Annotated in this window: 53 protein-coding genes (1 of these 53 running past the window's edge); 43 read left to right on the top strand and 10 right to left on the bottom strand. The window is 67.4% G+C overall.

Translation table 11 applies throughout. The features are described 5' to 3' along the window. From F8D48_RS03880 to F8D48_RS03905, 7 genes are all read right to left on the bottom strand, one after another. A partial coding sequence (locus tag F8D48_RS03880; RefSeq protein WP_151430035.1) for a hypothetical protein occupies positions 1 to 2,517 on the bottom strand: 2,517 nt, incomplete at its 3' end. A 334-nt stretch (positions 2,518 to 2,851) separates the two neighbouring features. Continuing rightward, positions 2,852 to 2,986 carry a hypothetical protein gene (locus F8D48_RS12105; RefSeq protein WP_257475555.1) on the bottom strand — a complete coding sequence of 45 codons (135 nt, stop codon included), beginning with the start codon at positions 2,984 to 2,986 and terminating at the stop codon, positions 2,852 to 2,854. Between the two features lie 235 nt (positions 2,987 to 3,221). Next, on the bottom strand, positions 3,222 to 4,829 hold the full coding sequence (gene panF / locus F8D48_RS03885) for a sodium/pantothenate symporter (protein WP_240806211.1): 1,608 nt from the start codon (positions 4,827 to 4,829) through the stop codon (positions 3,222 to 3,224). Further along, a complete protein-coding gene (locus tag F8D48_RS03890; protein WP_151430036.1) occupies positions 4,822 to 5,199 on the bottom strand; it encodes a YhdT family protein in 378 nt (125 codons plus the stop codon). The genes panF and F8D48_RS03890 overlap by 8 nt, the downstream gene beginning before the upstream one ends. A gap of 91 nt (positions 5,200 to 5,290) precedes the next feature. Then, positions 5,291 to 7,210, bottom strand: coding sequence for a threonine--tRNA ligase (gene thrS, locus F8D48_RS03895; protein ID WP_151430037.1), 1,920 nt, complete (start codon positions 7,208 to 7,210; stop codon positions 5,291 to 5,293). A 212-nt stretch (positions 7,211 to 7,422) separates the two neighbouring features. Further along, positions 7,423 to 7,935, bottom strand: coding sequence for a zinc ribbon domain-containing protein (locus F8D48_RS03900; RefSeq protein WP_135971561.1), 513 nt, complete (start codon positions 7,933 to 7,935; stop codon positions 7,423 to 7,425). Positions 7,936 to 8,186: 251 nt separating this feature from the next. Then, positions 8,187 to 9,575: a cation:proton antiporter gene (locus F8D48_RS03905; RefSeq protein WP_151430038.1), complete on the bottom strand. Its 1,389-nt coding sequence runs from the start codon at positions 9,573 to 9,575 to the stop codon at positions 8,187 to 8,189. A 225-nt stretch (positions 9,576 to 9,800) separates the two neighbouring features. Between F8D48_RS03905 and trxA the strand changes: the two genes are divergently transcribed. The 5 genes from trxA to F8D48_RS03930 all read left to right on the top strand — a co-directional run bounded on the left by trxA (position 9,801) and on the right by F8D48_RS03930 (position 14,660). Next, the gene (trxA, locus tag F8D48_RS03910; protein WP_135971559.1) at positions 9,801 to 10,109 is read left to right on the top strand and encodes a thioredoxin; all 309 of its coding nucleotides are present in this window, start codon (positions 9,801 to 9,803) and stop codon (positions 10,107 to 10,109) included. Between the two features lie 288 nt (positions 10,110 to 10,397). Continuing rightward, the gene (gene trxB / locus F8D48_RS03915) at positions 10,398 to 11,351 is read left to right on the top strand and encodes a thioredoxin-disulfide reductase (protein WP_151430039.1); all 954 of its coding nucleotides are present in this window, start codon (positions 10,398 to 10,400) and stop codon (positions 11,349 to 11,351) included. Positions 11,352 to 11,507: 156 nt separating this feature from the next. Next, positions 11,508 to 12,566 carry a peptide chain release factor 1 gene (prfA, locus tag F8D48_RS03920; RefSeq protein WP_151430040.1) on the top strand — a complete coding sequence of 353 codons (1,059 nt, stop codon included), beginning with the start codon at positions 11,508 to 11,510 and terminating at the stop codon, positions 12,564 to 12,566. Positions 12,567 to 12,752: 186 nt separating this feature from the next. Then, a complete protein-coding gene (locus tag F8D48_RS03925; RefSeq protein WP_151430041.1) occupies positions 12,753 to 13,805 on the top strand; it encodes a N5-glutamine methyltransferase family protein in 1,053 nt (350 codons plus the stop codon). An 18-nt stretch (positions 13,806 to 13,823) separates the two neighbouring features. After that, positions 13,824 to 14,660: a purine-nucleoside phosphorylase gene (locus F8D48_RS03930; protein WP_151430042.1), complete on the top strand. Its 837-nt coding sequence runs from the start codon at positions 13,824 to 13,826 to the stop codon at positions 14,658 to 14,660. Positions 14,661 to 14,680: 20 nt separating this feature from the next. Here F8D48_RS03930 and F8D48_RS03935 read toward each other — a convergent pair whose 3' ends face one another. Both F8D48_RS03935 and F8D48_RS03940 read right to left on the bottom strand, forming a co-directional pair. Continuing rightward, positions 14,681 to 15,235: a gamma carbonic anhydrase family protein gene (locus tag F8D48_RS03935; protein ID WP_151430043.1), complete on the bottom strand. Its 555-nt coding sequence runs from the start codon at positions 15,233 to 15,235 to the stop codon at positions 14,681 to 14,683. A gap of 212 nt (positions 15,236 to 15,447) precedes the next feature. Beyond that, positions 15,448 to 16,644, bottom strand: coding sequence for a papain-like cysteine protease family protein (locus F8D48_RS03940; RefSeq protein ID WP_170272716.1), 1,197 nt, complete (start codon positions 16,642 to 16,644; stop codon positions 15,448 to 15,450). Between the two features lie 543 nt (positions 16,645 to 17,187). Here F8D48_RS03940 and ilvD point away from each other — a divergent pair. From ilvD to rnhA, 7 genes are all read left to right on the top strand, one after another. Further along, positions 17,188 to 18,864, top strand: coding sequence for a dihydroxy-acid dehydratase (gene ilvD / locus F8D48_RS03945; protein WP_151430045.1), 1,677 nt, complete (start codon positions 17,188 to 17,190; stop codon positions 18,862 to 18,864). Further along, positions 18,861 to 20,918: a biosynthetic-type acetolactate synthase large subunit gene (gene ilvB, locus F8D48_RS03950; protein WP_151430046.1), complete on the top strand. Its 2,058-nt coding sequence runs from the start codon at positions 18,861 to 18,863 to the stop codon at positions 20,916 to 20,918. Before ilvD ends, ilvB begins: the two co-directional genes overlap by 4 nt. Continuing rightward, the gene (gene ilvN, locus F8D48_RS03955; protein ID WP_151430047.1) at positions 20,915 to 21,397 is read left to right on the top strand and encodes an acetolactate synthase small subunit; all 483 of its coding nucleotides are present in this window, start codon (positions 20,915 to 20,917) and stop codon (positions 21,395 to 21,397) included. Before ilvB ends, ilvN begins: the two co-directional genes overlap by 4 nt. Before the next feature lie 43 nt (positions 21,398 to 21,440). Then, positions 21,441 to 22,454 carry a ketol-acid reductoisomerase gene (ilvC, locus tag F8D48_RS03960; RefSeq protein ID WP_151430048.1) on the top strand — a complete coding sequence of 338 codons (1,014 nt, stop codon included), beginning with the start codon at positions 21,441 to 21,443 and terminating at the stop codon, positions 22,452 to 22,454. 186 nt (positions 22,455 to 22,640) lie between these two features. Further along, positions 22,641 to 22,901, top strand: coding sequence for a twin-arginine translocase TatA/TatE family subunit (tatA, locus tag F8D48_RS03965; RefSeq protein ID WP_151430049.1), 261 nt, complete (start codon positions 22,641 to 22,643; stop codon positions 22,899 to 22,901). Positions 22,902 to 23,056: 155 nt separating this feature from the next. After that, positions 23,057 to 24,565, top strand: a complete 1,509-nt coding sequence (locus tag F8D48_RS03970; protein WP_240806212.1) for a helix-turn-helix transcriptional regulator — start codon at positions 23,057 to 23,059, stop codon at positions 24,563 to 24,565. 95 nt (positions 24,566 to 24,660) lie between these two features. Continuing rightward, positions 24,661 to 25,140: a ribonuclease HI gene (gene rnhA, locus F8D48_RS03975; RefSeq protein WP_151430084.1), complete on the top strand. Its 480-nt coding sequence runs from the start codon at positions 24,661 to 24,663 to the stop codon at positions 25,138 to 25,140. A 9-nt stretch (positions 25,141 to 25,149) separates the two neighbouring features. On the opposite strand, the gene F8D48_RS03980 is transcribed toward rnhA, so the two are convergent. Further along, a complete protein-coding gene (locus F8D48_RS03980; RefSeq protein ID WP_151430051.1) occupies positions 25,150 to 26,379 on the bottom strand; it encodes a deoxyguanosinetriphosphate triphosphohydrolase family protein in 1,230 nt (409 codons plus the stop codon). A gap of 164 nt (positions 26,380 to 26,543) precedes the next feature. Between F8D48_RS03980 and dnaG the strand changes: the two genes are divergently transcribed. The 31 genes from dnaG to F8D48_RS04135 all read left to right on the top strand — a co-directional run. After that, a complete protein-coding gene (dnaG, locus tag F8D48_RS03985) occupies positions 26,544 to 28,418 on the top strand; it encodes a DNA primase (RefSeq protein WP_151430052.1) in 1,875 nt (624 codons plus the stop codon). 149 nt (positions 28,419 to 28,567) lie between these two features. Continuing rightward, positions 28,568 to 29,110, top strand: coding sequence for a peptide deformylase (gene def, locus F8D48_RS03990; RefSeq protein WP_240806213.1), 543 nt, complete (start codon positions 28,568 to 28,570; stop codon positions 29,108 to 29,110). 1 nt (position 29,111) lies between these two features. After that, entirely contained in the window at positions 29,112 to 30,047 is a 936-nt protein-coding gene (gene fmt / locus F8D48_RS03995; protein ID WP_151430053.1) for a methionyl-tRNA formyltransferase, read from the top strand. Next, the gene (locus F8D48_RS04000) at positions 30,040 to 32,139 is read left to right on the top strand and encodes a transcription antitermination factor NusB (RefSeq protein WP_151430054.1); all 2,100 of its coding nucleotides are present in this window, start codon (positions 30,040 to 30,042) and stop codon (positions 32,137 to 32,139) included. Before fmt ends, F8D48_RS04000 begins: the two co-directional genes overlap by 8 nt. A gap of 700 nt (positions 32,140 to 32,839) precedes the next feature. Continuing rightward, positions 32,840 to 33,424: a helix-turn-helix domain-containing protein gene (locus F8D48_RS04005; RefSeq protein ID WP_151430055.1), complete on the top strand. Its 585-nt coding sequence runs from the start codon at positions 32,840 to 32,842 to the stop codon at positions 33,422 to 33,424. Positions 33,425 to 33,581: 157 nt separating this feature from the next. Further along, the gene (locus F8D48_RS04010; protein ID WP_151430056.1) at positions 33,582 to 35,372 is read left to right on the top strand and encodes an AMP-binding protein; all 1,791 of its coding nucleotides are present in this window, start codon (positions 33,582 to 33,584) and stop codon (positions 35,370 to 35,372) included. Next, entirely contained in the window at positions 35,372 to 36,154 is a 783-nt protein-coding gene (locus tag F8D48_RS04015) for a ParA family protein (RefSeq protein ID WP_240806214.1), read from the top strand. The genes F8D48_RS04010 and F8D48_RS04015 overlap by 1 nt, the downstream gene beginning before the upstream one ends. Before the next feature lie 81 nt (positions 36,155 to 36,235). Next, positions 36,236 to 36,442: a 4Fe-4S binding protein gene (locus F8D48_RS04020; RefSeq protein ID WP_135970422.1), complete on the top strand. Its 207-nt coding sequence runs from the start codon at positions 36,236 to 36,238 to the stop codon at positions 36,440 to 36,442. A gap of 4 nt (positions 36,443 to 36,446) precedes the next feature. Then, a complete protein-coding gene (locus F8D48_RS04025; RefSeq protein WP_151430057.1) occupies positions 36,447 to 37,517 on the top strand; it encodes a 3-methyl-2-oxobutanoate dehydrogenase subunit VorB in 1,071 nt (356 codons plus the stop codon). Position 37,518: 1 nt separating this feature from the next. Continuing rightward, a complete protein-coding gene (locus tag F8D48_RS04030) occupies positions 37,519 to 38,364 on the top strand; it encodes a thiamine pyrophosphate-dependent enzyme (RefSeq protein WP_135970440.1) in 846 nt (281 codons plus the stop codon). Next, entirely contained in the window at positions 38,364 to 38,897 is a 534-nt protein-coding gene (locus tag F8D48_RS04035) for a 2-oxoacid:acceptor oxidoreductase family protein (RefSeq protein ID WP_135970420.1), read from the top strand. The genes F8D48_RS04030 and F8D48_RS04035 overlap by 1 nt, the downstream gene beginning before the upstream one ends. A gap of 9 nt (positions 38,898 to 38,906) precedes the next feature. Next, positions 38,907 to 39,458, top strand: a complete 552-nt coding sequence (locus F8D48_RS04040; RefSeq protein ID WP_016308904.1) for a helix-turn-helix domain-containing protein — start codon at positions 38,907 to 38,909, stop codon at positions 39,456 to 39,458. 58 nt (positions 39,459 to 39,516) lie between these two features. Continuing rightward, positions 39,517 to 41,190 (top strand): AMP-binding protein, encoded by a 1,674-nt coding sequence (locus F8D48_RS04045; protein WP_135970418.1) that lies wholly within the window; start codon positions 39,517 to 39,519, stop codon positions 41,188 to 41,190. Positions 41,191 to 41,492: 302 nt separating this feature from the next. Next, complete coding sequence (gene cgr1 / locus F8D48_RS04050; RefSeq protein ID WP_151430058.1) at positions 41,493 to 42,224, top strand: cytochrome c-type protein Cgr1; 732 nt, start codon at positions 41,493 to 41,495, stop codon at positions 42,222 to 42,224. Between the two features lie 194 nt (positions 42,225 to 42,418). Continuing rightward, positions 42,419 to 42,955, top strand: a complete 537-nt coding sequence (locus tag F8D48_RS04055) for a rubrerythrin family protein (RefSeq protein ID WP_016308901.1) — start codon at positions 42,419 to 42,421, stop codon at positions 42,953 to 42,955. A 516-nt stretch (positions 42,956 to 43,471) separates the two neighbouring features. Continuing rightward, positions 43,472 to 44,068, top strand: coding sequence for a bifunctional pyr operon transcriptional regulator/uracil phosphoribosyltransferase PyrR (pyrR, locus tag F8D48_RS04060; protein ID WP_135970416.1), 597 nt, complete (start codon positions 43,472 to 43,474; stop codon positions 44,066 to 44,068). Between the two features lie 4 nt (positions 44,069 to 44,072). Next, positions 44,073 to 45,017, top strand: coding sequence for an aspartate carbamoyltransferase catalytic subunit (locus F8D48_RS04065; RefSeq protein ID WP_151430086.1), 945 nt, complete (start codon positions 44,073 to 44,075; stop codon positions 45,015 to 45,017). Continuing rightward, a complete protein-coding gene (locus F8D48_RS04070) occupies positions 45,001 to 46,293 on the top strand; it encodes a dihydroorotase (RefSeq protein WP_151430059.1) in 1,293 nt (430 codons plus the stop codon). The genes F8D48_RS04065 and F8D48_RS04070 overlap by 17 nt, the downstream gene beginning before the upstream one ends. Positions 46,294 to 46,595: 302 nt before the next feature. Continuing rightward, positions 46,596 to 47,591, top strand: coding sequence for an ABC transporter substrate-binding protein (locus F8D48_RS04075; protein WP_151430060.1), 996 nt, complete (start codon positions 46,596 to 46,598; stop codon positions 47,589 to 47,591). Positions 47,592 to 47,603: 12 nt separating this feature from the next. After that, positions 47,604 to 48,602: a FecCD family ABC transporter permease gene (locus F8D48_RS04080; RefSeq protein WP_151430061.1), complete on the top strand. Its 999-nt coding sequence runs from the start codon at positions 47,604 to 47,606 to the stop codon at positions 48,600 to 48,602. Beyond that, positions 48,595 to 49,599, top strand: coding sequence for a FecCD family ABC transporter permease (locus F8D48_RS04085; protein WP_201757756.1), 1,005 nt, complete (start codon positions 48,595 to 48,597; stop codon positions 49,597 to 49,599). The genes F8D48_RS04080 and F8D48_RS04085 overlap by 8 nt, the downstream gene beginning before the upstream one ends. Before the next feature lie 13 nt (positions 49,600 to 49,612). Continuing rightward, positions 49,613 to 50,494, top strand: coding sequence for an ABC transporter ATP-binding protein (locus F8D48_RS04090; protein ID WP_240806216.1), 882 nt, complete (start codon positions 49,613 to 49,615; stop codon positions 50,492 to 50,494). Positions 50,495 to 50,959: 465 nt separating this feature from the next. Further along, complete coding sequence (locus F8D48_RS04095) at positions 50,960 to 51,754, top strand: dihydroorotate dehydrogenase electron transfer subunit (RefSeq protein ID WP_151430062.1); 795 nt, start codon at positions 50,960 to 50,962, stop codon at positions 51,752 to 51,754. Continuing rightward, a complete protein-coding gene (locus F8D48_RS04100; protein WP_151430063.1) occupies positions 51,754 to 52,686 on the top strand; it encodes a dihydroorotate dehydrogenase in 933 nt (310 codons plus the stop codon). Before F8D48_RS04095 ends, F8D48_RS04100 begins: the two co-directional genes overlap by 1 nt. Then, the gene (gene pyrF, locus F8D48_RS04105; RefSeq protein ID WP_151430064.1) at positions 52,680 to 53,408 is read left to right on the top strand and encodes an orotidine-5'-phosphate decarboxylase; all 729 of its coding nucleotides are present in this window, start codon (positions 52,680 to 52,682) and stop codon (positions 53,406 to 53,408) included. The genes F8D48_RS04100 and pyrF overlap by 7 nt, the downstream gene beginning before the upstream one ends. A gap of 207 nt (positions 53,409 to 53,615) precedes the next feature. Then, complete coding sequence (gene mihF, locus F8D48_RS04110; RefSeq protein ID WP_151430065.1) at positions 53,616 to 53,927, top strand: integration host factor, actinobacterial type; 312 nt, start codon at positions 53,616 to 53,618, stop codon at positions 53,925 to 53,927. Positions 53,928 to 53,953: 26 nt separating this feature from the next. Beyond that, positions 53,954 to 54,520 carry a guanylate kinase gene (gmk, locus tag F8D48_RS04115; RefSeq protein WP_151430066.1) on the top strand — a complete coding sequence of 189 codons (567 nt, stop codon included), beginning with the start codon at positions 53,954 to 53,956 and terminating at the stop codon, positions 54,518 to 54,520. Between the two features lie 15 nt (positions 54,521 to 54,535). Further along, complete coding sequence (locus F8D48_RS04120) at positions 54,536 to 54,796, top strand: DNA-directed RNA polymerase subunit omega (RefSeq protein WP_135970557.1); 261 nt, start codon at positions 54,536 to 54,538, stop codon at positions 54,794 to 54,796. 186 nt (positions 54,797 to 54,982) lie between these two features. Next, positions 54,983 to 56,203, top strand: a complete 1,221-nt coding sequence (thiI, locus tag F8D48_RS04125) for a tRNA uracil 4-sulfurtransferase ThiI (protein WP_135970558.1) — start codon at positions 54,983 to 54,985, stop codon at positions 56,201 to 56,203. A 377-nt stretch (positions 56,204 to 56,580) separates the two neighbouring features. Further along, the gene (locus tag F8D48_RS04130; protein WP_151430067.1) at positions 56,581 to 57,336 is read left to right on the top strand and encodes a ComEA family DNA-binding protein; all 756 of its coding nucleotides are present in this window, start codon (positions 56,581 to 56,583) and stop codon (positions 57,334 to 57,336) included. Next, a protein-coding gene (locus tag F8D48_RS04135; RefSeq protein WP_151430068.1) for a DNA internalization-related competence protein ComEC/Rec2 crosses the window boundary here: on the top strand, positions 57,333 to 57,671 show its 5' portion. It continues 2,022 nt past the right edge of the window; 339 of the gene's 2,361 nt are visible here — the first part of the coding sequence; the start codon lies at positions 57,333 to 57,335; the stop codon falls past the right edge of the window. The genes F8D48_RS04130 and F8D48_RS04135 overlap by 4 nt, the downstream gene beginning before the upstream one ends.

The following is a 57,671-nucleotide window of genomic DNA, read 5'->3' on the forward strand; positions in this document are numbered from 1 at the left end:
GATGGAGGGAGGGGGCAGGGCGGGGTCGAACCCGTCGGGCGTCTCGAGCTTCGTGGTCGGGTTCGGGTCGATGGGATCGATGGCCACCTCGACCTTGGGCGCCGCATCGGGGTCCTCGGCGGGGTCGATGCTCTCGAGGAAGTTCGCGGGGGCGCCGCTTGCCTGCTGCCCCTCGTCGGGCGGCAGGAACTTGAGCGACACCTCGTGGCGGCCCTCGGCGCCCACGCTGGGCACCAGGTGGTCGGTCTCCGAGGGCTTGAAGGTGTAGAAGAACTGGGTATAATGGCCCGCCCCGTCGTCGCCGGCGCGCACGGCGTTCTGCGGGAAGGCGGGCTTGCCGTCCTCGCCGAGGATGACGTTGCCCTTCTCGTCCTTCTTGTCCTCGAACCTCAGTTCGATGGGGCCTCCCACCGGCTCGCCGTCCACGTAGAGTTGCACGCGGCCCTCGGGGGCGGCGCAGGTGGGCTTGGTGGGCTCGCTGCCGTCCTGCCCGTCGACGGTCTTGGCGCGCTCGATGACCGCGCTCACCTTGAGCGACTGGTCGGAGGGATGGGGGTTCCCGCCCGGCTTCTGGCCGGCGTCCGTCTCGTCGACCCACTCAGCCGCCAGGTCGCGTACCTGCGAGGCGATGGGCATGACCCTGCCCCACATGACGGCACGGTGCCCCCAGTAGCTCTTGGCGAACTCGGCGATCTCCGCGTCCGAGCTGCTCTCGTCGGCGTACTGCTTCGATACGAGCGTGATTTTCAGGGCGCCGACGTTGACGGGCATGGTCGTACTGCTCGTTTCGGGGCCCGTGGGCGCGGCGGTCTCGCCGTTATCGCCCGGAATGCGATCATGGGGCTGGTAGCGGTACTCGATGAGCTGCTTGCCGCTGCTGTCGGTCACCTTGTCGAGCACCTTGTTGTCGGGCGCCGGCGTCGTGATGGGCTTTGAGGCCAGATCGTAGGCGGGCAGCGGCGTGCCGTCGTAGTACTTGGTCAGCGAGGAGAGGTAGTCCTTGTCGTCTATCTCGAAGTCGAGGTAGCGCTTGAGCAGATCGCCCGCTTGCCCCGGCTCGCGGAAGAGGGGCAGCACCTGGCGGACGTTGCCGTCGTCGTCCGCGTAGGTCAGTTTGACGGAAATCTGCTTTTCCATGGCCTCCTCGGGCAGCCACAGGTACAACTTGCCGTTAGTGAAGGTGGCAGGAGAGCCGTAGGGCCAATCCATGCCGCCGACCTGCAGATTCCAATCGATAATGGGATTGTTTCCCGAGCTGTTGGTTTTCTCAAGTTCGGCCATAAGATCGATGGCGACCATCTTCACGATGGGGTTGCTCGTCGAAGCGGGATCGTAGGGGTAGGTTCCGTAAGCGGAATCATTGCTCATGGCGCCGTTGATAAGGGCCTGGTACTGCTCGTTGGCGACAACGCCGTTTTCATGGGTGACCGTTCCGATGCGAACAGAGCCGCCGATAACGACGACATTTCCCTGATTGGCGCCGATGGCTTTAGGGTCGCCGCCTTCGGAATGCGGAGCCGAGGTGTCGGGAAGTACCGTTCCGCCCGCGATGACAATCTCATGTCCCTTGTTGTTCGACACGCACCCCTGCCCAAGCGCGTTGCCGTGAGCAGCTGCCTTGGGAATGACGACGCCTCCATTTACGTAGATGTCGCCCGCCTGGGTACGTGCGGGGTCGTTGGCGCCGCTTCCGTCGGGTGTCGAGGGGATGCCGCAGTCGAGGGCGTCGGCGAACAGATAGCTATCTGTGTCGGGGTAGTGGGATGAGTACGCCCATGCGCCGCCGCCGATGCCGGCTCCGTGGAATGACGCCTTAGCCTCCACACGTCCGCCATTGAATTCCATATAGGTTCCGCAGCTTCCGTGCCCGCCGCCGATGCCGGCGCCCATTCCGTTTGCGAGGCTGCCGTCTATTGCCGTGACGTTCAGGTTGCCGCCGTTGAACACCATGCGGCCGGCGTTCTCATATGCGCCACCGCCGATGCCCGCAGCGAGAATGCCGCCTGTGGCGGTTAGCGATCCGGGGTCGTCGCTCTCAAGAAGGTTGAGCCGACTGCCCCCTTGAGTGGTGCCCGCGGTGTAAGTTTTGCCGTCAGCTGCCTTGAAGGTGACGCCATCGGGAATGCGGCCCGGGTATTTTGCCGGGTTCATGGCAATGGCGTTGCCTGACACATCGATATTCGGAATGTCGTCGTCGATGGTGAGGGAGGTGCCCTCGCCGCAGCGAATGGCGGGCGCGCGGCGGTTGGCTGTTGCCATCAGGGTATTGCTCGACCCCTTCGCGAGCGTGAGCCAGAGCGAGGTCTGCGGCGAGACCGTGTTGCCGTCGGCATCGCGATTGCGTTCGATGGTCACGGGAATGGGGGAGTTAATGTTAACGTTGTCGAAGGAGATGCGGGCCTGGGTGCCCGCAGCAATCCATACCGTTGCATTGGCTGCAACGGCAGGGTCGTCATTGCTGATGGTTAGGGCAGCATCACCGCAGATGACAAGCTCATTGAGCGTGTCGGTAAGCACTGCCGCGCCTGAGCGGGCAGGTCGGTCGTAGGCAGTAGAAATAAAATAGAAGTCCTTGCCGGGAGTGCCGCCTGTAACCGTCAGGCCGTATTGGCTTCGGTCGCTGCTACGTGCCGCATTAGATGGTTCCGCGACTTCATCTGCGGCAGCTTTCGTCGGATCGGCCGCGTTGGCAGATGCGGTAACGAGCGGCAAGAGGGCTTGCGAGAGAAGCGTGGTGAGCGTGATACCGTCTGCTGGTGGCTCAGCTTCGCCAGAAGAGGGATCTTCCGACGCGGATGGATTGTCCTCAGCCGGGGTGGTCTCGCCGGTTGCGGCAGCGTCAGCTACCGGCTCAGAAAACTCGATGGGGGGGGGTCTCCGTGCCCTGGCCCTCGGGCTCGGCGAGGGCCGCCGCGGGAGCCATCCCGCAGGCGAGCGCGGCCGCCAGGCCGAGGCGCAGAAGCGACCCCCGTCGCTTCTCTCTCATAGTGGTTCTCCTTCTCTTGCAGGCAGGGCGTCCTCTTCGGGTGCGCAAAACCATTGCCAACCTGTCAGCATACTGTGGCTGAATATACCCCTTCGCTCTGCTTTTCGCAACCCTAAGCGTCGCGGTCGGACTTGTTCCGTCTGCCGGAGAGGAGGAGGGCGGCAAGTAACAGAGGGCCGCTCGCAACCTTTGCGCGAGCGGCCCCTCTGGCGGTTTCCGACTAAACGACGCTTTCCTATGCGGCGGGGGGTTCGTCTTGCGGGAAGAACACATCCAGGCGGGCGCTGGGCCTCTGCTTGCCGATAAGGCTGCCGAGCAGCATGAGCGCGCCCGCCACGGCAATGCCGATGACGATTTGGTGCAGGTCGGCCACCTTGAAGCCCAGGGTCATGGTGGCGCAGTAGGCCGCCGTGCCGCCCGCGAGCGAAAGCAGGGCGCCCAGCGCATTGGCCCGTTTCCAGAACAGGCCGCAGACCAGCACGAAGAAGAACGCCGTTTCCAACCCGCCGAAGGCGAACATGTTGATCTTCCAGATCACATCGGGCGGCACGATGGCCAGGGCGAGCACGAGGACCCCGAGACCGAGGGTGATGAGCTGGCTCCAGAAGGCCACCTTCCCGTCCTTGGGGGCGATACCGCGCCGCTCGCAAGCGGACAGGCACACGTCCTTGACGATGGCCGAGGCCGAGGAGATGAGCAGCGACGATACCGTGGAGATGGAGGCGGCCACGGGCCCCACGATGGCGATGCCGGCCACCACGGGCGGCAGGGTGCCCACGATGGCCGCGGGAATGATGTCGTCCACGGTGCCCCCGTAGACGGCGATGTCCTCGGTGAGCACGCCGGCCGTGAGCACGCCCAGGGCCGTCACGCCGATCATCATGGCGCCGATGATGACGGTGCCCCAGATCATGGCAGAGTGCAGGGCCCGGGTGTCGCGGTAGCCCATGGTGCGCACCACCGATTGGGGCAGCACGAAGGTGAAGACGCCCACGAGGAGCCACTGGGTCAGGTAGAGGGACGGCGGCATGGCGCCCCCCGCGAAGGGCTCGAGCATCTGAGGCTCATGGGCGGCGATGGACTGCATGATGGCCTCGTAGCCGCCGCCGGTCTCCAGAATGCCCCCCGCTAGGACGGCGATGCCGACGAGCATCATGATGCCGCAGAGCGCATCGGTCACGGCCACGCCGCGGAAGCCCCCGATGACGGTGAACAGAACTGCCGCCGCGCCGAACAGGAGCAGGCCGGTGGTGTAGGAGTAGCCGGTCACGGCCTCGAAGAGCTTGGCTCCTCCCACGAACTGGGCCACCATGGTGGCCACGAAGAACAGTACGATGACCAGCGCCGACAGGTTCGCCAGGGCGCTGGAGCCGTAGCGGGCCCGGATGACGTCCACCACGGTCACGGCGTTCAACTTGCGGGAGATAAGCCCCATCTTCTTGCCGAAGATGCCGTAGAGCAGCACGAGGGCCGTCACCTGGACCACGGCCATGTACACCCAGCCGAAGCCGATGCTCCAGGCCTGGCCGGGTCCTCCCACGAAGGAGCTCACCGAGCCGTAGGTGGCGATGGTGGTCATGGCCAGCACGAAGCCGCCCAGGGCGCGGCTGCCGATGAAATAGCGGTTCGCGAAGTCGCCCGCGCCCCGGCGGCTGCGCACCCGTGCCACGATGGCGGCGATGAGGGTCACGAAGAGGAAGAGGGCCAACGGCGCCAGGGGCGCTGCGGCGGCCAGGGTGCCGTCGGCGAGATAGGGTTCGGCGAGGGCCGCGAGCCCGTCGGCCGCCTCGTGCATCGCGCTGCCAAGGGAAAGGAGCAGACCGTCCCAATCGAAGCTATCCACGGCGCACCTCCTCGCCGTCCTCGATACGCGCGGATTCGGTGACGGCGCTCGCAGCCACGCCGGCGGCCGCCCGCTCGCTCGCAGGAGCCGCGGCGGTGCCGTCCCCGGGGGCATCGTCATCGAGGCTGAAGTTCGCGAAGACGCCGCAGCCGAGCACGAGGGCGGCGAGCACGGCCATGAGCCAGGTGCCCACGCAGCCACCGATGATCCAGATCGGAGTGGAGAAGAGCTCGATGTCGCTGTCGGCGAGGCCGATGCCCCAGGACAGCCAGGTAACCGCGATGATGGCCAGGGCGGCCACAGTGGCCAGGGCCTCCCGGTTGGCCTGCCGCATCTTCGCGGCGTAAGTCGTGAACTTCCTCTTGCCCATAGGGCTCCTCTCCTTGAAAAAAGGCACCGAGGCCAGTGTAGCCCCGGTGCCTTGGCTGCGGCCGCTCAAAGGGCGGGAATCTGGTGAGCGATTACAGGGCGGCGTCCCGGATGACGTCCAGGAACTTGGCGCGGTCCCACTGGCCCAGGTCGCCCTCGGCCCGATCGCGCACCGAAACGACGCGCTCCTCCACTTCCTTGTCGCCCAAGACCACCATGTAGGGGATCTTCTGGCTCTGGGCCTTGGCGATCTTCACCTTCATGGGCTCGTTGGCGTCCATGAACTCCACGCGGCCGCCGACAGCCTTCAGCTCCCCGACGAACTCGGCCGCCGCCTCCTTGTGGCGGTCGGCGATGGGGATGACGGCCACCTGCACCGGCGCGAGCCACAGGGGCAGGGCCCCGGCGTAGTGCTCGATGAGGATGCCGAGGAAGCGCTCGATGGATCCGAAGATGGCGCGGTGCAGCATCCAGGGGGTCTCCTCGGTGTTGTCCTCGGTGCGGTAGGTCAGTCCGAAGCGCATGGGCATGTTGAAGTCGATCTGCACCGTGGAGCACTGCCAGGTGCGGCCGATGGCGTCCTTCACCTTGATGTCGATCTTCGGGCCGTAGAAGGCGCCGTCGCCCTCGTTGATCTCGTAGGCGAGCCCCCGCTGCTTGCAGGCCTCCATGAGCGAGTTGGTGGCGTGCTCCCACATATCGTCGGTGCCGATGGACTTGTCGGGGCGCGTGGAGATCTCGGCCTCGTAGGTGAAGCCGAAGGTGTCCATAATGTAGTCCACCAGCTCCAGGATGGCCACCACCTCGCTGACCACCTGGTCCTTGGTGCAGAACACGTGGGCGTCGTCCTGAGTGAAGCCGCGGGCGCGCAGAAGCCCGTGCACCACGCCGCTCATCTCGTGGCGGTATACCGTGCCGAACTCGAAGTAGCGCAGGGGCAGGTCGCGGTAGGAGTGCAGCTCGTTCTTGTACAGCAGCACGTGGCCCGGGCAGTTCATGGGCTTCACGCCGTACTCGGAGTAGCGCGGCTCCTCCTCGGTGCCCTCGTTGATCTGGAAGAAGTACATGTTCTCGTGGTAGAAGCCGTAGTGGCCGCTCGTCTTCCACACGTCGGCGTTGTAGATGTGCGGAGTGATGACCTCCTCGTAGCCGCGCTCGTACAAGTCGCGGCGCAGCCACTCCTGCAGGGTGCGGATGACGCGCGCGCCCTTGGGAAGGTAGAGCGGCAGGCCCACACCGGCCATGGGCTCCATCATGTAGATGCCCAGCTCGCGCCCGAGCTTGCGGTGGTCGCGCTTCTCGGCCTCGGCCAGGTTGTGCAGATGCTCCTCCAGCTCCTTCTTGCTGAAGAAGGCGGTGCCATAGATGCGGGTGAGCATCTCGCGGTCGGAATCGCCCTTCCAGTAGGCGCCGGCCACCTTGGTCAGCTTGTAGGCGCCCAGTTTGTCGGCGCCGGGCATGTGGGGGCCGCGGCACAGGTCGGTGAAGGCACCGAGGCGGTAGACGGAGATGGTCTCGTCCTCAGGCAGCTCGTCGATGAGCTCCAGTTTCAAGGGCTGGTCGGCGAACAGGGCGCGGGCCGCCTCGCGGCTGACCTCCTCGCGCTCGATGGCCGGGGCGGCCTTGGCGATCTCGGCCATGCGGGCCTCGATGGCCGGGAAGTCCTCGGGGGAGAGGGAGACACCCTCGGGCAGCCGCACGTCATAGTAGAAGCCGTTCTCGATGGCCGGGCCAACGCCGAACTTCACGCCGGGGTACAGGTCGGTGAGGGCGGCGGCCATGAGGTGGGCCGTGGAGTGGCGCAGCAGATCGAGGGCCTCAGGGCTCTTGGCGGTGACAATGGCCACGGTGTCGCCGTCGGCCACGGGAGCGGTCAGATCGACGGGGGTGCCGTTCACGATGCCGGCCAGGGCCGCGCGGGCGAGGCCGGCGCCGATGGCGGCGGCGGTGTCGGCGACGGTGGCGCCCTCTTCCAGGGCCTTCTTCGATCCGTCGGGCAAAACGATTTCCATAGTGCTTCCTTTCTGGCGCCGGGTGCAGACAGAGCACCTGCGCCCGTTCCGCCGCGGCGTTGACTACCGCGACGACGGGGTGGCGGCCGGCTTGTATGCCGGCCCTTTCTATTAAAACAGAGCCGCCGGGGCGACTCCGTTTCAATCGGGTGGAACGGGAGCGGGGCTCCCGATGGGTTCGCGCTCAGCGGCCCTCGACCGCGACCGCTGACTTACTTCTGCGCGCCGCCGCGGGAAGAGCGGCCCTGGCCCGAGGAGCGGCGCGGGCGGCTGCCGGAGGAAGGCGCCGGGGCGGCGGAGCCCACGGGGGTGGCGCAGTAGGGGCAGACGGTCCAGGAGGGCTCCAGGGCGTGGTTGCAGCGCATGCAGAGGTTCTTCAGCTGGGTGTGGCAGTTCGGGCAGAGCACGAAGTCGGCCTCGACGGGGTAGCCGCAGGCGGCGCACTCGCCGTACTTCATGAGCTGGCGCTGCTTGAGCGCGATCTCCAGCTCCTGCTCGTCGCGATCCAGCTGCAGCAGGGGCGGACGGAGCAGGCAGTAGGCGATGACGCCGAGCACCGGCACGAGGGCCACGATGGCCCATAGATACCACATGGTGCCGCGCAGGTAAGCGTCGCGCACCACCCACACGATGGAGAGCACGTACAGAATGACCAGGAGCACCAGCACGACGGTAAACGCAGCTTGCAGCTCCGGGGTCCAAAGCTGGGACAAAAGCTCGCTCATGGAATGACCTCTTCTTCGCTGACGGAGGGCCCGCGGCGGTCGCGAGGGGCCGCAGAACCCGGATAACTCGGATCATCGCATTCGATGACACGGTGACATAGTATAGCAAAAAAAGAAACACCGTTCCCGCAGGCTGCACGAATGTACCGCATATCCCACCATTCGGCGCGGCGCGGGGCCGTCGAGATCGCGGGTGGGGGGCGCAGCGGTTCGGCCCATGTCGCGGTTCGGGGCCCGCCGGGCCGTGCCTCCTAGCGGCCGTCGTCCTCGGCCTCGGGCACGGGGCACACGCCGCCCGGGCAGCGCTCGGTGAGGTCGAAGACGTCGCTGTGCCTAAGGCCCGCGGCGCGCAGACGCTCCTTCAGCTGGCGGTGCAGCTCGCGCTCGCGGCGGCGGTGCTCGGCGAGGATGTGCCCGACGGCCCGGGGATGCTCGCGGATCTCCCGCAGGGCGCTCCCCAGATCGGCGTTGACCGAGTGGGCCGTGAGCGATGCCAGAAGCGGCATGATGAACACGGTGATGCCGCCGGCGGCCACGAGCACGCTGGCCGTGGCCTGGCCCATGGCCCCGGCGCCCACGGCCACGGTGGTCACGGCCACAATGATGGGCAGGGCCGTGGTGCAGTAGAAGGCCACGGTCAGCCGCTCGGGCACGGTCATGTCGCAGGAGGTCTTCCCCAGACTGAGGGAGATGAAGATGGGCAGGGCCCGCACGAACAGCAGAAGCCCGATGAACATGAGCAGAAGCCCCGGGTTCGCGGCGATGGCGGTCACGTCGATCTTCGCGCCGGACACGACGAAGAACAGCGGGATGAAAAATCCGTAGGCCATGGCCGAGTGCTTCATCTCCAGGGTGGGGTCGCCGTCGGGGATGAGGTAGCGCATGATGAAGCCGGCGGCGAAGGCACCTAGCACGATGTCGAGGTCGAACAGGGCCGAGATGGCCGTGAGCCCGATGAGCATCAGGTTCAGCGTGCGCACGAGCATCTGGGAGTTGGTGTTGGCGTTCTCCACCACGAAGCGGTAGACCCAGCCGCCCAGCCGCTCGGCCCGCTTCGGCACGGCGGCGGTGAGCAAGGCGATGGCGACGAAGGCCATGAGGATGAGTATGGTCTCCCACTTCGCCCGGGTGGACAGGAGCAGGGTCATGGCCAGCACCGGCAGAAGCTCGCCCCAGGTGCCATAGGCCAGAATCTCGCTGCCGATACGCGTGTCCATGAGCTTGCGCTCCTGCAGAATGGGCAGCAGGGTGCCCAGGGCGGTGGTGGTGAGCGCGATGGCCACGGCCATGCCGTCAACGGAAAACAGCGAGAACGAGGGCCAGGCCGCCACCACGACGGCCGCGACGGCGAAGGTGACGGCCCAGGTGGCCGCCCCGCGCTTGCCCTCGGCCCCGGTGAGGTTCTTGGGGCTGATCTCGTAGCCGGCCAAAAGGAACAGGAAGGCCAGGCCCAAATCGGACAGGAGCGCCATGGCGTCGGTCACCTGCACGATGTTCAGCACATGGGGGCCGCACAGGGCGCCGGCCGCCAGCAGGAGCACCGTCTCCGGCACCGCCTTATTAGGAATGAGGCGGCAGAGAATGGGACAGGCGAAGGCGATGAGCGCGATGATCGCGAGGGATACGAGGTCGGTTACCATAGGGGCCCTTATCTTTAGCGGGGTTGCGTGGCTCCTATGATACACCGCGACCCGCCCCAGCGCGGCCGGGCGGCGCCATCGGCGGTGGTACATTTCTGTGTCAATCGGTTGACGATTCCCCATGCCGGGGGCCGCCGACCCCTTCCGCGCTACAATCTTCGGAGCGCGCAGGCCCATGCCGGGTCCCTCGCGCACCCGAGAAACCCGACTTCCCAGGAGGTTATCATGGCAGAGGTAATCAAGTCCGTCGATGAGTTCCAGACCAAGGTACTCGAGGCGAAGACCCCCGTGCTCGTGGATTTCTTCGCCACCTGGTGCGGCCCGTGCCGCATGGTGGCCCCGGTCATCGACGAGATCGCTGCGGAGAAGGCCGGCGAGCTGGCCGTCTACAAGGTGGACATCGACCAGAGTCCGGAGCTGGCCTTCAAGTACCAGGTGTCCAGCGTGCCCACTCTCATCGTCTTCGAGAATGGCCAGGTCAAGAACGAGCGCCTCGGTGCCCAGCCGAAGCAGAACATCTTGGCGATGCTGTAGGGGCTAGGGGCACAAGTGCTGCTTGTGGCTCCTCGCCGGTCGGGAACACGGGGTATTCTGATTCGCTCAGACAGTCCTCGCTTTGGAGAACAGCCCACTGGGCTGTTCTCGTCGCTGCGGAACTCGCTCGGTCAGAACACCCCGTGTTCCCTCTACGCATTTCCACGCTAGGGTTAAGGCAACCCATGTAGGGCAAGGGCCATGCCCTTGCTGCCCGGCAACGGCTGAGATACAACGAGCATTCGTAGGGGCGACCTCCTGGTCGCCCTTTTTGAAAGGGGAACGTTCATGGCAGAGCAGGTTGAGGCCCAGGAGCGCGAGGTGCTGGATGTGGCCATTATCGGGGCGGGGCCGGCCGGGCTCACGGCGGCGCTGTACGCGGCGCGGGCCGGGCTTGACTGCGCGATGTTCGAGATGCTCTCTCCGGGAGGTCAGTGCGCCCAGACCGAGCATTTGGAGAACTACCCGGGCTACACCCGCTCCACGAGCGGCTTCGAGTTGTCCATGGACATGTACGACCAGGCCGCTTCCTTCGGCGCCCGCACCATTTCCGAAGAGGTGACCGCGGTGGACTTCACCACCGAGCCGAACATGCTCACCACCCCCTTCAACACCTACTTCGCCAAGACGGTCATCGTGGCCACGGGCACCAAGGCGGCCCAGCTGGGGCTGCCCCGAGAAGAGGAGCTGCGCGGCCGCGGCATCTCCTACTGCGCCACCTGCGACGGCAACTTCTTCCGCGGCAAGGACGTGGCGGTCATCGGCGGCGGCAACACCGCCGTGGCCGACGTGATCTATCTGGCGCGCATCTGCCGCAAGGTGTACCTGGTGCACCGTCGCGACAAGCTGCGGGCCACGGCCATCTACCACCAGCGCCTGGCCGAGCTGGACAACGTGGAGCTGTGCTGGGACAGCGTGGCCACAGAGTTTCTGACCGAGAACGACGAGCGGCCGCGCGTGAGCGGCCTGCGCATTCGCAACCAGAAGACCGATGGCGTGCGCGACCTGGCGGTGTCGGCGGTGTTCATCGCCGTGGGTACCACTCCCAACACCGAGTTCCTCGGCGGGGCCCTGGCCCTGGATGCGGGCGGCTATATCATCGCCGACGGCACGGGGCGCACTGCCACCGCCGACGTGTTCGCCGCCGGCGACGTGCGCACCAAGGAGCTTCGCCAGGTGGTGACCGCCGTGGCCGACGGGGCCAACTGCGCCGAATCGGCCGCCGACTTCCTGAACGCCTAAGGTTTCCTGCCGGCCTTCCGCATTGTCGCGCCTGTGGGCATTGGCCGACAGGCGCCTCATCGGTGTGCCTTTCTGCTACAATATGACGTCGCGCTTGCGGGCGCTATTGAACCCACCCCGTTTCACGCAAAGGACGCACCCATGCAGGAAACTGATATGAAAGAGAAGCTCGTCAAGATCATCGAGGCCTACGACGAGCTGCAGGCCAAGATGGGCGATCCGGCGGTTCTGGCCGACCAGAAGGAGTACAACCGCCTGGCCAAGGAGTACGCTGCCCAGGGGCCGCTGGCCAAGAAGGCCGCCGAGTACGTGGCCGCCATGGACGACTTGGAGGCGGCCAAGGAGATGCTCTCCGACGCCGACATGAAGGAGTTCGCCCAGGAGGAGATCGCCGGCATCGAGGCGCGGCTGCCCTCGTTGGAAGAGGACATCAAGTTCATGCTCATCCCGGCCGACCCAGCCGACGAGAAGGACATTATCGTGGAGATCCGCGCGGCGGCCGGCGGCGACGAGGCCGCCATCTTCGCCGGCGACCTCTACAAGATGTACGAGCGCTTCGCCGCGTCCCAGGGCTGGAAGACCGAGACCATGGACGCCTCGCCCTCCGAGGCCGGCGGCTTTAAGGAAGTGCAGTTCAAGGTGAAGGGCGACCATGTGTACTCGGTCATGAAGTTCGAGAGCGGCGTGCACCGCGTGCAGCGCGTTCCCAAGACCGAGTCCCAGGGCCGCATTCACACCTCTACGGCCACGGTGGCGGTGCTGCCCGAGGCCGATGAGGTGGAAGTGGAGATCAACGAGGGCGACCTGCGCATCGACGTGTACCGCGCCGGCGGCCCGGGCGGCCAGTGCGTGAACACCACCGACTCGGCCGTGCGCATCACGCATCTGCCCTCCGGCTTGGTGGTGCAGTCCCAGGACCAGAAGTCCCAGCTGCAGAACAAGATCGCGGCCATGGCCGTGCTGCGTGCGCGCCTCTACGAGAAGATGCTCGCCGAGCAGCAGGCCGCCGAGGGCGCCGAGAGGTTGGCCCAGATCGGCTCGGGCGACCGGTCCGAGAAGATCCGCACCTACAACGGCCCGCAGGACCGCGTGACCGACCACCGCATCGGCTTCAACTCCACCTACAACGGCGTGCTTCTGGGCGACAACCTGGGCGATGTGATCACGGCCCTGCAGGCGGCCGACCGTGCCCAGAAGCTGGAAGCGGCTGTTTAGTTTCGTCGTTGCTCACGCAACGACGGGAACGCCGATGCTGCGGATCCGACAGGCACCTGGCCTTGCCATTCAGCGCTTTCCCTCACAGCCCTTAGGCTGCTCGGCCGCGCTTCAAGGCAATTCCAGGCACCTGTCGGATCCTCGCTGACTTCCTTGGGCGAACCTATGTGACAAAGGGCGATATTGTTGAATAATATCTGGACCATAAAATCTGCTTTGGAGTGGACTGAGGGGTATCTGGCCGAGAAGGGGGATGAGAACCCGCGGCTGTCGGCCCAGTGGCTCTTGTCCGAGGCGACGGGGCTTACGCGCATGCACCTGTTCGTGAACTTCGACCGGCCGCTCTCGGAGGATGAGCGTTCGACGCTGCGCGATTACGTGCGGCGTCGAGGGGCGGGGGAGCCGCTGCAGTACATCACCGGCGAGGTTGCCTTCCGGCACATCACGGTGAAGGTGCGGCCCGGCGTGCTCATCCCGCGGCCTGAAACTGAGGTGCTTGTGAGCGAAGTGCTGGCCATGCTGCCGGCTCCGGCTAAGCACGAGGCCCAGTGGAGCCCCGAGGCCGCCGAGCGGGAAAACGCTGCGGTGGAAGCGGTGAAGAAGGCGTTGGACGAGGCGGGCGTCGGACCGATAGGATCGGAAGAGGCTCCCATTTCCGAAGATCCCGCCCGCCCCCTGCTCGTGGCCGATCTGTGCACCGGCACGGGGTGCATCGCCTGCTCTCTTGCGGCGGAGCATCCCGATGTGCGGGTCATCGCCACCGACATCGCCCCCGAGGCCGTGGCCCTGGCCCGGGAGAACGTCGCCGCCCTGGAGTTGGACGACCGCGTGGCCGTGCTGGAATGCTCGCTCGGCACCGGTATCGGCGAGAAGCGCCTGGGCACCTTCGATGCCGTGGTTTCCAACCCGCCCTATGTGCCCACCTCCGTGCTCGCCGACATTCCCCGCGAGGTGGCCGATTTCGAGCCGTCGCTCGCGCTGGACGGCGGCACCGACGGCCTCGATGTGTTCAGGCCCCTGGCGGCGTGGGCGGCCCGCGCCCTGAAGCCGGGCGGCGTGCTTGCCTGCGAGCTGCACGAGGGGCACCTGGATGCCGCCCGCGCCGTGGCCGAGGCTGCGGGTTTCACCGACGTGCGCATTGCAGACGACCTGGCCGGCCGGCCCCGCGTGCTTGTGGGGCGCAAGGGCGCCGGTGCGTCGGCGCCCTGCGACGCGGCTTTTCCGAGCGAGGCGCGCTGACCCGAGAAAGGACTTTCCATGACTTTGAACGACGGCAACCTCGTTGAGACGTTGGATGCGGCACAGGCGACGATGGGGGAACGCCTCGGTGGCTTCACGCCCGAGGTCGGCCTCATCTTGGGATCGGGCCTCGGTCCTCTGGCTGATCGGATCGAAGATCCCTCCTTCGTCCCCTTTGGCGAGGTGCCTGGCATGGGGGTGTCCACGGCCTCGGGCCATGTGGGGCGTTTCGTGGCCGGCATGCTCGGCGGCAAGCGGGTGCTCGCCATGCAAGGGCGCTTGCACGGCTACGAGGGCTACACGGCCCAGGAGGTGGCCTTCCCGGTATGGCTCATGGAGCGCCTCGGGGCGCGCACGCTCGTCACCACCAACGCGGCCGGGGCCATTAACGAGAGTTACCGCGTGGGCGAGTTCTGCATCATGGCCGACCAGCTGAACTTCACCGGGCGAAATCCCATCACGGGCACGGCGCCCGATGCCATGGCCCCGCGTTTCTTCTCGATGCTTGATGCCTACGACCCTGAGCTCCGCGCGTTGGCGCACCGTGTGGCCGACGAGCTGTCTATTCCCGTGCAGGAGGGCGTGTACCTGGGTTTGCTCGGCCCCTCCTTCGAGACGCCTGCTGAGATCCGCATGTTCCGCAAGTGGGGTGCCGACACCGTGGCCATGTCGGTGTGCGAGGAGGTCATCGCCGCGCGGCACGGGGGGATGCGCGTGCTCGGCATCTCGCTGGTGAGCAACATGGCCTGCGGGGTGGAGGGCGCGAGCCCTTCCGATGAGGAAGTCCACGAGGTGGGAGAGGCCCGCCAGGAGGACTTCTGCTGTCTCATCGAGGGGATTTTGGAACAGCTGTAGGGTCCGGTCCGGGAAGTCCTCTACGCCAGGGCGATGGTGCGGATATCGCGGGGCACATCGGCGCCGGCGTAGAGGATGCCCTCCTCCACGAGCTGGGCCCCGATGGCGACGTAGCCCGCGGCGGCATCGCGGTTGCCCTCGATTTCCTCGGGTGTGAGCGCCCGGCGCACCTTCGCCGGCACGCCCACCACGAGCGAGCCTTCCGGCACAACCATGCCCTCAGTGACGAGGGCGCCGGCAGCTACGAGCGAGTTGTCGCCGATCACGGCGCCGTTCATCACCACGGCCCCCATGCCCACGAGCACATTGTCGCCGAGGATGCAGCCGTGCACCACCGCCCCGTGTCCGATGGTTACGCCGCGGCCCACGAGGCAGTCCTGGTCGTAGTCGAGGTGCAGGCAGCTGTTCTCCTGCACGTTGGAGCCCTCGCCGATGCGGATGCGGCTGCCGCAGTCGCCGCGCAGGCAGGCGTTGAACAGAATGGTGGCGTTCTCGGCCACCTCCACGTTGCCCACGAGGGTGGCGTTCGGCGCGATGCGGCAGGCGGGGTGCAGACTCACGTTGCGGTAGGTCATGGCGTCTCCTTTGGCGATGGGTCAGGCGCGCCGGCGGCCGGCGCGATGCGATGTTCTCTTGCTTTCCCTACCTTAGCGCTCCCGATGATCGAAGGAAACACCCAAACCGCTCGAACCGTTGCATCTGCGCCCGCCCGCGGCCTCGAAGGGGCGCATTTTGTAGCCCAAAGGCGCCAGATCCCCCGCCGCGGAGGTGTTCCGCCCGAAAGCCGCTAGGCGGCGGACACCTCGTAGGCGGCCAGGGCAGCGCCGGTGATGTCGTCGAAGCTCCAGCTCTTCGCCGTGCGCGCCGCGCTTGCGGGGTCGTGGAGCACGATGCGGCTGTTGCCGTCGATGTCGTCGAGGACGATGAGGCTGGCCACGGGGGCGAAGGTGCCGGGCTCAGTCACGACGATGACGGGGATGTTCGAGACGATGGCCCGGCGCAGGGCGTGATCATCCACCTCGATCAGCTTCAGCGAGAGGCCGAACTCGGAGGCCGCCTCGGCGAGGAAGGTCTGCACCGTGTCGGCGCCGGCGGCCGTCAGGTCGTGGTCGGTGGCCCACTGCGCGAAGTCCGCCGGGGTCTTGGCCGTATCTCCCGTGACGGCCACATAGGCCATGGCGAAACCCGTGGGAGCGGCGCCGGCCTCGCCCAGGGTCGCCTGGCCGTAGGGAATGTCGCCCCAGGCGGCATCGGCCTGGTACAGGGAGGGTATCTCGCCGGCCTTCCACTGGCTTGCCGGGGTGCTTGTCGGCGCGGCCGTCTCGGCGGTCTCGTAGGGGGAATTGGCCGAGGCGGTGGCGGGCGCCAGGCAGAAGTAAGCCGCGAGCGCCACCAGGGTGAGCACGAGGGCCGCCCCCGCCGCCGCGACGGCGAGCGCGAGAGCGCGGTGGGCGCGCATCATGGCGGGCAGCCCCACGGAGCGCAGCTCGTCCCAGTCGGAGCGGTCGGTGACGTAGCCGCGGAAAGCGTGCCACGACGGCGCCGCCAGGGGGTATGTGCCCCGCCGGGCCCGGGTGGCGATGACGGCGTCGGCGCGAACCGCGCCGCCGTTGGGGGAGAGGGGCTCGCTCGTGGCGGGGAGCACCCGGCTGCGGTCTCGGCGCGCTGGAGCGGTCGCTGGGGTGGGGGTGAGGGCGTCTCGCACCGCGCCGACGGCCTTGCGCGCGGCGGCGAGAGGTGCGGGCGACGGCCCTGATGCTGCGAGTGGGCCCTTACTCGTTTCAGCACCGTCTGCCGATGAGGCGACCGTCGGCGCAGCCTTGGTGCCCCGGCCCTCGCGGACGGGCAGGGCCTCCTTGAGCCGGGTTGCCGCCACCGTCATCCAAGTCGATGCCCTCTTTCGGGCCTCAGCTACGGTCTCGCTGCGTCGCACCGCGGCGGGGCTCTTCCGGCGGTGCACTCTCACGGTAGTCGTCGCGGCCATGGTCCCTGTCCTCTCTCACGGCGCGGATACAGTCACTTAAGATCATACGAAATGCCCGCGCGGCATCGGTGACAACCTGTCAACCGTCACTGGGAGGAGAGGGACTTGTCGCCCGCCTGTGGCGCTGTCGTTGCCTGTTGCAGCGCACCTGTTTCCGAGCCGTTGGAAAGAAAGTTGAGTGTTTCGCCTTGCGTTGGCGCGGGGAAGGGGTATACTGCGCAGCCAAGTTCATAGCGCACATGCGTTGACGAGGACCAGTAGGGGCCAAGCCGTCTGACAGCAAGCCTGCGGAATCTGCGAGCAGGCGTCGGCCGTTCCGAACAAGCCCTCCGAGCAGTTTGGTGAGAACGACGCCCGTGCTGCCGGCTTACCGCCGGGTGCGGGTGCGCAAGTAGCACTGGACCGGCGACACCGTCATATGTCGAGGCTCTTCTGCGGCCAGGCTCGTCCTGGCGTAGGCTGACCCATCCCGGACCCGGTGCGAAAGCAGCGGGTTTTTTTGTTTGTCGGAGTGAAGTCCGGCACGGGAAGAAAGGAGAGCCAGTGGCACTGCGCAGCGACCAGATCAAGCGCGGGGCGGCCCGCGCGCCGCATCGGAGCCTGCTGAAGGCCGACGGTATCATCGACGAGGAGATGGAGCGCCCCTTCATCGCCGTCGTCAACGCGCGCAACGACATCATCCCCGGGCATACCCATCTCGATAAGATCTGCGAGGCCGTGAAGGCCGGCATCTATATGGCCGGCGGCGTGCCCTTCGAGATTTCCACCATCGGGGTGTGCGACGGCATCGCCATGAACCACGAGGGCATGCACTACTCGCTCGTGAGCCGCGAGGTCATCGCCGACTCGGTGGAATGCGCCGTGGCCGGCCACGCCTTCGACGGCATGGTGTGCATCCCCAACTGCGATAAGATCGTGCCCGGCATGATCTTAGGGGCGCTGCGGGTGAACGTGCCCACGGTGTTCGTCTCGGGTGGCCCGATGCTGCCCGGCACCGCACCCGACGGCACCGCCACCGACCTGAACACGCTCTTCGACGGGGCGGGGAAGGTGGCCGCCGGCACCATGACCGAGGAGGAGCTCGCCTACTTCGAGGACACGGCCTGCCCCACCTGCGGCAGCTGCTCGGGCATGTTCACGGCAAACTCCATGAACTGTTTGTGCGAGGCTTTGGGGGTTGCCCTCCCCGGCAACGGCACCGTGCCGGCTGTTTATTCCGAGCGCATTCGGCTGGCCAAGCGCGCCGGCATGAAGGTGATGGAGCTCGTGGGCGAGAACGTGTGCCTGAAAGACATCCTGAACGAGGCGGCCGTGCGCAACGCCATGGGATGCGACATGGCCTTCGGCGGCTCCACCAACACGGTGCTGCACCTCACGGCCATCGCGAATGCGGCGGGCTGCCCTATCACCATGGACACGTGGAATGCCGTCAGCGCCCGCACGCCGCATCTGGTGAAGCTCGCGCCGGCCGGCCCGCGCCCGCTCATCGACCTGTACCGCGTGGGAGGGGTGCCGGTGGTGCTGGCCGAGCTCGACCGGCTGGGCCTCATCGACCGGGACGCCCGCACCTGCATGGGGCCCATGGGGGACTACCTCGATTACATGCACGCCGCCTGCCCCGGTGCCGACGGCGAGGTCGTCCGCGCCCACGACGACCCCTTCTCGGCCGAGGGCGCCCTGCGGGTGCTCCACGGCAACATCGCGCCGGACGGGGCCATCGTGAAGAAGGCCGCCGTGGCCCCTTCCATGCTGTGCCACACCGGCCCGGCCCGGGTGTTCGACTCCGAGGAGGAGGCCTGCGCGGCCATCAACGGCGGGGCCATCTCTCCCGGCGACGTGGTGGTCATCCGCTACGAGGGGCCGGCCGGCGGCCCGGGCATGCGCGAGATGCTCGCGCCCACCTCGGCCATCTGCGGCCGCGGGCTCTCCGAGAGCGTGGCGCTCATCACCGACGGGCGCTTCTCGGGCGCCACCAAGGGGCCGGCCGTGGGGCACGTGAGCCCCGAGGCGGCCGCCGGCGGCCCCATCGCGCTCATCTGCGAGGGCGACTCGGTCACCGTGGACATCGAGGGCGGTCGTTTGACCCTGAACGTGGAGGCCGACGAGCTCGCCCGGCGCCGCGCCGCTTGGGTGCCGCCGGCGCCCAAGCACCACCACGGGGTGCTGGCCAAGTACGCGAAACTGGTAACTTCTGCCGACAAGGGGGCGATTATCCAATGACCGAGACCGAGAACAGGGAAGGGGCGCGGCCCGCGCGCCGCAGCGCCGCGAGCGAGGGCGCATGCCGCGGCTTGGGAAGCCGCACGGCCAAGCAGGGCACCTCCATGCTCGGGGCCGAGGCAGTGGTGGCGAGCCTGGAGGCCGAAGGCGTCACGACGGTGTTCGGGTACCCGGGTGGCCAGGCCATCAAGCTCTACGACGCCCTCTACGGCTCCGAGCAGATCACCCATGTGCTCGCCCGCCACGAGCAGGGGGCCGTGCACATGGCCGACGGCTATGCGCGGGCCACGGGGCGGCCGGGCGTGGTGATGGTCACCTCGGGCCCGGGCGCCACCAACACCGTCACGGGCATCGCCACGGCCTACATGGACTCGGTGCCGCTCGTCGTCATTACCGGCCAGGTGGGACGCGGGGTCATCGGCACCGACTCGTTTCAGGAGTCCGACATCGTGGGCATCACCATGCCCGTGGTGAAGCACTCCTACCTGCTGCAGTCCACCGACGAGCTCACGCGCACCATCCGCGAGGCCTTCCACATCGCCGTCACCGGGCGCCCCGGCCCGGTGCTCATCGACATCCCGAGCGATATGGCCGGCGAGGAGATGATCTTCGAGTACCCCGACGAGGTGAACCTGCCCTCCTACAAGCCCACCTACCGCGGCAACGCCAAGCAGATCCGCACGGCCTGCCGCCTTCTGGAAGAGGCCGAGCAGCCGCTTTTGTACGTGGGCGGCGGCGTCGTCTCCTCGGGAGCCACCGAGGAGCTTACGGCCCTCATGGACGCCATGCAGGTGCCCGCGGTGGTCACCCTCATGGGCAAGGGCGGCGTGCCGGCGAGCCATCCGCTGAACCTGGGGCCGGTGGGCATGCACGGGGCGAAGTACTCGAACATGGCCATGACCGAGGCCGACCTCATCATCGCGGCGGGGGCTCGCTTCTCCGATCGCGTCACCGGGCGCGTGTCCGAGTTCGCCCCCAACGCCAAGATCGTGCACATCGACATCGACCCGGCCGAGATCGGCAAGATCCGCGATGCTGACGTGCCCATCGTGGGAGACTTGAAGGGCGTGCTCGCGGGCATGCTGGAGTGCCTGGCCAAGGCTGGCGCTGCCCCGCGCGACGACCAGTGGGTGGCCGACATCGCCGCCTGGCGGGAGCGCTACCCGTTCTACCATCCCAACATGGCGGTGAACGAGGAAGAGGACGAGATCGTGCCCGAGCTGGTCATCGCCGAGCTCGGGCGCCAGCTGGACCCGGACGCCTCCATCGTCACCACCGAGGTGGGCCAGCACCAGATGTGGGCCCACCAGTTCCTGCACCGCGAGCGGCCGCGCACCTTTCTGTCCTCCGGCGGCCTGGGCACCATGGGCTTCGGCTTCCCGGCGGCCATCGGGGCCGCGGTGGCGCGCCCGGAGGCCACGGTGGTCTGCATCGCCGGCGACGGGTCGTTCCAGATGAACTCCCAGGAGATGGCCACCGCCGCCATCAACGGCGTTCCCGTGAAGGTGATGATCCTCGACAACCGCTGCCTGGGCATGGTGCACCAGTGGCAGAAGCTGTTCTACGGCCGCCGCTACTCCCAGACGCTTTTGGCGCCGGTGCCCGATTTCGTGAAGCTGGCGGAGGCCTACGGCTGGGAGGGCGAGCGCGTGGAGGCGCCCGGCGAGGTGGTCGGGGCCATCGCCCGCATGCTGGCCGCGCCGGGCCCCTACCTCTTGGACGTGGCCATCTCGCCCGAGCAGAACGTGTATCCCATGGTGGCCCCGGGGGCGGCCCTCGACAACGTCATGGGCGCCATCGACGTGGCCGTGGGGGCCGTGCGTACCGATGTGCCCGCCGCTTCTGGATCCCCGCGGGCCCGCATGGCCGATGCGCCAGCCGGGGCCACGTCGCCGTGCGCGAAGATCGACGCCCAGTTCGGCGGCCGATGGGAGGTCGACCCGCAGGACACCGGCGCGCGCTTGGGCCAGGACGGCTCCACGGTGGACGTGCGCCCCGAAGACTGGAAGACCCTCTTCCGCGCCGGCGACGAGGGAAAGGAGGACCGGCGATGAAGCACATCCTGTCTGTTCTGGTGGAGAACCGCCCCGGCGTGCTCTCCCGCGTGACCGGCCTCATCTCCCGGCGCGGCTTCAACATCGAGTCGCTGTCGGTGGGACCTACCGAGGATGCCACCATGTCGCGCGTCACCGCCATCGTCATGGCCGACGATGTGGCCTTTGAGCAGATCACCAAGCAGCTGCACAAGCTCATCAGCGTCCACAAGATCACCGATCTCACCGACGAGGGGGCCATCGAGCGCGAGCTGGCGCTGTTCAAGGTGAGCGCGCCTCCCGAGCGAAGAAGCGAGGTCATCGAGATCGCCAACATCTTCCGCGCGAAGATCGTGGACGTGGGACGTGCGACGCTCACCGTGGAGGCCACCGGCGACGACGCGAAGCTCACGGGTCTGGAGGATCTGTTCCGTGCCTACGGCATCAAGGAGATCGTCCGCACCGGCAAGATCGCCCTGTCGCGCTCGAGCCACGACTAGCTTCTATTTACCGAACATCAGCCAACGACGAGAAAGGAAACCCATGGCTGTCACCATCTACTACGAACAGGACTGCAACCCCGAGGTTATCAAGGATAAGAAGATCGCCGTCATCGGCTACGGATCCCAGGGCCACGCCCATGCGCTGAACCTGAGGGATTCCGGCTGCGACGTGCGCGTGGGCCTGCGCGAGGGCTCGGCGTCCCGGGCTGCGGCCGAGGAGGCGGGCCTGCGTGTGTGCGACATGGCCACGGCCGCCGAGGAGGCCGACCTCATCATGATCCTCGTGCCCGATGAGCTGCAGCCGGCCGTCTACGAAAAGTTCATCGCCCCGCACCTGAAACCCGGCGACACGCTCGCCTTCGCCCACGGCTTCAATGTGCACTACGGCTATATCACCCCGCCCGAGGATGTGGACGTCATCATGTGCGCGCCGAAGGGCCCCGGCCACATCGTGCGCCGCCAGTACACCCAGGGCTTTGGCGTGCCGGACCTCGTCTGCGTGGCCCAGGACGCCTCGGGCACCGCTTGGGACGCGGCTCTCTCCTACGCCTGGGGCGTGGGCGGGGCGCGCTCCGGCATCATCAAGTGCACCTTCGCCCAGGAGACCGAGGAGGACCTCTTCGGCGAGCAGGCGGTGCTCTGCGGCGGTCTCGTGGAACTGGTGAAGGCCGGCTTCGAGACGCTCGTGGAGGCGGGCTACCCGCCCGAGCTCGCCTACTTCGAGTGCTACCACGAGATGAAGATGATCGTGGACCTTATGTACGAGCGCGGCATCCACTTCATGAACTACTCCATCTCCAACACCGCCGAGTACGGCGAGTACTACGCCGGCCCCAAGGTCATCAACGACGAGAGCCGCGAGGCCATGCGCGAGATTCTGGCTCGCATCCAGGACGGTTCCTTCGCCCGCGAGTTCGTCGCCGACTACGAGAAGGGAAGTCCCTGGCTCCACGAGCAGCGCGAGGCCATCAATGGCCACGAGATCGAGAAGACCGGCGAGCGCATTCGCTCCATGTTCTCGTGGGATAAGGAATGCAACGGCCCGAACAGGTAAAACTTCCTTTGTCACATAAAGACGTGACGGGGAATTTCTCGGATCGCGTGACAAAATCACGGGTCTGCGTGATAGGCGGCGGCGTAGGGACGAGGCATAGTGGACGCCATCGAAGCGCAAGCAACTCGGCGCGTCCGTGAGTACCATCGGCGGGCGCGCCCCTCACCTCGAGAAGGAGAATGCCTCATGAAGATCCTCGGAATGGGCGTGCCCGAACTTGTTATCATCCTCGTTGTCGTGCTGCTCATCTTCGGCCCGAAGAACCTGCCCAAGCTCGGTGCCTCCCTCGGCAAGACGGTCAAGAGCCTGCGCGAGGGCATGGCCTTCGACAAGAAGGACGACGAAGAGGAAGAGGTCGTCGAGATCGTCGAGGACGAGCCCGCCCCCGCCGCGGCCGGCGCCCCGACCACCGCGGTCAAGAAGGTCGTCAAGAAGAAGGCCGAGTAACTTCCCTTTGTGAACCGACCCTGTTGCTCTCGGGCGCGGGGCGTTCAACCCTCCCTCCCAAGCGAAGCGGCGTCTGCCTTTTGGCAAGCGCCGCTTCGCTTCGTTATGGGGTACAATGGATGGCTGGTAATGAACGACGGTTGAGAGGGGGGCTCGTGGGCTATCCGGCACCGCCGCAGCTGCGGCAGGCGCGATGCGCCATCATCGGCTTCGGCTGCAACCAGGCCTTCCTCTTCACAATGCTGTATCTGGACGGCTCGGTAGCCGGGCCCGAGCACGGGTTTTTGGCCGATCGCGCCGACCTGCTCTGCCTGCTCGCCGTGATGGCAGCCACGTTCGCCCTCATGCTGCACCGCCGGTGCCGCTCGGCGCTGTTGCGGGCCGGCGACGGGCTCGCGAATCTGTTTGCCGCCCCGCTCGTGCTGGCCCTCTTGGCCCTCGTGGCGCTGCGAGCGTTGCTGCCCGAGGCGCCGTGGGTCGGATTCGCCCTGATGGAGGGTCTGCTCGTGGGGGTGCCCCTGGCGCTGCTGCTGTGCCTGTGGGGCCGTGCCCTGGGGGCGGTGCCCATCGACCGATCGGTGCCCGAGGTGTTCATCGGCAGCGCTTTGGGGGCGGCCGTCTGCTTTTTGGTGGTGGCGCTGCCTGTGGCCGAGGCCGCGCTTTTGCTGTACGCCCTGCCCCTGGGGAGCGCCTGGGGGCTGCGGGCCCTGGCGGCCACGGCCGACGGCGGCGCTGCAGATGGGGGAGCGGGCGGGGAAGGCGCCGCCGCTGCCGCTTCGGCCCCGAGCGCTTCCGATGCCCCTGATGACGACGCCTCGAAGCTGTCGGGCCGCATCCTGGCGGGCACCGTGGTGTTCGGCCTGGCCACCGGTGCCATCGAGGCCATGACGGCCCGGGCCCAGGCGGCCTCCCACACCTCGCTCTCCGTCACCTTCGTCCTGTTCGTGCTCTACTGCGTGGCGGCTCTGCAGCTCTACGGCGGCCGCCCGCTGTCGCTCGGCACCCGTGCGGTGCTGCCGACCGGATCTAGCCAGGAAACGGGCCCGCTCGGCGGTGCCTACCGCTTGGCTGTGCTGCTCATGGTGGGCGGCTTCATTGCCGTGCCGCTTCTGGAGCGCGTGGGCGTGGCCGGCGTGGCCGTGGTGCTGGCAGGGTACCTCGGCGTGTTCTCGGTGCTCGTGTCGCTGTTCCTCATCATGGGGCGCATCGCCGGCCGCGATGCCACCGCCTCCATCGCCCGGGGCTTCGCGGCCCTGTTCGCCGGCGAGATCCTCGGTGTGCTGGCCGGTGCCGGGGCCCTGGCGGCCTTCGGCGGGGCGGGCTCGGCGCCGGTCCTGGTCACGCTAGCCGGGGTGGCGGCGCTCTATGCCTATCTGTTCCTGTTCACCGACCGCGATCTGGCGGCCCTGTCAGTGGTGGTGTCCAAGAGCGACCGCTTCGGCGAGGCCTGCGCCCGCATCGCCGCCTCCGCCAAGCTGTCCAAGCGCGAGGCGGAGATATTGCCTCTCGCCCTGCGGGGCCGCACGGCCGAGCGCATCGCCGGGGAATTCTTCATCTCGAAGAACACCGTGGACACCCACCTGCGCCGCATCTATGCCAAGTGCGGCGTGCACACCCGCCAGGAGCTCATCGATCTGGGCGAGCGCACGGAAGGAGAGCTGTAGCCATGGCCGATCAGACGGGTTTCAGCTTCAACGAGTTCGCCGAGGCTGGCCGCGTGGGCGACGGTCGCCGCGCGGCGCGAGAGGGAAAGGACGTCATGGACGTAACCTTGTATTCCGATGGAAGCTCCCGCGGCAATCCGGGTCCGGGCGGCTACGGCACCATCCTGCGCTACCGGGCCCCCTCGGGAGCCGTGCACGAGAAGGAGTTCTCCGAGGGTTTCTCCTGCACCACCAACAACCGCATGGAGCTGCTCGGCTGCATCGTGGGCCTGGAGGCCCTGCGCCGTCCCTGCACCGTGACGGTGTACTCCGACTCCCAGTACCTCGTGAACGCCTTCAACCAGAACTGGGTGGCCGGCTGGCTCAAGCGGGGCTGGAAGAACGCGAGCAAACAGCCCGTGAAGAACGTGGACCTGTGGAAGCGACTGCTGGCGGCCAAGGAACCCCATACCGTGAAGTTCGTGTGGGTGAAGGGCCATGCGGGCCACGCCGAGAACGAGCGCTGCGATGCCCTGGCCACCGCCGCCGCCGACAACCCCACCTGCCATCGGGTGGATGTGGGGTTTGAAAAATAACCGTCAGTCTCAAACGAGATCGGCGCAGTAGCCGCGGGTCCGGATGGTGCGGGGGCTTTGCGGGAAGAGGTGCTCGTAGATGGCCATGAAGTAGCTGTCGGTCATGCTCGCCATGTAGTCCGCGACGATCTGGTTGGCCTCGCCGGCCAGGTACTCCTCGGCCACGATGGAACGGGAGGTGGCGGCCAGGCGCGCCGCGTGGTGGCGGAAGATGGGAGAATCCTCGCGCCCGGCCGTCAGGTCGGCCATAAGTCGGTCGTACATCTCCTCGAACATCTCCTCCACGAGGTTCTCGGTGTCGTCCACCATGCCCTCTTTCAAATAGATGACCTCGTAGTTCTGCCGCTTCGCCCGCTTCAGGTCAGCGAAGACCTCCTCGCTCATGGCGATCTCGCCGCGGCCATAGGAGTTGTTCACGATGTCCACGGTGAGGTTGTTGATGATCTTGGCGTTGGTGGTGCCGATGACGTCGGAGTCGAAGACGTCTGCGGAATCGATGACCCCCATGGCCAGGGCGTCCTGGCGGTCCTTGCCGATGTAGGCGATCATGTCCGACACGCGCACCACGCAGCCCTCCAGGGTGGAGGGGCGCAGGGTCTTGATGACCGTCTCGTCGGCGTTGCAGGCCTCCACGAGGGCGTCCAGGTCGGCGAAAGAGCCGCAGGTGCCGCGGACAAGGCGCTGCTGGGCGAACTCGCCGTTGTGACAGAGCACGCCGTCCAGGGTCTGGAGGGAGACGTTGCGGCGGTACAGGGCATCGAGCACCCGCACCGAGTGGACGTTGTGGTTGAAGTAGCGCCCGGTGCGGCGGTGGTAGCAGGCCGAGAGGAAGCGCTCGCCGGCGTGGCCGAAGGGGGTGTGGCCCACATCGTGGCCGAGCGCGATGGCCTCGATGAGGTCGCAGTTCAGGCCGAGCAGGCCGCCGATGCCCCGGGCGATGCGGCTCACGAGCTGCACGTGGAGCCCGCGGCGGCTGATCTCGTCGTTCTCGGTGAACGAGAACACCTGGGTCTTGTCGGCGTAGCGGTTGTAGGCCGGGATGTTCAGCACCTTCTCGATGTCGCGCACGAAGGCGGGGCGGGTGAGGGTTGCGGCATCGTGGGGGAGGTCGCGTCGGCGCACCACTGCCTCGTCGGGGAAGCGCCAGGGGGATACCGCCCCGGTGGCGCGGTCCTCGCGGATGGCCGCTTCCACAAGGGGGTCCAGGGTCAGATAGGGAGTGGCATTCGTCGCTGTCACGGTCGCTCGCTTTCTCGTCGCTGATTTCGGCCTATTGTAGGCTCTGAAACATTTGTTTGCGGCGACGGTGCTATACTTCACAGGAAAAAGAGCAGCGGGACGGTGCGCGCGGGGCCCGGCAGGGCCTCGGCGCGGGCGTCCCCGAGAAACGGGAAGGGCGGGCCGTGGCGGGCATTAGCGACGAGGACATTCAGAAGGTGCGCGACGCCAGCGACGTGGTGGCCGTCATCGGGGAGCGGGTGCCCGTGAAGCAGCGCGGCCGCGACTTCTGGTGCTGCTGTCCCCTGCACCAGGAGAAGACCCCCTCGTTCAAGATCGACCCATCCACCCAGTTGTGGCACTGCTTCGGCTGCGGCGAGGGGGGCGACGTGTTCTCCTTCATCATGAAGACCGAGGATCTGAGCTTCCCCGAGGCCGTGCGCCGCCTGGCCGAGCGGGCCCACATCGACATCGTGGAGACGGGCGGCCGCGGCTCCATTCCGGCGAGCCGCAAGGCGCGCCTGAAGGAGGTGTGCGCCCGTACGGCGGAGTTCTACCACACCCAGCTCATGCGCGGACGCGGCCCCGAGGCCGACGCGGCCCGGGCCTACCTGGGCGGCCGAGGCTTTGGAGGCAAGGTGCCCGACACCTGGTGCCTCGGCTTCGCCCCGGGTCGCGGCGCCCTGGTGCGCCACCTGTCGTCGCTGGGCTTTACGGGGGAGGACCTGGTGGCCGCCAACGTGGCGGTGGAGCGGGGCGGGCAGCTGCGCGACCGCTTCTACAATCGGGTGATGTTCCCCATCTTCGATGTGGCCGGCGACTGCATCGCCTTCGGGGGCCGCGTTATCGGCTCCGGCGAGCCGAAGTACCTGAACTCCGGGGAGACGCCCCTGTTCCACAAGTCCCAGGTGCTCTACGGCCTCGACCACGCCAAGGGGGCCATGACCGCCACGGGCACCGCCATCGTGGTGGAGGGCTACACTGACGTCATCGCCCTGTCCGAGGCCGGCATCGCCAATGTGGTGGCCACCCTGGGCACCGCGCTGACCATGCGCCACATCCGGGTGCTCTCGCGCCACGCCTCCAAGCGCATCGTCTACCTGTTCGACGGCGATGCCGCCGGGCAAAAGGCCGCCGATCGGGCCCTGGCGTTCATCGACAGGTCCATGACGCCCGAGGCGGGGCGCTCCCAGGTGGAGCTCGTGGCCGTGACGCTGCCGGACAATTTGGATCCGGCGGAGTTCGTGCAGGCCCGGGGCGCCGATGCCCTGCGGGCGCTGCTCGACGACGCCATGCCCCTGTTGGAGTACGGCATCGAGCGGCGCCTGGCCGGGTTCAACTTGGACGCGCCGGCCGAGCGGGACCGGGCCCTTCGGGAGTGCCTGGGGCTTCTGGCCCCCATCAAGGAGTCGCTCGTGGCCAAGGACTACGCCGTGCGCATCTGGTCGACGCTGCGGGCCCACGGCCGCCTCGGCATCGAGGAGAGCGACGTGCTGAACTTGCTGGCAGCCCTGGAGCCGTCCCGCGGCGCCGAGCGCGAGGGCGGCCCCGGCGCCGCCGCGGGGACGCCGCCCTCGGCCGCTCCGCGCCGGGCGCTCTCCCGGGCCGAGCTCAACCGCTTGCGCTTCGAGAGGGAGTTCCTGAGCCTGGCGGCCCAGAACCCTCTCGTGGGGCTCGCCCACGCCGACGCTCTGGCCCAGATCCAGTGGCGGGAGGACGTGCACCGGGTGCTGGCCGAATCCATCCTGGCCACCTTGGCCGAGAACCCCGCCGCCTCTCCGGCCGATGTGGTGGCCCGGGCCACAGTGGCCACGCCCCATGCGGGCCGCGTGCTCACGGGCGGCACCAGCCAGGCGGGGGAGCCGGCGGCCGTGGGGGCCTATCTGGCTGAGGAGCTGGCCCTGGACGATGCCGAGGAGGCCATCGGCTCGCTCACGGCCCAGCTGAACGCCGGGGTGTCAGCCGAGGAGGCCGAGCTGCTCCACGCCGCGGTCACCACGTTGCAGATGGACGTGGCAGCCCGACGGCTCGCCCACCGCACCCTGCCCTCGGCTCCCTAGGGCGCCGTCGGGCGTTCCTCGGCTTCCGTAGATTTCGCGGGCGCTCTGGACGGCGCAGGCGCGGAGGTTCACAATAAGTTAGTTAACCCATGCCCGCGCGGCGGGCCGGCATTGCTCGGCCCGCCGCGCGGAAGAGAAAAGGAACTGCTGTGCTGCCCATCGTCATCGCCCCCGATCCGCTGCTCGCCACCGTGTGCGAGCCGTGCGATTTGTCCGACAAATCCCTCAAGCGCCTCTCCAAGCAGATGGCCCACGCCATGTACAAGAACTACGGCTGCGGTATCGCCGCGCCCCAGGTGGGCATTACCAAGCGCCTTGTTGTCATCGATGTGGACTGGGACGGCGAGAAGGGGGAGAAGAACCCCATCGTGCTCGTAAACCCCGAGATCGTGGAGCTCGCCGGCGAACCGGAGGAGGGCGGCGAGGGCTGCCTGTCGTGCCCCGGCGTCACCGTGCCGGTGAAGCGTCAGCCCTGGGCGCGCGTGCAGTACTACGATCTGGACGGCGAGCTGTGGGAGATCGAGGGCGACGGCCTGCTCGGTCGCTGCCTGCAGCACGAGATCGATCACTTGAACGGCCGCACCCTCTTCGAGAGCTGCGATCCGGTGACCCGCATCGAGGCGCTGCGGGCCTACGACGAGGCCAAGGCCGCCGGCGCGCGACCCGGCGACACCGACATCGAGGTGAAGTAGGGTGCGCGTCGTCTACATGGGCACGCCGACCTTCGCCGCCGCCATCCTGGAGCAGCTCATTCCCCACCATGAGGTGGTGGCCGTCTACACCCGTCCCGATGCCGTGCGCGGCCGGGGCAGTGCGCCGGTGGCCTCTCCCGTGAAGGAGGTGGCCCTGACCGCCGGCATTCCCGTGCGCACCCCCCGCACTCTGCGGGACGCCTCCGAGCAGGCGGCCCTGGCCGCGCTTGCCCCCGACGTCATCTGCGTGGCCGCCTACGGGGCCATCCTGCCGCCGGAGGTGCTGGCCATCCCGGCCCACGGCTGTCTGAACGTCCACGGTTCCCTTCTGCCTCGCTGGCGCGGGGCGGCCCCCATCGAGCGGGCCATCCTGGCCGGCGATGAGGAGGTGGGCGTGTGCATCATGGCCATGGAGGAGGGGCTCGACACCGGCGACTACTGCGTGTGCCGCTCCATTCCCGCGGCTGGGGCCACGACGGAAAGCCTCACGGCCGACCTGGCCGATCTGGGGGCGAGCGCGCTTCTGGCGGCGCTGACCCAGGTGGAGGCCGGGCGCGTGGCCTGGGTGGCCCAGGACGAGGCCGCAGTCACCTACGCGGAGAAGATCGCGAAGGGGGAGCTGAACCTTGATCCTGCCGAGGACGCCGTGACGAACGATCGCCGCGTGCGGGCTTCGAGCGCGGCCCATCCGGCCCGCTGCATTCTGGGGGCGCGGGCGGCCACGGTGCTACGCGCCCGGGTGGCCGACGACGCCCCGGTTGCCCTGGTCCCCGGCCAGGCCATGCTCGCCGACAAGCGCCTGTACCTCGGCTGCATCGAGGGCATCCTGGAAGTAATCGAAGTGAAACCGGACGGGAAGCGCGCCATGGAGGCGCGCGCTTTCGCCGCCGGCGTCCCCGCACTGCGGGGCGAGGAAGGAACTTGGTCCCGTGCATAACGACAATCACTCTCAGAATCAGCGCCGCTCTTCCGACCGGCCGTCCTCGGACGGCCATCGCGGGGCCCGCTCTGGCGGCCCGGGCGGCAACGGCTATCGGGGCCGCGACGACCGCGGCCCGCGCGAGGACCATGGGGGTCGTGGAGGCGACCGCTCCCGTGACGACCGCGGTCCGCGCAAGGATTTCGGATCCCGGGACGGCCAGGGCGGCCGTAATGGGAAACCCGGCGGCTTCCGCAAGGGCGGCAAGCCTGGTGGATACCAGGGCGGCAAGTCCGGGGGGTACCGCAAGGACGACCGCGGGCCTCGCGGCGGCAAGTCCTTCGAGCGGAAGCGCGGCGAGGGCGACCGCTCCCAGGGCGATGGCGACGAGCGCCGGGATTTCCGCGAGCCCCGCAAGGACTTCCGTGATCGCGGCGACGGCCCGCGCGGGCCGCGCCGAGACTTCTCGGACCGCCGTGAGAGCGGCCCTCGCGATGATCGCGGGCCCCGCAAGGACTTCCACCCTCGGGACGATCAGCCCCGCGGCCCACGGCGCGACAGCCGCGGCAGTGGTCATCCGCGCGAGGTGTTCGTGGATGGCAAGCTCATGGCCGCCCCCGATCAGGGTGATGGGCGCGACCGGGGTCGCGGACGCGACTTCGGCGGCCGCGGCGATCGCCCGCGGGACGGCCGGCCCCCGCGCCGCGACGACGGCGCTCGGGCCAAGCGGCCGAACAGCCACCATGCCACCTCGGCCCGGGAGCTGGCTCTCTCGGCCCTGCATCAGCTGCGGGAGCGCGATGCCTTCGCCCAGGATATCATCGCCAAGACCATTGACAAATCGAGGCTGTCTCGGGAGGACCGCGCCTTCGCCACGCGCCTTGTGCTGGGCGTGACGAGCACCCGCGGCACCCTGGAAGACGTCATCGACGGTTGCATGGACTCGCCCGATGATGCCGCTCCGGCCGTGCGCGACGCCCTGGCCCTTTCGGCCTACGAGATCATCTTCCTGCAGAAGAGCCCGCACGCGGCTGTGGACCAGGGCGTGGAGCTCGTGAAGACGGTGGCCCCGCGGGCCGGCGGCCTGGCCAACGCCGTGCTGCGCCGCGTGGTGCGGGCCAAGGAGCATTTCCCCTTCGGCGACCCGCGCACCGACATCGCCGCCTACGCCCGCCTCCACGGGTTCCCCGTATGGCTCGCCGAGCGGCTCATCGCCGAGCTGGGTCCCGAGGGTGCCCGCGACTTCATGGTGGCCTCCAACGAGCCCGCTCCGGTGTTCGTCTCGGTCAACGCCGTGAAGGCCTCTGAGGACGAGGTGGTCTCCGTGCTGGCCGCGGCCCACGGCGATCCGACCCCGGTGACGGTGGCCGGCCGCCCCGTTCCCGGCTGTTACCGGGTGTCATCCGGTGTGCCCCTGCTCGACGGGCGCGTGCGCCGCATGTTCAGCCAGGGGCTGCTGCTCGTCTCCGACGCCACGTCCCAGGCCGTGGCGAGCCTCGTGGTGGGCGATGAGGCCCCCGCTTCCTTCCTGGAGATCGGGGCCGGCCGCGCCACGAAGACCATTCTCGACCAGAGCTGCGCCTACCGCCGCTTCGGCAGGCAGATCAGCGACTACGTGACCGTGGACGTGCACGCCTTCAAGACCCGGCTCCTCCAGGAGCGCGCCGAGCTGTACGGCGTCACGGTGACCGAGCCCATCATCGGCGATGCCACCGACCTGGACGCGCTGGTGGGCGAGCGCACCTTCGACCGTGTGTTCATTGACGCGCCCTGCTCCGGCCTGGGCACCCTGCGCCGCCACGCCGACATCCGCTGGCGCCTGCGACCCGAGACCATCGACGAGTCGGCCGACCTGGATGCGCACCTACTCGCCAGCGCCGCGGCCCACGTGGCTCCCGGCGGCATCCTGGCCTACGCCACCTGCACCATCACCCATGAGGAGAACGCCGACGCCGTGGATCAGTTCCTCGCCACGGAGCCCGGCTCCGCCTTCGAGGTGATTCCCTACGAGAACCCCGAGCTCGGCGTCGAGCGCCCCTTCTTCTCCATCCCCCTGGAGCCCGGCGGTCCCGACGCCCACTTCTTGGCCCTTCTGAGGAAGAAGGCCTGAGGATTTCTCAGCTACGGTCTCAAGGCGGCCACCCCGAAGGGTGGCCGCCTTTGCGATGCGGTTCCACCGGGAGCTCCCGGCTTCTCGGCGGCTTCTCTTCCAAGATGAAAAGCGGAAAATGCGACAAATTAACCAATCGGGCGACATTTGACGGATCGAAGTAAGCCTATGTGCGACAAATAAGACGATTGGGCGACATTTCGCGGCATGTGATGTCGCCCAATCGGTTGATTTGTCGCATTTTCTACCCCCGAGTTAGGGCAGCGGCACCCCGCCCGACCGCAGGGCCCCCTCTCTCAGGCCAGGGTGGAGGCGCTTCGCCCTGGCCGGAGGGCCCTCCTGGCCAGAGCAGTGCCTCCCGGATCGGGCAGCGGCATTCGCGATTGGGTTGGAGAAGGAGCCTCAGAGGGCTGCGCGGCGGTTGCTCGTTCTGCGTGCGGACGGTCGGCGGCGCGGTTTTCGCCTGGGACATCCGGGAGCCCTGCGGAGTGGTTGCCCTTGCTTTTCGACGGCGCCTATGGCGCGGGGCCCTTCAGGGGCCTTTCGCTCGCGGCCAACCATTGGGGCGATGGCGGGTTGGCGGCAAAAACTATGGGGTTGGTCACCGATGTTTTAACGGATTTGAAACGTTGACCGTCTCGGTGTCAGTACAATAGCAAGCCACATCATTCCCTATGTCCGGAAAAGGAGGTCGCAGGTCGTGGAGCCGAACATCAAAGAGGTGGCGGGGCGCATCCGCGCTCTGCGCGAGGACATGGACCTCACCATGCAGGAGATGGCCGAGGCCACGGGCCGCAGTGTGGCCGAGTACGCTGCCCAGGAAGCGGGCGAGGAGGATCTCTCCTTCACCTTCCTGTACAAGTGCGCCGAGAAGTTCGGCGTGGACGTCATCGAGCTGCTCACCGGCGAGAACCCCCATCTGACGGGCTATTCGCTCACCCGCGCCGGCACTGGCCTTTCCATCAAGCGCCGCGCGGGCTTCGAGTACCTGCACAAGGCACCGCACTTCCGCCACAAGCTGGCCGAGCCCTTCGTGGTGACGGCGCCGTATCTGGAAGAGCAGCAGAACGTGCCGGTGCATCTGTCGCGCCACGAGGGCCAGGAGCTCGACTTCATCATCTCCGGCCAGATGCGCTTCGCCTACGAGGACCACGAGGAGATTCTGAACCCCGGCGACGTGGTCATGTACGACTCCGGCCGCGGCCACGGCATGGTGGCCACCGGAGGCGCGCCCTGTGTGTTTCTCGCCATCGTGATGAAGCCCGGCGACGAGAAGATTATCTAGGCGGCCCGGCTCGCCGCGGTGCACTCCGCGGCCCTGGCGTCGCCCGACTCCATGAGAGGCACCTTCGGGCGCCGCGACTCCGCAGCCCGGCCGCAAGGGCCCTTGCCGCGGAGTCGCCCCTGATCTTTTCGCCCCCGACTTCACCTGAGGAACTATCATGCGCAATATCAACGAACGCTACATCACCGAGGCCTATGACGAGAACGGCCTGCTCACCCAGTTCGACGTGGACGTGCCCGCCGACTTCAACTTCGCCTACGATGTGGTGGACGACATCGCCGAGCACGATCCCGACCGCACCGCCATGGTGTGGTGCAACCCGGAAGGGGAGGAGCACGTCTTCACCTTCGCCGATATGAAGCACTGGTCCGACAAGACGGCCAACTTCTTCGCGGAATGCGGCATCGGGCGGGGCGACTTCGTCATGGTCATCTTGCGGCGCCACTACCAGTTCTGGTTCACCATGCTGGCTCTGGAAAAGCTGGGGGCCGTGGCGGTGCCCGCCACCTTCATGCTGAAGGAGCACGATCTGACCTACCGTTTGAACGGGGCCGATATCAAGGCCGTGGTGTGCACGAGCGCCGGCGACATCGCCGATGTGGTTGACGCCGTGGTCGCCGAGTGCCCCAGCGTGGAATCGCTCATTCTGGTGAACCCTGCCGGCGCGGGGCTGACGCCCCAGAACGCCGATGGAAGCTGGGCGCTGCCCGAAAACGAGCCCGCCGGCCCGGCCCTCTCGGGCCCTGAGGGCATCTGCGCGGCACCTGCGGCCCGCGAAGGCTGGCGCGACTTCAACAGCGAGGTACGCGCCGCCAGCGCCGACTTCGCCCGGCGCGAGACGGCCGCGGCCGATCCCATGCTCATGTACTTCTCCAGCGGCACCACGGGCAACCCCAAGATGGTGCTGCATAATTCCGGCTACGCCGTGGCCCACCTCATCACGGCCAAGCACTGGCACAACGTGAACCCCGAGGGCCTGCACTTCACCATCGCCGACACCGGCTGGGGCAAGGCCGTATGGGGCAAGTTCTTCGGCCAGTGGCTCATGGAGGCCGCCGTGCTCACCTACGACTTCGACCGCTTCGATGCCGCCGACATCCTGGGGCTCATCGGCCGCTTCGGGGTGACCACCCTGTGCTGCCCGCCCACCATGTACCGGCTCATGACCGAAGTGGATATGGACGCTTTCGACCTGTCCAGCCTGGAGTACTCCACCACGGCTGGCGAGGCGCTGAACCCCGATCTGTTCGACTTCTGGCGCGAGCACACGGGGCTGACCATCTATGAGGGCTTCGGCCAGACCGAGACGCCGCTCACCGTGGCGAACCTGACGAACTCCACGCCGCGGCCCGGCTCCATGGGCAAGCCCGTGCCCCTGTACCAGATGGCCATCCTGCGCGGCGACGGCACCGAGTGCGACACCGGCGAGACCGGCGAGATCTGCATCCATGTGGATCCGCATCCGGCGGGCATCATGATGGAATACTACCGCAACCCCGAAAAGACCGCCGAGGCCATGGACGGCACCTGGTACCACACCGGCGATACCGCCTGGCGCGACGAGGAGGGCAACTACTGGTACGTGGGTCGCAACGACGACGTCATCAAGTCGAGCGGGTACCGCATCGGCCCCTTCGAGATCGAGAGCGTGCTTCTGGAGCACGAGGCCGTGCGCGAGTGCGCCGTCACCGGCGTGCCCGACCCGGTGCGCGGCTTCGCGGTGAAGGCCACCGTGGTGCTGGCCGACGGATGGAAGGGCTCCGACGCCCTGACCCAGGAGCTGCAGAAGTGGGTGAAGCGCCAGACGGCCCCCTACAAGTACCCGCGCATCATCGAGTACGTGGACGATCTGCCCCGCACCGTGAACGGGAAGATCCGCCGCGCCGCTATCCGCGAGGCCGACCAGACCCACCGCGCGTCGGAGAAGACCCCCGAGGGGCTGATCTGATGGGCGCCCCGTCCGACCCCGCGGCCGCGGGCGCGGCCATGCCCTTCGACCTGGCACCGGTCACGGTGGTGGTGGGGCACTACGGGGCGGGCAAGACCACCTTCGCCCTGAACCTGGCTCTGGACGCCGCCGCGGCCGGCTGCGCGGTCACCCTGGCCGACATGGACGTGGTGAACCCCTATTTCCGCTCGAGCGAGTACGCCGAGCTTCTGGAAGGGCGCGGAGTGCGGCTCATCGCCCCGGTGTTCGCCCGGGCCGGCACGTCCTTGGACGTGCCGTCGCTCACCGGCGAGGTGGTGCCCGCCATCCAGGCCGCCTACGCCTGGCAGCGGGCCAGCGACGGCGGCGAGCGTCTCGCGGCCCCGCGGCCCGTGGTCATCGTGGACGCCGGCGGCGATGATGTGGGCGCCACGGCCCTGGCCCGGTTCGCTGCGGCCCTGGCGGCCGGCCCCGGGGAGGTGCTTTACGTGGCCAACGCCTATCGCAACCTGACCCGCAAGGCCGCCGAGGCCGTGGCGGTGCTGCGCGAGATCGAGGCGAGGGCCTCGGTGCCGGTGACGGCCGTGGTTGGCAACTCCCACCTGCAGGGGGAGACCACCGTGGCCCTTGTGCGGGACGCGGTCCCGTTTGCCCAGGCCGTGGCCGAGGGCGCCGGGGTTCCGCTGCGGTGCGTTACGGTGCCAAAGTCGGCCATTCAACGGGAAAGCGACGGGCGCGGGGCCCTGGCGGGACTACCCGATGTCTATCCTGTGGAGGTGTACGTATCGCCGCCCTGGTCTTGAGGGCTCCGGGCGTAGGAGAGATTGAAGGGAAGCCGCGCGGCCCCAGGGCCGATGCGGCGAGGACAGTGCAAGGAGGTTTCCATGGCGCGCGTTACCATCGACGACCACTTCTGCAAGGGCTGCGGCCTGTGCGTGGACGTCTGCCCCACGGCCATTCTGGAACTGGATGAGGCCGTCATCACGGCCAAGGGCTATCATCCGGCCCATTGCATCGATCAGGAGAAGTGCACGGGTTGCTGCTCGTGCGCGACGATGTGCCCCGATGTGGCCATCACGGTGGAAAGGTAGGCTCATGGCGCAGAAAGTACTCATGAAGGGTAACGAGGCCATGGCCGAGGCGGCCATGCGGGCCGGTTGCCGTCACTTCTTCGGCTATCCCATCACGCCCCAGACCGAGGTGGCCGCCTACATGGCGAAGATGATGCCGAAGGTGGGGGGCACCTATCTGCAGGCCGAGTCCGAGGTGGCGGCCATCAACATGGTCTACGGCGCCTCGGCGGCCGGCGCCCGGGTGATGACCTCCTCGTCGAGCCCGGGCATCTCGCTCAAGAGCGAGGGGATCTCCTACATGGCCGGCGCCGATCTGCCCGGCGTCATCATCAACGTGCAGCGCGGCGGCCCGGGCCTCGGCGGCATCCAGCCCTCCCAGGCCGACTACTGGCAGGCCACAAAGGCCACGGGCCATGGCGACTTCCAGATCGTCGTGTTCGCCCCCTCTACGGTGCAGGAGATGGCCGACTACGCCTTCGAGGCCTTCGATGTGGCCGACCGCTACCGCGTGCCGGTGATGATCCTGGCCGACGGCATGCTCGGCCAGATGATGGAGCCCGTGGTGCTGCCCGAGGCCATCGACCCGGCCACGCTGCCGGCCAAGCCCTGGGCCACGGACGGCCACGGCCACGCCCGGCCCCACAACGTGGCGAACTCCCTGTACCTGACCGCTGCGGCCCTGGAGGACCTCAACCGCGAGCGCTACGAGCGCTACGACGCCATCAAGGCCGCCGAGCAGCGGGCCGAGTGCTACCGCACCGAAGATGCCGATATCGTGCTCGTGGCCTTCGGCGGGGCGGCCCGTGTGGCCCGCAGCGCCGTGAACGCCGCCCGGGAGCGCGGCATCAAGGCGGGCCTCGTGCGCCCCATCACCCTGTGGCCCTTCCCCGAGGACGCCCTGGCCGAGGCCTTGGGCCGCGGGAAGGCGGCGCTGGTGGTGGAGATGAACATGGGCCAGATGGTGGAGGACGTGCGCCTCGTGGCGAACGGGACCGTGCCCGTGGAGTTCTACGGGCGCACCGGCGGCGTAATTCCCGCGCCGGAGGAGGTTCTGGCCGCGGTGGAGGCCCTGAACGGAAAGGTCGGTGAATAGCATGGCGCAGGACGAGCGCGAGATGAAGGTGGTCTACGAGCGCCCCCATGCGCTGTTGCCCGTGGTGACCAACTACTGCCCGGGCTGCCCCCACGGCATTGTGGAGCGCCTTGTGGCCGAGACCATGGACGAGCTGGACATCGAGGGGAAGACCATCGGCGTGGCGCCGGTGGGCTGCTCGGTGATGGCCTATGATTTCTTCGGCTGCGACATGATCGAGGCGGCCCACGGCCGGGCCCCGGCGGTGGCCACGGGCGTGAAGCGCGTGCACCCGGACAAGATCGTCTTCGCCTACCAGGGCGACGGGGATTTGGCCTCCATCGGCATGGCCGAGACTATCCACGCGGCCACCCGCGGCGAGCATATCGTCGTCATCTTCATCAACAATGCCATCTACGGCATGACCGGCGGCCAGATGGCCCCCACGTCCCTGCCGAACCAGGTGACTCAGACGAGCCCCTACGGCCGCGATGTGGCCACGGCCGGCAATCCCATCCGCGTGAGCGAGCTGTTGGCCACCCTCGACGGGCCGGCCTACATCGAGCGCGTCAGCGTGGACAGCCCCAAGAACGTGCGCAAAGCCAAGAAGGCCATCAAGCGGGCCTTCCAGAACCAGGTGGATGGCGTGGGCTACTCCTTCGTCGAAGTGATCTCCACCTGCCCCACCAACTGGGGCATGACCCCGCAGGCCGCCTTCGAGTGGATGCGGGAGAACATGCTGCCGTACTACCCGCTCGGCGTGTACCGCGACGTGGTGGCCGACGGCTTCGCCGACGCTGCCGAGGCCGCGGCCGCCCGCAACGCCGCGTGTCCCATCGCCCACCCGGAGAAGAAGGGGGAGAACTAATGAGCCGCGAGCTTCAATGCGTCATCGCCGGCTTCGGCGGCCAGGGGTCGCTTTTTGCCGGCAAGGTCATCGCCACGGCCGGCCTCATCGAGGATCGCGAGGTGTCCTGGATGCCCTCCTACGGCCCCGAGATGCGCGGCGGCACGGCGAACTGCTCCGTCACCCTGGCCGACGAGCCCATCGGTAGCCCCCTCGTGCTGCATCCCAACGCCCTCATCGCCCTGAACCAACCCTCCTTCGACAAGTTTCTGCCCACGGTGGATGCGGGCGGTATCGTCGTGGCCGACACGGCCATGGTGCCCGAGCTGCGCGAGGTGCCGGGCGTGACCGTTGTCGGCATTCCCGCCGCGAAGCTCTGCGAGGAGGCCGGCATCAAGGGCCTGGGCAACATCGTGCTCATCGGCAAGCTGTGGGCTGAGTTCCCCTTCTGCGGGCGGAAGGCCCTGGAAGGGGCGCTGGCCCAGGTGGCCGGCAAGAAGCCCGCGATGCTGGAGAAGAACAAGATCGCCCTCGAGCTGGGCATGAAGGCATAGGAGAGTGTCATGGAAGAGAACCTGAAAGAACTCGGCATGCGCGTCCAGGGCCTGCGCGAGGCCTGCGACGTGTCGCGCCACACCATGGCCCAGGAGCTGGGCGTGGACATCGACACCTACCGCGCCTGGGAGGAGACCGGGGTGGACATCCCCATCTCGGCCATCTACCACATGGCCACGAAGTTCAACGTCGATCTCGCCGAGATCCTCACGGGCACGGCGCCGAAGCTCGACACCTACCATGTGGTGCGCAACGGCGAGGGAATCGACGTGGACCGCTTCCCGGGTTACCAGTACGAGGATCTGGCCTGGCGCTACGCCCGCAAGATCATGCAGCCCCTGCGCGTGGTGCTCGATCCGGCCGACGACGACGCCGAGCTAGTGAGCCATGGCGGCCAGGAGTTCAACTACGTGGTAGATGGCTCCATCACGCTCGTGTTCCAGGATCGCGAGATCGTGCTGAACGCCGGCGACTCCATCTACTTCAACCCGAACTACCCCCACGGCCAGCGCTGCAACGGCGATGCGCCGGCCACCTTCATCACCATCATCGCCGAGTAGTCTTACCCCGGAAGAGCAGCGCGGACGACCGCAGGAGAACAGAGAGAAGCAATCAACCATGGATCATGTTCTGAAGAAATACTGCCCCCGTATCGAGTTCGACTCCTACGAGGACTTCGCGGAGAACTTCCGTATCGAGGTTCCCGAGGCCTTCAACTTCGGCTTCGACGTCGTGGACGAGTGGGCCCGCGTGGAGCCCGACAAGCGCGCGCTTCTGTGGTGCAACGATGCCGGCGAGGAGCGCACCTTCACTTTCACCGATATCAAGCGCCTCTCGAATCAGGCCGCCAACGCCTTCGCCGACATGGGCATCGGCAAGGGCGATGTAGTGATGTGCATCCTGCGGCGGCGCTGGGAGTACTGGGTGTGCGCGGTGGCCCTGTGCAAGCTGGGCGCCACCATCATCCCCGCGTCCCTGCAGCTTACCCGTAAGGACGTGGTGTACCGGGCTAACAGCGCCGACGTGCGCGCCATCGTGGCGGTGAACGACGATTACGTGTGCACCCAGGTGGAACAGGCCATGCCCGACTGCCCCACGGTGCGCGAGAAGTTCATCGTGGACGGCAGCCGCGAGGGCTGGGTCGACTTCGACGACCTCATCGCCGGGTTCCCCGACACCTTCGAGCGGCCGACCGGCGAGGCGGCCGTCACCTCCAAGGACATCATGCTCATGTACTTCACGAGCGGCACCACGGGCAACCCCAAGGCCGTCGAGCACAACTTCGCCCACCCGCTCGGCCACATCATCACGGCGAAGTACTGGCAGCAGGTGCGCGAGGACAAGCTGCACATGTCGGTGACCGACTCGGGCTGGGCCAAGTTCGGCTGGGGCAAGATCTACGGCCAGTGGATCTGCGGCGCGACCATCTTCGCCTACGACATGGACAAGTTCGTGCCCGCCAAGCTGCTGCAGAAGATCCAGGACTACAAGCTCACCACCTTCTGCGCGCCGCCCACCATGTACCGCTTCATGCTCCAGGAGGACGTGGCCGCCTACGATCTGTCCAGCGTGGAGAACTTCGCCACGGCCGGCGAGCCTTTGAACGCCGAGGTGACCATCCAGTGGGAGCGTCTTACAGGCAAGAAGATCCGCGAGGGCTTCGGCCAGACCGAAGGGCCGGTGCTCCTGGCCACCTTCCCGTGGGTGGAGCCGCGCCCCGGTTCCATGGGCAAGCCCTCTCCGCTTCTGAACGTGAGGCTGCTGGACGACGAGGGCCGCGAGGTGGAGGACGGCGAGGAGGGCGCCATCTGCGTGACGGGCCTGAAGGAGGCCTATCCGCCGGGCCTGTTCGTCGGCTACTACGGCAACCCCGAGAAGACCGCCGAGGCCGTGGGCGGGGAGTACTACAACCTCCACGACATGGCCTGGCGCGACTCGGACGGCTACTGCTTCTTCGTGGGCCGCAACGACGATGTCATCAAGTGCTCCGGCTACCGCATCGGCCCCTTCGAGGTGGAAAGCGCGCTCGTGGAGCATCCGGCGGTGGTGGAATGCGCCGTCACGGCCGCGCCCGATCCCATCCGCGGCAAGGTGGTGAAGGCCACGGTGGTGCTGGCCCGGGGCTACGAGGGCACCGATGCGCTCACCCGCGAGCTGCAGGAGCACGTGAAGAAGACCACGGCGCCCTACAAGTACCCGCGCATCATCGAGTACGTCGACGAGCTGCCCAAGACCATCGGCGGCAAGATCAAGCGCAAGCTCATCCGCACCAACGACGGCATCGAGGAATAGTCGCGTCGCGGGCTGCGGTCGGTATTTGGCAACGAACGGTTGAAGAGGGCGCCTTGCGGGGCGCCCTTGCCATAATCGGGCGCTTATCGGCAAAAATAGCCTGAAACGGCGTTGTCAAGAAGGAGGGATTTCGGGTATTATGAGCGATGAAGCGAAACCCCCAGGGTCGATGACGCTGTGCGCGTGGCGAGCCGTGTGTCCTCATTCCTCGAGGTTCTGATCAGCTGGGGAGGGCAGATCTGCTCGCTTCGCACGAGGGAGGCGCATCCGCGCCTCGAAATCCCCAACTGGAAGGATGGAGTATGTCCGAAGAAGAGAAGACCGCCGAGGTCGCCGCGGTAGAGGAGACCGAGGCTGCGCCGGCTGGCAAGAAGGCGCGCAAGAAGTGGCCCATCGTGGTCGGCGTTGTCGTGGCTGTGCTGGTCGTAGCCGGTGCCGGCTTCTGGGTGTGGCATGAGCAGCCGAGCTTCTGCAACGCCATCTGCCATACGCCGATGGATCCCTATCTGCCGACCTACGAGGCTACCCCGGGCGAGCCCGCCACTGACAAGTGGGGCAACGAGCTCGAGACCGCCAGCGGTATGCTGGCCGCCGTGCACCGTGCCGATGAGTCCTCCGACATCACCTGCATGGGCTGCCATGTGCCCACCCTGTCCGAGCAGATCGGCGAGGGTATCAGCTGGGTGACTGGCAACTACGAGGTTATGGCGACTCAGGCCGGCATGCACGTGGTGCCCGAGAAGTCCCTTGAGGATCTCGTGGCCGCCCGCGGCATCGAGCCCGATCAGTTCTGCCTGAACGAGGGCTGCCACAACATGACCCGCGACGACCTGATCAAGGCCACCGAGGGCATGGCTCGCAACCCCCACGTGCCGCAGCATGGCGAGGTTGCCTGCGGCGACTGCCACAAGGCCCATCGCGCGTCGGTGAACTACTGCTCCAGCTGCCACAACGACGCCGAGATCCCCGAGGGCTGGATCTCCGCTGCCGACGACAAGAAGCTTGTCAAGGAGCTGGAGTCGATGAACAAGTAACTTCTCCCTTCGCCACGGGGAAAGTGGGAGGAAGGCCGTCTTCGGACGGCCTTCTTTCGTTTTGCCCAAAAGATGGTTACGGTTACGTGTCCGCTCATGGTTTCGCCACCGCGTTCGCGCGCGGGCGGTTCACTATGGGTCTGTGATCGCGAGCCGCCCACGGTAAGCGGCGACACAGGCGAAAGGAGCGGATCATGGAGCTAGAGAAGTCCCAGACATGGAAAAACTTGGAAACGGCCCTGTCCCAGGAGGCGGTGGCCTACGCCGAGTATACCTTCTACGCCCAGCAGGCGGCCAAGGACGGCTATACCCAGATCTCCGAGATCTTCAACGAGACGGCGGGCAACGAGCTGCACCATGCCAAGCTGCACTTCAAGAAGCTGCACGACGGGGCCGTGCCCGACACGCTGCAGAATCTGAAGGATGCCCAGGACGATGAGGACGCCGAGGTGAAGGTGTACACGGGCTTCGCCAAGACGGCCCGCGAGGAGGGCTTCGCCGAGCTGGCCGACTTCTTCGAGGGCCTGGCCGCCATCGAGAAGAGCCATCAGGATCGCTTCGATCTGCTCATCGAGCGCATCGAGAACGGCGAGGTGTTCCGTCGCAAGGAGGTGAAGGTGTGGGTGTGCACCGTGTGCGGCCACATCGAGATCGGCACCGAACCTCCCGAGAAGTGCCCCGTGTGCGCCCATCCGCGCGGCCACTTCAAGATCAAGGCCGAGAACTACTAATGAAATTCCGTTCGTCCTGACGGAGCGAACGGAATTGCCGATGCTGCGGCTCCGACAGGCACCTGCCCTTGCCATTCAGCGCTTTCCCTCACGGCGCGAAGGCCGCTCGGCCGCGCTTCAAGGCAATTGCAGGCACCTGTCGGAGCCTCGCTGACTTCCTTGGGCGAACCTCGCATCGTATTCTTTATTTTATTTAGGTGCCTCCTCTCTTCTCGGCCATTCTCGATTACATCCTCCTCTCACCCTTTTCTTTGGGAGAAAACTAAATCAGTGCTTGCAAATCATCTTTTCGGGGTGTATGGTGCAACCGTCCTTTAAATGCGGTACAGAGAGGCCGACAAGGTACACCCCGTGCGCGGGGGCGCGACTGGCAAGCGTCGCGAACATAAGCGCACTCAGTGAGCCTCGTCGTCCGACGGGCTTTTTTATTGCCCGCCGGCGGCAGCGGAAGCGCGGGAAACTCGGACGCGCTTTCGGGTTTCGTCTGTACGCACTGAACCTGAGAAGGGAGTGTGTATGAACGACGCAAGCTTGGTCAAGTCCGTCTGCATGGATGCAGACGAGATCGAGCGGTCGGTGACGCGCATCGCGCACCAGATCCTCGAGGCCAACAAGGGGGCTGAGAACCTGGCGCTCGTGGGCATCGTGACCCGCGGCGATCTTCTCGCCAAGATGCTCGCCCACAAGATTCAGGAGATCGAGGGGGTGGATGTGCCCCTCGGCAAGCTGGACATCAGCTTCTACCGCGACGACTTCGCGACTCATTTCGCCCCGGAGGTCCATTCCACCGACATCCCCTTCGACATCGACGGCAAGACCGTCGTGCTCGTAGACGACGTGCTCTACACCGGGCGCACCATCCGCGCGGCGCTCGACGCCCTCATGGACATCGGCCGTCCGGCCGCCGTGCAGCTGGCGGTGCTCGTGGACCGCGGCCACCGCGAGCTGCCCATCCGCGCCGATTTCGTGGGCAAGAACGTGCCCTCCGCCTCCGACGAGAACGTGCGTCTGTTCCTCGAGGAAGTGGACGGCATCTCCGCCGTGGAGATCCTGGAAATCGAGCCGGGCAAGCGCGCCGGTTCCGCGCCGATCAAGAACAACGGGGGTGAGTAGGGCCATGGCCTTCAACCACAAGCATCTCATCGACATCACGGAGTATTCCGCCGACGATATCATGACCATCCTGGAGACGGCCAAGAACTTCAAGCAGGTCAACGAGCGCCGCATCAAGAAGGTGCCGACGCTCAAGGGCTTCACCGTGGTGAACATGTTCAACGAGCCGTCCACCCGCACCCGCTCCTCCTTCGAGATCGCCGAGAAGCGCCTGAGTGCCGACTCCCTGAACTTCGGCGGATCCTCCACGGCCACGGTGAAGGGCGAGAGCCTCGTGGACACCGTGAAGACGCTGTGCTCCTACAAGATCGACTGCATCGTGGTGCGCGACCGCTGGGCCGGCGTGCCCCGCAAGATCGCCGACGTGTCCGGCGTGTCGGTCATCGACGCCGGCGACGGCAAGCACCAGCATCCCACCCAGGCCCTGCTCGATCTGTACTCCATCTGGGAGGAGAAAGGCGACCTCGCCGGCCTGCACGTCGGTGTCGTGGGCGACATCGCCCACTCCCGCGTGTGCGGCTCGCTCATCCCGGCGCTGAAGATCATGGGCTGCGAGGTGACGGTCATCGCCCCGCCCACGCTTTTGCCCGCGCGCCCCGACATCCTGGGCGCCGACCATGTGACGAGCAACCTCGACGAGGCCCTGCCCGAGCTGGACGTGGTGTACATGCTGCGCATCCAGCGCGAGCGCTTCGAGGGCGCGCCCTACCCGAACCTGCGTGAGTACAATCTGCTCTATGGCCTGACCAAGGAGCGCGACAAGCTGCTGAAGCCCGATGCCTGCGTGTGCCACCCGGGCCCCATCAACCGCGGCGTGGAGTTGGACAGCTTCATGGCCGACCACCCCAAGCGCTCCATCATCCTCGACCAAGTCTACGCCGGCGTCCTTGTGCGCATGGCCGCCCTGTACCTGCTCCTAGGAGGTAGCAACGATGGCATTGATGCTTAAGAACGCCCGTCTGATCGACCCGCAGATCGGCCTGGACGACGTGGCCGACATCCTCATCCGCGACGGCAAGATCGTCGAGGTGGGCACGAACCTTTCCATGGAGAAGGGCGTCGAGCGCGATCTCGCCGGCAAGATCGTCACCCCGGGCCTCGTGGACATGCACGTGCACTTCCGCGATCCGGGCCAGGAGCAGAAAGAGGACATCGCCTCCGGCTCCCGCGCCGCGGCCCATGGCGGCTTTACCGCCGTGTGCACTATGCCCAACACCGACCCGGTCATCGATGACGCCGTGGCCGTGGAATACGTGAAGGCCCGCGCCGCCGCGGTGGGGAAGTGCCGCGTCATCCCGTCGGGCGCCTGCTCGAAGAATCTCAAGGGCGAGGTGCTCGCCGACATGGGCGACATGTACGCCCACGGCGCCCCGGTGTTCACCGACGACGGCCACGGCATCCAGGACGCGGGCATGATGCGCCGCGTCATGGACTACGCCCGCCAGTTCGACACCGCCATCATGGTGCACTGCCAGGACGACTCGCTCGTGGCCGACGGCCAGGTGAACGAGGGTGTGGCTTCCACGCGCCTGGGCATGGTGGGCTGGCCGGCCGAGGGCGAGGAGCTGGAGATCGCCCGCGACATCGCGCTCTGCCGCCTGACCGGGTGCCCCCTGCACATCCAGCACATCACCACCAAGCGCGGGCTCGATCTGGTGGCCGCCGCCAAGGCCGAGGGGCTGCCCGTGACCTGCGAGGTGACCCCGCACCATATGTTCCTCACCGAGGACGCCATCACCGCCGAGTACCAGACCTCGCTGAAGGTGAACCCGCCCCTGCGCGCCGCCGAGGACGCCGCCGCCCTGGTGGAGGGGCTGAAGAACGGTGTGATCGACGCCATCGTGACCGATCACGCCCCCCACACCGATTGGGAGAAGGACCGCGAGTTCGAGCTGGCGCCCTTCGGCATGACCGGCCTGGAGACCTCCCTCGGCCTCGTGCTCACGCACCTCGTGCGCGCCGGCGTCATCGACTACGGCCGCATGGTCGAGGCCATGGCCGTGGCCCCGCGCGCCATCCTGCGCCAGGAGCCGGTGAAGATTGAGGCCGGCAGCACCGCCGACCTCACGGTCATCGATCCGGAGGCCGTCTGGACCGTGGAGGTGGAGGACTTCTGTTCCAAGGCCAACAACTCCGGCTTCATCGGCGCCGAGCTTGTGGGCCGCGCCACCGACGTCTATGTGGGCGGCTGGGCCACCATGGAGGACGGCGCCATCGTCGAGTAGCCCCGGCTTTCGATATCAGTGCTCGTGCGAGACCCCCTTCAGCGAAGGGGGTCTTTTCTATGGGGGCAGCAAGGGCTGCGGGGCGGACGGCTTCTCTCTTTCTATACGAAAGGGCCTCAGGGAGAAAACGTGTGGGTGATCGGGTCGTTTCGGTGCGGGAAGGCTCTCCTACAATGGGATGCATCGGCGCTTGTGGAGGTTTTCTCCGGAGTTGAGCGAAGCAAGTAAACCTATGCTAACATCTCCTGCCGTAAGTTTTCTAAAGCTAACTTATTTCGTCAACAAAGAGAAAGGAACTGACCATGGCCCCTCTTTCCCGCCGCACCTTCGCCGCCTTCCTCGGCATTGCCGCACTGACCCCCGTGCTCGGGGGCTGCGCCTCGAGTGCGACCGGCACTGCCTCCGGCTCCGGTGACACCGGCACGGCCAGCGACGCCGGCGCCGCCGCCTCCGGCTCGGGCATGCGCACCGTGGATACCGACAAGGGGCCGGTGGAGATTCCCGCGAACCCCCAGACCATTGTGACCGACTACTATCTCGGCGAGTTTCTGGCCGTGGACGCAAAGCCGGTCATCGCGAGCCCCTATGCGCTGAACAACCCCTTCCTGGCGGGGCTGTGCGACGGCATCGAGGCGCTGAACACCACGTCGGCCGAGACCTCCCTGGAGATGATCGCCGAGAAGCAGCCCGACCTCATCGTCACCATCACCGAGGCCGACTACGACAAGTACGCCAAGATCGCGCCGACGGTCTACATCGCCGACGGCACCCGCTCCGACGAGGATCTGTTCCGCTACATCGCGGGGCTCGTGAACAAGGCCGAGGCGGCCGAGGCCTACATCAGCGAGTTCAACGACAAGGTGGCCACGGTGAAGGACGAGATCGCGGGCATCGTGGGAGACCGCACCGTGTCCATCCTGGAAGTATGGCCCCAGGAGATCTACACCATGGGCAGCCACTTCGCCCGCGGCGGTTCCATTCTCTACGATATGTGGGGGCTGAAGGCGCCTGAGGCCATCCAGGGCCCCATGGTGGATGGAGACGAGGCCTATAAGGTGATCGCGGTGGAGGCGCTGCCCGACTATGCCGGCGACTTCATCTGCTATGGCGTGCTGGACGGGGCCGATGCGGCCTATGTGGACGATTCCCAGCTGTGGAAGAACCTGCCGGCTGTCAAGAACGGCCTCGTGATGCCCTACGAGCAGGTGGCTTTCATGCACCGCGACCCCATCACGCTGACTAACCAGCTGCAGGCGTTCACGGACTTCTTCCGCGCCCATGCGGATGCGGCGGCCTAGGGGAGCGGTTCCTTGTCGCGCCTGAGAACATCGGTGTTCCTGCTCGCCGGCATCGCGGCCGTGGCCCTGGCGGCCGGGCTGTCGCTGTTCGTCGGCAGCACCCCCATCGCGCCCGACCAGGTGATCGGCGCGCTCGTGGCGCCGGACATGGCGAACCAGGAGCACGTGGCCGTGCTCGAGCTGCGCGGGCCCCGCACCCTGGGGTGCATCCTCGTGGGCGCCGCCTTCGCCGTGGCCGGTGCCATCATGCAGGGGGTCACGCGCAACCCGCTGGCCGATTCGGGCCTGCTCGGCATCAACGCCGGCGCCGCCTTCGCTTTGGCACTGTGCCTGGCGCTGCTTCCGGGCATGAGCTTCGCGGGGGTGGTGGCCTGCTCATTTGCCGGCGCCGCCCTCGCCCTGGCCGCAGTGTTCGGGGCCGTGAGCTTCCGGCGGCGCAATATGGACCCGGTGCTCTTGGTGCTGGCCGGCTGTGCTGTGGGGCTCTTCCTCACGGCGCTGGCCCAGGGCGTGGCCATCTTCTTCAACATCGGCTACGCGCTCACCTTCTGGACGGCCGGCGGGGTGGCCGGCATCCGCGCCGACACCCTTGCCATGACGGCTCCCTTCATCGTGGGGGCCCTGGCCGCGGCCTGCGCGCTGGCCCGGCGGGTGAGCGTGCTGTCCCTTGGCGATGAGGCGGCGGCCGGTCTCGGCGTGGCCGTGGGGAAGTCCCGGGCGCTGTGCCTGGCGGTCGTTCTCGTGCTGGCCGGGGCCGCTGTGGCCCTAGCGGGCCCCGTGGCCTTCGTGGGTCTTATGGTGCCCCACATCGTGCGGCGCTTCGTGGGGGCCGACTACCGGGCCGTCATCCCCGCCTCCCTTGTGGCGGGATCGACCTTCATGCTCCTGGCCGACGCGGCGGCCCGCACCCTCATCGCCCCGAGCGAGGTGCCCATCGGCATCATCTTCGCCATCGTGGGCGTGCCCTTCTTCATCTGGTGCGCCCGAAGGGAGGCGACGGGCCTTGACTGAGACGCTGAGGCGCCATCGCGGCGCGGCGATGATCGCCCTTCTGGCCCTGGCGGCCGCACTCGCGCTCTGGGCCGACATCAATGCCGGCTATCGCAGCATCTCCTTGGACGAATTGGGGCAGATCGCCCGTGGCACAGCCCCGGCGAGCCTGGCCTACACCCTGGTGGAGCTGCGCCTGCCCCGGGTGCTCACGACCCTGCTCGTGGGCGCGGGACTCTCTTTGGCCGGCTGCCTTCTGCAGGGGGTGTCGCGCAACGACATGGCCGATCCGGGCGTACTCGGCATCAACGCCGGGGCCGGGCTGTTCGTGGCCGCCTTCATCGTGTTCGTGCCCGCGGGCCTCGTTCCGAGCACGGTGGCCCTGCCCCTGCTCGCCTTCGCCGGCTCGGCGGCCGTGGCCGCCGCAGGCTGGCGGCTGTCGGTGGTGCGCGGCGCCTCCAGCCCGCGGCGGCTGCTGCTGATCGGCGTGGCCCTGGCCACGGGGCTCTCCAGTGCCACCTCGCTGCTCATGCTGTCGCTGCCCGATGGGGACTACGCCTTCGTGCAGAATTGGATCGCCGGCAACATCTGGGGAGCCACCTGGGAGAACATCCCCATTCTGGCCGTGGGCCTCGGGGTGCTGACGGCACTGGCCCTCTATCAGGCCCGCACCCTGGACGTGCTGGGGCTGGGCACCGCGGCCGCTACGGGGCTGGGAGCGAACGTGCCCCGGGCCACGGCAGCGCTTACGGCCGTGGCTGTGGGGGCCTCGGGGCTCTGCTGCGCGGTGGGCGGCGGCCTCACCTTCGTGGGGCTTGTCTGCCCCCATGTGGCCCGGCGCCTGGTGGGGCCCTCCTTCCGCGTGCTCGTGCCGGCCAGCGTGCTCGTGGGGGCCACCCTCATGCTTATCGCCGACATCGTCTCGCGCACGCTGCTCGCGCCCAACGAGATTCCGGTGGGCATCGTGGCGGCGGTCATTGGCGCCCCGTATTTTCTGTACTTGCTAGCCAGATCCTAGAGAGGGGAGTGCTGTGGAGCCGACTGCGACGCCATCGCCGTCGATGGCACCGGACAACGAGAAAACTGCCTTCTGCGAGACCTGCGACCGCACCTGCGAGCGGTTCGCCGATGCGGCCCTGCGGGGCGAGGGGGTGGCCGTGGGCTACGGGGACCGCCTCATCATCGAGCCCATGGACGTGGCCGTGCCCGTCGGCGAGGTCACCGCCATCATCGGCCCGAACGGCTGTGGGAAATCGACGCTTTTGAAGGCCCTTTCCCGCACCATGCCCCTGGCGGCCGGCGCGGTGTATCTGGACGGCCGGGCCATCGCCGAGATGCCCACGGCCGAGGTGGCCCGCAAGATGGCGCTGCTGCCCCAGGCCCCCGAGGCCCCGGGCGGCCTGACCGTGGGAGAGCTGGTGGCGCTCGGCCGCTATCCGCACCAGAGGGGCTTCGGGCGCCTTTCGACCCGCGACCGCGAGATCATCGCCTGGGCCCTGGCCATCACGCACCTGGACGATTTCAGCGGCCGCGCCCTGGATGCCCTGTCCGGCGGCCAGCGCCAGCGGGCCTGGATCGCCATGGCCCTTGCCCAGGACACCGACCTCATCCTGCTGGACGAGCCCACGACCTACCTGGACATGGCCCATCAGCTGGAAGTGCTGGAACTGTTGCGCTCGCTGAACGAGGAGCAGGGCAAGACCATCGCGCTGGTGATCCACGAGCTGAACCTGGCCGCCCGCTTCGCCGATTGGATGATCGCGCTGAAGGACGGCTCCATCCGCGGGGCCGGCACGCCCGAGGAGGTCATGACCCCGGCCATGCTGCGCGAGGTGTTCGGCCTGGATGCCCTCATCGAGCCCGACCCCTGGACCGGCCGCCCCAGCCTCGTGAGCTACCGGTTGGCCCGCTAGGCGTCGCAGCCGCGATGTTCGCCGCAGCGGGTGATCGGGGCTTTCGCGGAAAACCGCAGCGACGAGCCGTCTTCCCCGACGGCCGCCGGGCCGACGCTGCTTGGCTCGCCAGTGCCGCTGAATCTGGCTCCAAGGCCGGTTGCTTTTGCGCAAATGCATAGAAGGCGGGAGGCACGTACTACTACTCCGCCTGGTCGAAGGCCAAGGCAGTGAAGACGAAGAAGTAGCGCCGTCGGCCCCGCTTCCCGACTTTCCGGCCCCGAATCGGCGGATGTGGCGACACGTCCTTCGCTTCGGGGCCATTCTGCGTGTTGCGGGGGTTGCTTCCGGCCCCAAATCGCCGCCTGTGCCGACACGAGAGCCGATTCGGGGCCAGCCTCCAAGCGATGGCGGGGTAGGCGCGCGGCCGTTATGCGCTAGAATGTCATCCAACGTTTTGACGGACGCGATACGACGGGAGAGCCTATGGCGCTTTGCAACGAGAACGCCCCCATTCTGGTGAACGAGGAAGCGGGGTGCAACATCTGGCTCATGACCGTGGTCGCGCCCGAGATCGCGGCGGCGGCGCGGCCGGGGCAGTTCGTGCACGTGCGCGTGCCCGGCATGGACGACCATATCCTGCGCCGGCCTTTGGGCATCTACGCGACCGATGCGGAAGCGGGCACCGTGGACATGATGTACCAGGTGCTCGGCTTCGGCACCGACCGCATGACCGCGCTCGTCCCCGGCGATGCGGTGGAGCTCATCGGTGCCATCGGCCGCGGCTGGCAGCCTCCCGCGGGCTGCAAGCGGGCGCTCGTCGTGGCCGGCGGCGTGGGAAGCGCGCCTCTGTACCCGCTCGTGGAAGAACTCAAGGCGTCCGGTGCGGAGGTGACGGCCGTGCTCGGCGCCTCCACCATCGATGCCCTCGTGGCCCGCGAACGCTACGGGGCCGCTCTCGGCTGCGAGCCGGCCTGCTCCACCGACGACGGCACTTTCGGGCGCGCCGGCTTCTGCACACCGCTCGTGGAAGAGGCACTGACTGCGGCCGAGGCGGCCGGCGAGCCCTACGATTACGTGGCCTGCTGCGGGCCGGAGCCCCTCATGCGCATCGTGGCCGCCATGGCCGCCGATGCGGGCGTGTTCTGCGAGGTGTCCCTCGAGCGCCGCATGGCCTGCGGTGTGGGGGCGTGTTTGTCCTGCGTGGTCGACACGGTGGCCGGCAAGCGCCGCGCCTGCGTGGACGGCCCGGTGTTCCCCGCGAGCGAGGTGGTGTGGTAATGCAGCGTTCCCCCAAAGAGACATCGGTCAAGCTGGCCGTGAACCTCGGCGGCCTGGCCATGAAAAACCCGGTCACCACCGCCTCGGGCACCTTCGGCGCCGGACGCGAGTACCACGACTTCGTGGACGTGGCGGCCCTGGGCGCCGTTACCACCAAGGGCGTGTCGCTGAACGGCTGGGAGGGCAACGCGAGCCCCCGCATCGCCGAGACCGCTTCGGGTATGCTGAACTCCATCGGGCTGCAGAACCCCGGGGTCGCGCACCTGAAGGAGGTGGAGCTGCCCTGGCTCGCTTCCATCGGCGCCACGGCCATGGTGAACGTGTCGGGGCATTCCTTCGACGAGTACGTGGCCGTCATCGAAGCCCTGGAAGAGGCTCCCGTGGCCGCCTACGAGGTGAACATCTCGTGCCCGAACGTGGACGCCGGCGGCATGACCATGGGCTGTCACGGGCCTTCCGTGGAGAAGGTCGTCTCCATGTGCCGGGCCGCCACGAAGCGCCCGCTCATCGTGAAGCTCACCCCCAACGTCACCGACGTGGCCGAGATCGCCCGCGCCGCCGAGGCGGCCGGGGCCGACGCCATCTCGCTCATCAACACGCTTTTGGGCATGGCCATCGACGCGCGCACCCGCACGCCGAAGCTGGCCCGGGTGGTGGGCGGCTTCTCGGGCCCGGCGGTAAAGCCCGTGGCCCTGCGCATGGTGTGGCAGGTGGCCCAGGCCGTGAAAGTGCCGGTGCTCGGCATGGGCGGCATCTCCACTGGCGAGGACGCCGTGGAGTTCATGCTGGCCGGTGCCACCGCCGTGGCCGTGGGCACCGCGAACTTCGTGAACCCCACCGCCACCGTGGATGTCATCGACGGTGTCATCGACTACTGCGAGGAACAGGGCGTCGCCGACGTCAACGAGCTGATTGGAGCCCTCACGTGCTAACCTCCTTCGATTCCATTCCCGCCCGCGACCGCGTCATCGTGGCCCTCGACTGCGACGCCTGGGAGGCCATCGCGCTGGCCGACAAGCTTCAGGGCCACGCGCAGTGGCTCAAGATCGGCATGACGCTGTACTACGCCGAGGGGCCCGCCATCGTGAAGATGTTCAAGCGCCGCGGTTTCAACGTGTTCCTCGATCTGAAGTTCCACGACATCCCGCACCAGGTGGAAGGGGCCGCTCGCTCGGCGGCGGCCAGCGGAGCCGACATGATCACCATGCACACCGTGGGCGGCATCCCCATGATGGAGGCGGCCCAGCGCGGGGCGGCGGCCGGCGCGGCCGAGTGGGGCGGGGAGGTGCCCGCCACCCTGGGCATCACCGTGCTCACCTCCATGGACGCGGCCACCCTGGCGGCCACGGGCGTCACGCGGCCTCTGCCCGAGCAGGTGGCGGCCCTGGCGGCCCAGGCCAAGCAGGCGGGCATCTCCGGCGTGGTGGCCTCGCCCCAAGAGGCGAGCGTCTTGCGGGAGATCTTGGGCCCCGACGGGTTCATCGTCACCCCCGGCGTGCGCCCGGCCGGCGCCTCCCTGGGCGACCAGAGCCGCGTGGCCACCCCGGCCCAGGCCTTCGCCAATGGGGCGTCGCACATCGTGGTGGGCCGGCCCATCACCGAGGCCGCCGACCCGGTGGCCGCCTTCGAGGCCATTGCGACGGAATTGGCCTAGGAGTTTCGCCGCCGTCGCGGGTCGCGGCGGCGCTTCTTTGGAGCGGGCTTCAAGGATTTCTGGAGCCTGCTCCAAAGAAAACTTTCTCGTTTTGGCTGATACATTGAAGGTTTCATCACATTTACGGGTTCTGCGTGAATTACATGTTGTTTTGTCATGAATGGGTGGTATGATTTCGGCAGCCCTAACCGGAAGGAGAACAACATCATGGCTATCCCTCAACTCAGCCCCGAAGCTCGTGCCGAGGCTCTTGAGAAGGCAAAGGCCGCGCGGATCAAGCGCGCCGAGGTTCGTGAAGAGCTGAAGACCGGCAAACTCACCGTCGCTCAGGTGCTCGCCATGCGCGAGGATCCCATCGTGGGTCGCATGAAGATCTCCACCCTCATCGAGACGCTGCCGGGCTACGGCAAGGCCAAGGCCGAGCGCATCATGCGGGAGCTCCAGATCGCCGAGAGCCGCCGCATCCGCGGCATCGGCGAGCGTCAGCGCGAGGCCCTGCTGGCCCGTCTGACGAAGTAGCACCGTTCACAGTAGCAAGGGAATACATGCGAACCGGAAACCTTTTCGTCATCAGCGGCCCCTCGGGGGCCGGCAAGGGAACCCTCGTCACGCGACTGCTTGAGGAGGTGCCCGACACCTGGGTTTCCGTTTCGGCCACCACGCGACGCCCCCGTCCCGGAGAGGAAGAGGGCGTCAGCTACTATTTTCTCGATCGGGAGGACTTCCTCGCCCTCGCGGACGAGGGCGGCTTTCTCGAATGGGCCGAGTACGCGGGCAACTGCTACGGCACCCCCTTAGCCTCGGTACAGCGGGAGATGGCTGCGGGCAGGCAGGTGATCTTGGAGATCGAGGTGCAGGGCGCCCTTCAAGTGAGGGAGAAGATGCCCGAGGCGCACCTCGTGTTCATCGAGCCGCCGTCGCTGGAAGAGCTGGAGCGGCGTCTGCGGGGGCGCGGCACCGAGGCCGATGATGTGGTGAGAAAGCGCATGGAGACGGCTCTGGTGGAGCTTTCCCACAAAATGGAGTATGATATACGGCTGGTAAACGACGATCTGGACGAAGCCGTCGCCCAACTGGTCGCTTACGTGAACAACACCGCCGAGCAGAAGTAAGAGGAATTTTCATCTATGAGCATCATCGAGCCGAAGATCGACGTCCTTCTGGACCGCACCGATAACGACCGCTTCCTGCTGTGCGCCCTGGCCTCCAAGCGCGCCCACGACATCAACGACATGATGCGGGGCCAGCGCGACCGCGCCATCCAGCTGCAGACCGCCGTGGAGATCGCCCGCGCCGCTGACACGAAGCCCCTGTCCATGGCCTTCAACGAGGTGGCCCGCGGCGAGGTATCCTACGACCCCGAGTCCATTGATGTTAAAAACCATTAATTAATGGTTTTTAACCCGACGCTGCGAAGCCCCGTAACGCCCAATCTTGACGCTCCAAGTCCTTGCCGCGTACCCCCGTACGCTTCCTCGGTCTTTCGCGTCAGCCTTGGGCGTTACGGGGCTTCTCGCTGACTTACTACGCCAACCCGTGCTACAAAAATCTTAATTAATAGATATCAGAGGGCCATGATGGAATTTCAGAGAATCATTCTCGTGCACTACCACGAAATCGGGCTGAAGGGGCGCAATCGCGGCGTGTTCGAGAAGCGCCTCCAGAAGAACTTGGAGGCGCTTCTCGGTGCGTACCCGATCGTCACCATCCATCGCATCTCCGGGCGGCTGCTCGTGTTCCTCAGGGAGGGCACGTCCTTGGAGGTGGCCAACGAGTGCGCCGATGCCATTCTGGGCGTGCCCGGCGTGGCCCGGGTGTCCTGCGGCTTCAAGTGCGAGCAGGAGATGGAGGCCATGGGCCGGGCGGCCTGCATCGCCCTGGCCGAGGCAGAGCCCTTCCAGACCTTCAAGGTGAGCGCCCGGCGCAATCACACCACATTTCCCATCGACTCCATGCAGCTGAACCGCGACATCGGCGCGGTGCTCTGCGAGGAGTTCCCCGCCAAGAACGTCCAGATGAAGGACCAGGACGTTACCGTGGGCGTGGAAGTGGTGGAGGGCTCCACCTATGTGTACGCCCGCAGCATCCGGGGCATCGGCGGCCTGCCCGTGGGCAGCTCCGGAACCGTAGTGGCCCTGCTGTCCTCGGGTATCGACTCGCCCGTGGCGCTTTGGCGCATGGCCCGGCGCGGCGCGGTGTGCGTGGGCGTGCACTTCTCCGGGCGCCCCCAAACCTCGGATGCCTCGGAGTTTCTGGTGGACGACATCGCCCGCGTGCTCGAGCGCACCGGCTGCATCGCCCGGGTGTACGTGGTGCCCTTCGGCGACTATCAGCGCGAGATATCCCTGGCCTGTCCGCCGGGCCTGCGGGTCATCCTCTACCGCCGCCTCATGTTCAAGGTGGCCGAGGAGATCGCCCGGCGCGAACGGGCCGGGGCCCTGGTGACGGGCGAGAGCCTGGGCCAGGTGGCCTCCCAGACCCTCGACAACATCCGCGCCACCGACGCCGCCGTGGCCATGCCGGTGCTGCGGCCCCTCATCGGCTCGGACAAGCTGGAGATCATCGATGCGGCCCAGCGCCTGGGCACCTTCGAGATCTCGTCCATGGATGCGCCGGACTGCTGCACGTTGTTCATGCCGCGCAACCCCGAGACCCATGCGAAGTTGGCCGACGTGGAGGCCGCCGAGGCCGCCTATCCGATGGGGGAATGGGTGCAGGCCCTGGCCGATGCGGCCGAGCCCCGCGACTACGCCTGCCCGGCCTACCGGCCGCCGAGGAAAACCGGGGCCCGCTAGACCGGGGCCTCGACATCCATCGCGTCATGTCAAGGGCGGGAGCTGCGGCTGCCGCCCTTGTTGCGTGGGGCGGGGGTCGACTTCCGACGACTGTGGAAGGCGCCGCTCGGGTCACGCGGCCCCGGGCTCGCTGCCCAGTGAGGAAGACGCTTCGGAACGGAGGAAGAGGCGCGGGGACGGCTCGGGGGCGAATAGCGCGAGGCTACGGGGTGCATCGGAGATGAGCGGGGCGGGCTTCGGGGACGGCTTGGGGGCGAATAGCGCGGGATTTCAGGAGACGCCGGGGCGGCGCGCGGCAGGAGCGAGGTGCGGTCAAGGTGCGACATAAGTGCGGTTTGCGCTTGGTAGAGTGGGGCCGGTCGTTCTAAGGAGAAACCGTGGCCTTCCAAGATCAAGCCGTGGGCATCTGCGCCCGCCTCCACCTCACTGCTGTGCGCAAGCCGATTCTCATCGGCATCGTCGTCGTGCTGGGCGTCGTGGCTGCCTCGGCCGTCCTCGCCCTGGCGTCTCCCGCCGCTGCGGGCGAGGTTGTCGCGGTGATCTCCGCGCAAGAGAGATCCGTTGTTGGGGAGGACGCCAGTGGGGCGGAGGCGGCGGCGGGAGAGGGGGAGACGATCTCGGCGGAACGAGAGGCTGAGGGCGGCAACGAGGGAGATTCACGGAGCGGGGAGGCGTCCCTTGGCGGCGCAGGGTCCGAGACGATGCTGTGCGTCCATGTGGACGGGGAGGTGGCCGCCCCCGGTGTCTACTACCTGCCGGAGGGCAGTCGCGTCGTCGATGCCGTAGAGGCTGCCGGCGGCATGACCGGCGATGCGCGCTCGTCCGGGGTGAACCTGGCCCAGGGACTTACCGATGGCCAGCAAGTGCTCATACCGGGCCCCGACGATGTGCCCGGTGCCGCGGATTCACCGGCAGGAGGAGAGGGGGCGGCTGCGGGCGATGAGCGAGTCAACGTCAACACCGCTACGGCAGCGGAGCTGGAGACCCTCGACGGCATCGGCGAGGTCACGGCGGCCAAGATCATCGCCGAGCGCGAGGCCCACGGTCCCTTCGCCTCGCCCGAGGACCTCAAGCGCGTCTCGGGCATTGGCGACAAGAAGATCGAGGCTCTGCGAGATCGCATCTGTCTATGATGGGGGAGGATCTTCGGCCGCCCCGGCCCCATCTGCCGCCGCTGCTGGTTGCGGGCCTCGTCTTGTGGGGAGCCACGGCCCTGCTATGGCCGGCGCTTGCGGGAGCTTCGACGAAGGCGCTCGTTGCTGGTGGCACCGCATCGCTCGCGGCGGCCGTTGCCGTGGCGGCATGTTTGCTGCGGCGCGGTACGGCACCCTTGGGGGCCGTGGCGCTTCTGGCCCTGCTCGTTGCCGCGGCCTCCTCCTGCGCGGGCGCGGCAACGCTCCATGGGGGGTCTGCCGCCGCTCGCGATGGCGCGGGCCTGTGGCACTGCACCTTGACAACCGACGCGAAG

It is taken from the genome of Adlercreutzia muris (assembly GCF_008831045.1).
In the GTDB taxonomy this organism is placed as follows: domain Bacteria; phylum Actinomycetota; class Coriobacteriia; order Coriobacteriales; family Eggerthellaceae; genus Adlercreutzia; species Adlercreutzia muris.

Coding starts and splice junctions, on each gene's coding strand:
- F8D48_RS04070 (WP_151430059.1), top strand. CDS start 45,001: ATGGCATTGATGCTTAAGAACGCCCGTCTGATCGACCCGCAGATCGGC.
- F8D48_RS03905 (WP_151430038.1), bottom strand. CDS start 9,575: ATGGTAACCGACCTCGTATCCCTCGCGATCATCGCGCTCATCGCCTTC.
- F8D48_RS04040 (WP_016308904.1), top strand. CDS start 38,907: ATGGAAGAGAACCTGAAAGAACTCGGCATGCGCGTCCAGGGCCTGCGC.
- F8D48_RS03930 (WP_151430042.1), top strand. CDS start 13,824: ATGACTTTGAACGACGGCAACCTCGTTGAGACGTTGGATGCGGCACAG.
- F8D48_RS04025 (WP_151430057.1), top strand. CDS start 36,447: ATGGCGCAGAAAGTACTCATGAAGGGTAACGAGGCCATGGCCGAGGCG.
- trxB (WP_151430039.1), top strand. CDS start 10,398: ATGGCAGAGCAGGTTGAGGCCCAGGAGCGCGAGGTGCTGGATGTGGCC.
- thrS (WP_151430037.1), bottom strand. CDS start 7,210: ATGGAAATCGTTTTGCCCGACGGATCGAAGAAGGCCCTGGAAGAGGGC.
- F8D48_RS04030 (WP_135970440.1), top strand. CDS start 37,519: ATGGCGCAGGACGAGCGCGAGATGAAGGTGGTCTACGAGCGCCCCCAT.
- thiI (WP_135970558.1), top strand. CDS start 54,983: ATGATGGAATTTCAGAGAATCATTCTCGTGCACTACCACGAAATCGGG.
- cgr1 (WP_151430058.1), top strand. CDS start 41,493: ATGTCCGAAGAAGAGAAGACCGCCGAGGTCGCCGCGGTAGAGGAGACC.
- F8D48_RS04010 (WP_151430056.1), top strand. CDS start 33,582: ATGCGCAATATCAACGAACGCTACATCACCGAGGCCTATGACGAGAAC.
- ilvN (WP_151430047.1), top strand. CDS start 20,915: ATGAAGCACATCCTGTCTGTTCTGGTGGAGAACCGCCCCGGCGTGCTC.
- rnhA (WP_151430084.1), top strand. CDS start 24,661: ATGGACGTAACCTTGTATTCCGATGGAAGCTCCCGCGGCAATCCGGGT.
- trxA (WP_135971559.1), top strand. CDS start 9,801: ATGGCAGAGGTAATCAAGTCCGTCGATGAGTTCCAGACCAAGGTACTC.
- mihF (WP_151430065.1), top strand. CDS start 53,616: ATGGCTATCCCTCAACTCAGCCCCGAAGCTCGTGCCGAGGCTCTTGAG.
- F8D48_RS03935 (WP_151430043.1), bottom strand. CDS start 15,235: ATGACCTACCGCAACGTGAGTCTGCACCCCGCCTGCCGCATCGCGCCG.
- F8D48_RS04120 (WP_135970557.1), top strand. CDS start 54,536: ATGAGCATCATCGAGCCGAAGATCGACGTCCTTCTGGACCGCACCGAT.
- F8D48_RS03900 (WP_135971561.1), bottom strand. CDS start 7,935: ATGAGCGAGCTTTTGTCCCAGCTTTGGACCCCGGAGCTGCAAGCTGCG.
- F8D48_RS04055 (WP_016308901.1), top strand. CDS start 42,419: ATGGAGCTAGAGAAGTCCCAGACATGGAAAAACTTGGAAACGGCCCTG.
- F8D48_RS04100 (WP_151430063.1), top strand. CDS start 51,754: ATGCAGCGTTCCCCCAAAGAGACATCGGTCAAGCTGGCCGTGAACCTC.
- F8D48_RS04035 (WP_135970420.1), top strand. CDS start 38,364: ATGAGCCGCGAGCTTCAATGCGTCATCGCCGGCTTCGGCGGCCAGGGG.
- ilvC (WP_151430048.1), top strand. CDS start 21,441: ATGGCTGTCACCATCTACTACGAACAGGACTGCAACCCCGAGGTTATC.
- gmk (WP_151430066.1), top strand. CDS start 53,954: ATGCGAACCGGAAACCTTTTCGTCATCAGCGGCCCCTCGGGGGCCGGC.
- ilvB (WP_151430046.1), top strand. CDS start 18,861: ATGACCGAGACCGAGAACAGGGAAGGGGCGCGGCCCGCGCGCCGCAGC.
- F8D48_RS04045 (WP_135970418.1), top strand. CDS start 39,517: ATGGATCATGTTCTGAAGAAATACTGCCCCCGTATCGAGTTCGACTCC.
- F8D48_RS04075 (WP_151430060.1), top strand. CDS start 46,596: ATGGCCCCTCTTTCCCGCCGCACCTTCGCCGCCTTCCTCGGCATTGCC.
- F8D48_RS12105 (WP_257475555.1), bottom strand. CDS start 2,986: ATGAGAGAGAAGCGACGGGGGTCGCTTCTGCGCCTCGGCCTGGCGGCC.
- F8D48_RS03890 (WP_151430036.1), bottom strand. CDS start 5,199: ATGGGCAAGAGGAAGTTCACGACTTACGCCGCGAAGATGCGGCAGGCC.
- pyrR (WP_135970416.1), top strand. CDS start 43,472: ATGAACGACGCAAGCTTGGTCAAGTCCGTCTGCATGGATGCAGACGAG.
- F8D48_RS04015 (WP_240806214.1), top strand. CDS start 35,372: ATGGGCGCCCCGTCCGACCCCGCGGCCGCGGGCGCGGCCATGCCCTTC.
- F8D48_RS04095 (WP_151430062.1), top strand. CDS start 50,960: ATGGCGCTTTGCAACGAGAACGCCCCCATTCTGGTGAACGAGGAAGCG.
- prfA (WP_151430040.1), top strand. CDS start 11,508: ATGAAAGAGAAGCTCGTCAAGATCATCGAGGCCTACGACGAGCTGCAG.
- F8D48_RS04065 (WP_151430086.1), top strand. CDS start 44,073: ATGGCCTTCAACCACAAGCATCTCATCGACATCACGGAGTATTCCGCC.
- F8D48_RS04020 (WP_135970422.1), top strand. CDS start 36,236: ATGGCGCGCGTTACCATCGACGACCACTTCTGCAAGGGCTGCGGCCTG.
- F8D48_RS03940 (WP_170272716.1), bottom strand. CDS start 16,644: ATGGCCGCGACGACTACCGTGAGAGTGCACCGCCGGAAGAGCCCCGCC.
- tatA (WP_151430049.1), top strand. CDS start 22,641: ATGAAGATCCTCGGAATGGGCGTGCCCGAACTTGTTATCATCCTCGTT.